We start from the raw sequence: 57,671 nt of genomic DNA on the forward strand, positions 1-57,671 counted from the left end.
ATTGTTGCCAAATTCCGGAAAGAAACTGGATTTTAATCCATCGAATTTAAATGTTTTGCCTTTGGTTCAGGCCGGAGTTGGTTTTAAATGGGATGTTTTTGATGGTAATGAAGGAAAGCATTTAGTTGAAAAAGCCAAAATTGAAAAGGAAATTTTGGAAAATAAAAAACGCGATACTTCTAAAAAACTGAATCTGAATTTAGCCAATAATCAAACGACCTACACGATTGCGACTTCTCAAATTAAATTGAAAGAAAAATCCCGCGAAATTGCCAAACAAGGTTTAGAACAAGTGGAAAAAGAATTCCGATATGGAACAAAAACTTCCGCGGCTTTAATTGAAGCCGAAAATGATTTACAAAATGCAGAACTGGAATATCAGAACGCTATTTTTAATCAAAGAAGAAGCGCCATCGAACTGATGAAATCCACGCAGAATTTACAGATCGAAAAACTTTAAATCAAAAAGAATAGACTGAAAGATAATAGACTTTAGGATAAAAGACGGAAGAAAATTCCTTCAACACTACAACAACAAACAAACAATAGACATGAAAAATACTGTATTAACTTCTTTAGCTTTTTTAAGTGTTTTCGCACTTTCGGGCTGTAAAGAATCAAAACCTGAAAGAGAAATTGTGGGCAAAACGAAAAAGGAAATTGTTTCCTTCGCTCCAAAATTAACCGGAAGAATTCTCACCATTAAAGTAGAAGAAGGACAAACCGTGAAAGTGGGAGATACGCTTGCAATTTTAGATGTTCCCGAAGTTTCCGCGAAAATTGCGCAGGCAAAAGGCGCAACTTCTGCAGCTAGAGCGCAAGTTCAAATGGCGAAAAATGGCGCAACCAGCGATCAACTTCGTCAGTTAAAAGCCAAACAAAAAGGGTTACAAGAGCAGTTTCAATATGCTCAAAAATCTTTTAACAGAGCAAAAAATATGTATAATGACAGTTTGCTTTCGCCCCAAAATTACGATGAATATTTTGCAAAATACCAAGGTGCGAAAGCGCAGTTAGATGCGGTGAATGCTGAACTTCATGATGTACAGTCCGGAACACGCTACGAAAAAATTGAAATGGCGCAGGGACAAGCAAATCAAGCAGCCGGCGCATTGCAGGAAGCAAATATTGCCAATTCCGAAAAATACATCATCGCCACAAATGACATGGAAATTGAAACCATCGCGTTGAACAAAGGAGAATTGGCAACTGCCGGATATCCGCTTTTCACGGGTTATATTCCGGAAACTTCTTATTTCCGATTTACGATTCCCGAAAGTAAAATTGCAAAATATCAAAAAGGAATGACCGTGAAAATGTTGGTGAATTATAATAAAAAAGAATTTACCGGAAAAATTGTCGCCATCAAACAATTGGCAAAATATGCAGATATCACGACCGCTTTCCCTGATTACGAACCGGAAGAAGCGATTTACGAAATTAAAGTAGTGCCGGAAAATCAGAAGGCAGCAAAAGATATTTTGGTGAATTCTAACGTGACTTTAAAGTAATTGTATAATTAAAAGTCACAAAATGAAACAGATCAAATATTTATTAAAAAGGGAATTCCGCCTGTTCTTAACGAACAAAACCTTGATTTCGGTTTTCTTTTTAGCGCCCATTTTTTATGCGTTATTGATTGGTTTTACCTATCAATCCGGGAAAGTAGAAAACATTCCCGTGATCGTAGTGAATCACGACAACACGCCTTTATCCGATCAACTTTTGGAAATGCTTCAGGATAGCAAATCGATAAAAGTACTGAGTTACGTCAACGAACCGGCAAACCTGAAAGATGAAACCATAAAAACGGAAGCAGCCGCTGTGATCATCATTCCCGAACGTTTCGAAGCCATGATGCTTCAGAAAAAATATCCGGAAGTGAATGTATATGTGAACACTTCAAACGTTTTGACGGCGAATTTTGCAACGAAAGCAATTCAACAAACTCTCGGAACTTTTTCCGCCGGCGCAGAAATAAAAGCCCTGCAAAAAAAAGGAATGAATGCCGATTTGGCGAAAACCCAGTTCGAACCTTTCAAAGCGAATTATATTACGCTCTTCAACACGACCAGCAATTACCTGATTTTTATGTGGCCCGCAATGATGGCCGTCGTTTTACAGCAGGTAATTTTACTCGCGATGGCTGTTTCATTTTCCGAGGAATTTAAAAGAGAATCCTTCATCAAAGATTTTGCAGGCAAGGAAAAATATGCGGTTGCCGTAATGGCGATAAAATGTCTGCCAATCTGGGTTTTTGCGAATTTCAACATTCTTTTCTTCTATCTGTGCAGCCTTTATTTCAAAATTCCCGTCCCGGATAACGTCTGGAATTTCTTCCTGATCACCGCAGTTTTCGTCGTCGCAGCAACGAATCTGGGCGTTTTGGTAAGTATCGTAATTCCGGATGCATTGAAAGCAACTCAGTATTTAATGGTGATCGCGTCACCTGCATTTATCATCAGTGGATTTACGTGGCCGACTTACGCAATGCCGGAATTTATCAAAAATTTTACGGCAATTATTCCTTTAACGCCTTATTTAGAAGCGCTGAAGATCATGGTTGTTCAAAACGGATCTGCAATTTTAACTAAAAAATATCTGGTTCACTTGCTGATTTTAGGTTGGGTTTATTTCATTATCGGCTGGATCGCTTTGAAAATTAAAATCCATTTCCTATTCAAAAAATACAATATTTCAGAAAATTACGAGGAGGAAATTCCTACAGAAGAAAATCCAAATTTAATCATCGACGATGAAAATTTTCTGAATTAAAAAATAACAGTTTTCATACTGTTTGTTTGTTGAGAACGTCTGGACTTCGGTTCGGACGTTCTTTTTTGGCAGACATTTCCGCCTTCCACTCCCAATCTTTTTTACTCCTCGTTCCTCGTCGCAAAAAAGGATTTCCGTTCAAGTCGGGCTGCAGATTTCGCTTCTTTCAAGGTTATATATTATTTGAAAATCTTAATATCAATTCCCGCTCTGAAAAAAAACTCGTACCCTTTGCTGAGTGAAACGCCTTTGCGTCCGCGATTTTTTTGCATATAGAAAAATTCACTTTGCGCACTTTGCGTTTAAATGTATTTTATTCTAGCAGCAATTCAATCATTAAACACCATCAATTAGATATTCTTTTCATTATTTTTGTGGAAACTACAGCACGTGAAACTTCTAGATCAAATTTCAAAATACATCCAACTGGATCCTATTACCGAAGATTTTTTTCGAACCGAAACCCAAACCAAAACTTTCGCAAAAGGAGAATTATTGAGTCATCAAAATACGCATAACCGAAATGTGTATTACATGGAACAAGGTTTAGCGCGAACTTACTACTTCGAGAAAGGAAAAGACATTACCACCAATTTTTATTCAGAAGGAAAATCATTTGGCAGCATAGATACTATTTTCGGAAATGTTCCTTCCATATATAATATTGAAACTTTAGAAGAAAGTACCATCACTTTTTGTGATTATAAAAAACTGGAAGAATTATGTGCAGTTTCTTTGACTTCCGCAAATTTCAGTCGGTTTATCCTGGGGAATTTGATGACGCAGATGTCTAAACGCGTGAATTCTTTGCAACATATGACCGCAAAAGAAAAGTATGCTCAACTTTTAGAAGAGAACCCGAACATCATTCTGCGTGCTCCTTTGGGAATGATTGCCTCTTATCTTGGGATTTCGCAGGAAACATTAAGCAGAATCAGAAGTGAAATTTAATTTGAAAATCGTATGGTAATAATTTCTATTTTTGTTAAGTAAAAACAAACTATGCAAGATATCTTCAACGCCAAAGAAGCGCAGACCTACATCGACAGAATTAATAAACTTTCACCCGAAACAAAAGGGAAGTGGGGAACAATGAGCGTGGACCACATGTTGGCTCACTGCAACGTGACTTATGAAATGGTTTACGAACCGCAAAAACATAAATCCCCAAGCGGAATTGCGAAGTTTATTTTAAAAAATTTCGTAAAATCAAAAGTAGTCGGTGAGAAATCCTATTCCAAAAATTCGCCCACCGCGCCTCAATTTAAAATTATTGAAGATCAGGATTTCGATTTAGAAAAAAAACGGTTAATTGGCTTTATTCAGAAAACCCAACAATTAGGAAGAGAAGCCTTTGACGGAAAAGAATCTTTCTCTTTCGGAAAACTGAAAGCCCAGGAATGGAATAATATGTTTGCGAAACATTTGAATCATCATTTGGAACAATTTGGAGTTTAGTATGAAATATCTCTTCATTTTATTTTTAGGAATATCAACTTTTCTGACCGCTCAAGTTCAGAATTCTTTTCCGTACAAGAATCTTGATCTTTCTGAACAACTGCTCAATAAAGATACTTTTTATGAAGGTCAGGTTAATAAAGAGGAAGTATATAAAATAAAATTGGAGTCTGTAACGAAAGACTTGCAAAAACCTGAAAGATATTTAGTAGTTGGCGTAGCGGAATTTGAAGGAAAAATAAAAAAGCTGGAAGGCGAGATTATTTTTAAAGAAAAATTCAAAGTGAGAGATTCGGTCGATGGTATTTTATTATTTGGAGATTTCAATTTTAAAGAAAAAACGGATGAAGATCCTGGCACTTTTAAAGGTAAGATTCGCATACAAACCGATGAAACATTAGTGAAATCGAACATGGCTGGAAATGTAACTTTTAAAGGAGCCTTAGAAAAAGAGGATGGTGAAATCGACCAGCTTTGGTTCGGGAACTTTTTCCACAACGATATTGACAAAGTAATTTTTAGATAAAAACACCTTATGATGAAAAACTTAACGCTCTTATTCTTGCTGATCAGCGGTTTTGCTTTTGCGCAAATGCCCAATATTTCTAATGTTTGGATGAATAATTCCCAACCTTATCTGGGAAACATCAGCACCGAAAAAATGCCGATGAAGGTAAGAATTACGATTTCTGAACAAGATAAAAAGGATGATCAGGAATATTTCGTTTCTGGCTTTTCTTTAGTAGAAAATACAAATACCAAATTCGAAGGAAAGTTAAAGATCACCAAATACAAACCAGGCAAAAAAAGAAATACCGTTTTCGGTGAATATGAATTGGCCGAAGAAGGAACCGGAAAACATTCGGGAATCTTAAAAGGGAAATTTATTTACACCTTCATGTGGAATAAAAAATCAGAGAAAATTGAAAAGCAATTCATCGAATTTTTTGGTACTTGGAAAAGCTACGATGGCGCTTTAAATTATCCTATGAACTGGAGAAATCAATAACCTAAATTTAAAATTATGGCAACCGTCAATCCTTATTTAATGTTCGATGGAAACTGCAAAGAAGCATTTGATTTTTATAAAAGTGCTTTCGGCAAAGAGTTTACAGATCTCAATTTATTCGGTGATATGCCGACACAAGAAGCAATGCCACCTTTATCCGAATCGCAGAAAGCAATGGTGATGCATGTTCGTTTAGAAATCTCCGCAGAAACCATTTTGTACGGCAGTGATATTTTCCCGGGAACTCCAGGTTTTAAAACCGGCGATAATTACGCGGTTTCCATTAATGCAGATTCCCGTGACGAAGCAACGCATTTATTCAATAAATTATCCGATGGTGGAACGGTCAAAATGCCTTTAGCAGATACCTTTTGGGGCGCTTATTTCGGAATGTGGAAAGACAAATTCGGTATCGACTGGCTGGTCAATTATGATGATCCGGCGAAAGTTCAACCGCATTAATTGGAGGAGCACCAAGAATTTTGCTTCTTTCAAAACCGGTCCCGCTGTCCACTATATCCCAAGCAACACCAATGCCTTCGCTTTTGGGGATACCGTTCCCATCGCGGCTAGAATTGAGGTCAGATTTTCTTTACAGCAAAGCATAAGAAAAGAGCAGGAAGTTTTCCTGCTCTTCCAATTTATTTAAAAGTCTTTACAGATTCACATTCTCTAATATGATCGCATAACCTTGCCCAACACCGATACACATGGTTGCTAAAGCATATTTCTTTTTAGTTTTTTGTAGTTCTAAGGCGGCAGAATACGTAATTCTGGTTCCGCTCATTCCAAGCGGATGACCTAATGAAATTGCGCCACCGTTGACGTTAACTCTTGCGTCGTCATTGGCGAGTCCGAGTTCTTTTAAACAAGCAATACTTTGAGCAGCGAAGGCTTCATTCAATTCGATAATGTCAATTTGATCCAAAGTTAAGTTCGCTCTTTTCAAAGCCAGTTTCGTTGCTTCAACCGGACCGATTCCCATAATGCTGGGTTCAACACCAACTACGGCTGAACTTACAATCTTTGCCAAAGGTTTTAAATGATAATTTTTCATAGCCTCATCGGAAGCGATAATTACTGCAGCCGCGCCGTCATTTAATCCAGAAGCATTTCCGGCAGTTACTGTTCCGTTATCTTTTACAAAAGCGGGTCTTAGTTTTCCTAAAACTTCTATAGTAGATTGAGGTTTGATGAATTCATCTTTATTAATGACGATCGAATCTCCTTTTCTTTGCGGAATGCTGATGTCAGAAATCTCCTCTGCCAATCTTCCGCTTTCCTGGGCTTTCGTGGCTTTCATTTGAGAATGTAAAGCAAATTGATCCTGTTCCTCGCGGGAAATATTATATTGGTCTGCCAGATTTTCTGCCGTCTTTCCCATCGCATCAATGCCGTACATTTTTTCCATAGCTGGATTGACGAAACGCCACCCGAAACTGGAATCAAACATTTTAGAATCTGTTCCGAACGCTGATTCTGATTTAGAAAGAACATAAGGTGCTCTCGACATTCCTTCAACGCCACCGGAAATAAATAGATCTCCTTCACCAGATCTGATGGCTCGCATTGCCTGCACAATCGAACTCATTCCAGAAGCACATAATCTATTCACTGTTTCGCCCGGAACATTGATTGGAATTCCAGCAAGGAGTAAAGCCATCCTGGCAACATTACGGTTATCTTCACCAGCTTGATTGGCGCAGCCAAGAATCACATCGTCAATTTTATCTAAAGGTAATTCTGGATTTTTTTTGATTAAACTTTTAAGGACAGAAGCCATTAAATCATCGGTTCTCACTGCTGCCAAACTTCCTTTAAAATTCCCGATCGCTGATCTTGTGCCGTCAATAATATATGCGTTATTCATTTTCGTTTTTTAATAAGCGTAAATTTAAGAAAATTAAAAAGATTTTATTTTTCTAATTTCAGTGATATTTCAAAATGTAGCGGAGTTTAATATTTTAAAAAAAACGCCGCATTTGATGCTACTTAATTTTTGTAATTTTGTTTCCGAAAATAAAACAGGTGTTTAAGTTTAAATAAAGATAAATATCAAAATTTAGCAAACTACAAAACATTTTAAAAACGGTTTTTTTTTCATTGAATTAAAATAGTATTTAAATCAGATTGAATACTTGTTGTACTTATTAAAATGTTAAACAAGAATACCTATAGAAAACTTATTCATTACTCGCTCATCACGTGCACTTTGTGTATTCAGATCATTATTTGCATTTTTATTTATAATGAATATTTTAATGGGAAGAAATTAGAGGTCATCGAGACTCAAATTCAGGAAACCTCTATTCTGAAAAACTTGATGGAAGATTCGAGAAAGGATCTTCTGAGCGCGCAAGATAATCTGCAGAAATATGTCATTAATAATGATAAGAAATATTTAGAAGCTTACTTTCAATCGTTACGTAATCTGAATAAAAATCTAGATCGCATCGGAGCTTACAAATACAGTAATGCTTCTCTGAAAAGTTTCATCGATTCGCGAAAAGCAGAACTTTCTAAACTTCCGGATTTAGAAAAATCGATCAATTCGGTTTACAAAGAATTCAAAAAACCTTCACCTGAGAAAACAAGTTTTAAAATAAAAGATTTTAAAGTAAAAAGTATTCCCAGAAAGTCAGACACTAGAATAGAATACCGCTTAGACAGCGTTGAGAAAAAGAATTTTCTTGGTCGTTTAAAATCTGCTGTTAAAAACGATGTAGATGTCCAACGAGAGTTGACGGTTATCTCGACCCAATACGGAGATTCGGTGAATACCGATCAAATTAAAACTCATTTAGACAGCACCATCAATGCAGTAAATAAGCATTATGGCGACGAAATAAAAAAGTACGAATCCAGTATCAGCAGTTCACAGCGGAAGAATGATAACGTGTATCGAATCTACGATCAGTTGATTATTTACAGTAATAACTGGATGGGAATTTACAATATTGCCGTCAGTGATTTCAGCAAAAATTTAGAAAAAGATCTGTACGAACAAAATTCCATTAATAATAAAATAAGAAGATTTGCTGTTCTGGGTTTAATGGTTTTAATGTTTTTTGTACTGATCGTCATTGTTTATTACAACAGACAATCTTATTTAGATGAGAAAAAACTAAAGTTGGCGTATGAAGAAATTAATAAGAATCTCAATTTTAAAAATAAAATTTTAGGAATGTTGAGTCATGAAATTCGATCACCTTTAAAGATTATCAATATTTTCATCGATCGAATCAGCAGGAAGACTAATGATGATACTATTGCAGATTATCTTAAAACTATCAAATTCACCAATAATTCCTTATTAATTCAGGCCAATCAAATTTTGGAATATACCAAAAATCAAGAGAAACAAGTTGAATTAAGACCTATTGAATTCAATCTTCGAAATGAAATAGAATCAATATTACGGGCATTTGAACCTTATATCGAATCCAAAAATAATGTTTTTGAAGTCGGAAATGACATTGATCCTGAAACAATTGTTTTTGCTGATAATATTAAAATTCATCAGGTTTTCACGAACATTTTGGGGAATGCAAATAAGTTTACGGAAGATGGTAAAATTGTAGTAAAGATAGAGACAGTTTACATCGACGAACAAACTTTAAAATTAAGCGTTTCGGTTTCTGACACTGGATCGGGAATTTCGAAATCGGATATTAAGAAGATCTTTGAGCCTTATTTTCAAGGCGTGCTTTCTAATGAAATTGATAATCTCGGTGCAGGCTTAGGTTTAAATTTATGTAAAGAAATCATTGATCTTTTTCACGGAACTATTTCCGCCCAAAGTACTTTAGGACAAGGAACAGCTGTATATTTCGCCATTAATCTGAATATTGTAAAATGAATAAATCGATAAAATTCCTCTTGGGTGACGATCACAATATTGTCCGTCAAGGTCTTCAGTTTATTATTGGGGATGTTGTAGAAAATCCAGAGATTATTCATGCTTCGAGTCTCGAACAGATTTTAGAACAAATTAAATCGAACTCATTTGACATTGCCATTTTAGATGCACAGTTTCCCGATGGAAATTCTCTTTCCATTATTGCTGAAATTAAACAGATTCAGCCTGAAATTAAAATTCTGATTTTCACCAGTTTTGAAGAAGAGAATTATTCTTTAAAATTCATTAATGAAGGTGCTGATGGCTTTCTCAATAAATTAAGTGAAGAAATAGAAATCCAAAAGGCGATTCAGGAAATGATTGAAAAGGGAAGTTCGTTTCCACCGTTTACCACGAAAATGTTACAGTTGTCTGATGAACATATTGCACTTTTGAATCCTTTAAATCAACTCACCGAAAGAGAGTTGGAGATAGCAATTTTGTACGCAAAAGGATATGGTAATCTTGAAATAGCGAACAGTTTATCGGTTCGTCAAAATACCGTCAGTACTTTTAAGAAAAGGATTTTTGACAAATTAAAAGTTGAAACTTTGGTCGATTTAATCGACTTGGTCAGAATACATCACGATATCTAAAACACGTTTTTGTAGATAAATATCTACAAACCTCTCGACAAACATCGACTCGAATTTTCCGAAAAAAAAATCCCTTTCCCTTTACTTTGTATGTGAATTTAATAACTATAAAGTTTAGGAAAATGAAAGAGACTCGTATACAGAAAAAACAATTTTTACGTGAGAAAGTACAACGTGCTGCTTCAAAAATAAAAGCCTTAAGTAAAAAGGAATTTGGTGTTTTGATCGCTGTTCAAATCGTCATGTTCAGCGCTATTTACGCTGTCAATAATTTTAGTTCTTATTTTGAAGAACTTCATTTTGTAAGAATGCAGACGATTTCGGGGAGAATTTTAATCTACTCCATATTAACGATCTTGGTATTCCAGGTTTCGTTTCTTCTTTACATTGCTTATTTATTTTTTAAATATAAAGCGATACCGTCGGTTTCAGATGCAGAAATGCCAAGCTGTACCGTGATCGTACCAGCGTATAACGAAGGGCGATTGGTTTATGAAACCTTGTTGAGTATTGCTGCAAGTGATTTCCCAATGCATAAAATGGAAGTGATCGCCGTAGATGACGGAAGTAGTGATGATACCTGGTATTGGATCAATAAAGCAAATTCAGATTTAGGAAATACAATTACGGTGTATAAACAACCTGAGAACCGAGGAAAAAGACACGCTTTACATCTTGGATTTACCACAGGAAAAGGCGATGTATTCATTTCCATCGATAGCGATTCCGTGGTTGAAAAAAACACCATTAGAAATTTGATCAGTCCTTTTGCAGTCCATAAAAACTGTGGTGCAGTTGCCGGAAATGTGAAAGTTTTGAACAAAAATCAAGGTATGATCCCAAGAATGCTGAATGTAAGTTTTGTATTCAGTTTCGAATTTATGCGGGCTGCACAGAGTTCATTAGGATTTGTATTGTGTACTCCAGGAGCTTTATCTGCTTACCGAAGAGAGGCTGTTTTACATTCTTTGACCGATTGGATCGACCAGAAGTTCTTAGGTCGTGCCGCAACAATCGGTGAAGATAGAGCCATGACGAATTTGATCTTAAAACAAGGTTATGATGTGAAGTTTCAGAGAAATGCAAATGTGCTGACCAACACGCCAACATCATTTAAAACACTTCATAAAATGTTTACCAGATGGGGAAGAAGTAATGTTCGCGAAACTTTAATGATGAACAAATTTATATTTGATGATTTTAGAACCCAAAACAAAACCGGAGCTCGATTTATTTTTATCAATCAGTGGATGAATTTGATCATTGCTTTCCCTCTGATGTTTTTAATGTTCTATTTTTTAATGACACATCCTCTTTTATACCTGAGTTCCGCGTTGACGGGAACATTTATTTTTGCGAGTATTCAAATGTTGTTTTTCAGCAAAAAATATAATTTTATCGATGCGCTTTGGGCGTATCCGTATAGTGTATTTTATTTATTTGGTCTTTTCTGGATTTTTCCTTTTTCTATCGCTACCGTTAAAAACGGAGGTTGGTTAACAAGATAAATTCAATTTAAATAAAAGAAAAACGGCTCCCTTTGATATTCAATTATTAAAGGGAGTTTTTTTTGAAAATTTTGACACCACTGCTGATTAATAAAATTGCTGCTCCAATTAAAGCGGTAAAATAAATTTCCTGGCTCACTTCTTTGTTAGCCATTGCAATCGCAACCAAAGCCCAAACTGCAACCAATGCGAAGATCGGTGCATTCTTTTTCCAGGTCATGAATAAATGAATGATAGAAGCGATGACGATTAAAATGATCGTCCAATTGATTTCTGAAATTCCCCAACCGTTCCAGCCAATTTTCGTCAACCACGCCGCTGTTGCTGCGATTAAAGCAACACTTACCCAGCCAGTGTAAATTTGAAAAGGAAAATTAATAAACCATTTTTGCGCATTGCCAGGGTGGTATGTTAAAGCTTCCAATAAAATTTTTAAAAGTGAAATAAGCGAAACCAGCAAAACAAGAACTGATAATCCAGTATATCCATAAAGCCAGGTTAAAATCCAAACGCAATTAGCGATGCACGAGATTACAAACCACCATCCGATTTTTTCTACAAAACCGTCAGCTTCATTTTTCGAAGGTTTAAATAAAGTTCTGCCGGTATAAAAAACGAATCCAATTAAGAGTAAATAAATAACACCCCAAATTGAAAAAGCATAGCCTGCTGGCGTAAATAAATTTTGATATTGATTAGAAACATTCGCAATTGTTTTTCCATTAAAAATGCCTGTATTGCTTAGGTAATTAAAGATAATCGTGAATACTAAAAAGAATCCATTTGCGATTTGTAATTTTTTGATCATTGTGTAAAGTTTTTAAGAGAAAGAGTAAATGTTTATTAATTTAAAATCTAAATTACGTAATTATTTTTCGAATTCGGGAAATAGACTTTTAGTTATTCATAAGCTTCCCACCATTGTTCATAGGTTTTAGAATCGTCTTCCCAATTTACTTTTTCTCCGATTTTCGGCGTGATCAAACGCCTGTTTTCTTTTTCGTTTAACGCCGTTATTTTCTGCAAAGGTTCTTTCCAGTCGTGAAGTGCGAGTGCGAATTTTGAATTGTGAACCGGGATAATTCTTTCTGCTTTTAAATTTTTAGCAGCCACCAAAAATTCTTCGGGCATCATGTGAATATAGCGCCAGTCTTTGTTGTATTGTCCAAGTTCTAAAATAGCCAAATCAAAACCGCCAAACTTTTTTCCAATTTTCTCGAAGTGATCGTCAAAACCCGAATCTCCGCCGATATAAATTTTTCTTTTCGGAGTTTTAAAAATAAAACTCGCCCAGATTGCCTGATTTCTTTTAAAACCACGTCCGGAAAAATGCCTGGCTGTTTCTGCATAAACTTTAAATCCATTCCCGAGCTCAAAATTCTCACCCCAATCGAGCTCAATAATTTTTTTAGGATCATAATTCCAATATTCCAAGTGCTCGCCGGTTCCTAATCCTGTAATAACCTGTTTTGCTTTGGGATTGAGCTTTTTTACGGTTTCGTAATCCAGATGATCCCAGTGATCGTGGGTAATAATTAAATAATCCAAATCCGGAATATCTTCGGTCGAATATAAATCAGTTCCTCCAAAAGCTTTCGTTGTAAAATTGACCGGAGAAGCATTTCCGCTAAAAACAGGATCTACGAGGATTTTTTTACCATCGATTTGAATGAAATAAGAAGAATGTCCCATCCAGACATAAATGTTTTCGTCTGGATTCAAATTTTTCAAATTGGTCTTTTGGAAGTTCAATTTTTCTTTCGGGATTAAATTTTTGTTTTTACCAAAGAAAAATCTGAACATAACACCCGGCATCGAAGCGTCTGCGGCCAATTGAGGAGTAAAATTAATATTATCGAATTTGTCTTTTTGATAATTCGGAGATTTTAAAATTCTTTCCAGACGCTTTCCAGAAGGTTCTTTCCCAAATTGAGGAAGTTGCATGAAAAGGAAAATGGCAGCGGCAAAAACGATTACAAAAACGAGAAGTGCAATCAAAATATTTTTAAATAATTCCAAAATAGATTTTATAAGAGGGTTTTTATTGAAGTAAAACGTTTCAAAAGAGATTTCGCTTTAAATCGATTTCAAATTTAGTTTAAAACTCCGCGAATGCGAAATATCATATCACTATTTTTTCTTTCCAGTTGAAATAATCTTAACTTTAAGTAATCAAAAAATTCAAATATTATGCACGACAATGTAGTTATTAAGCAGCGCGTTAATGCGCCAGTTGAAAAAGTGTGGAGCGCAATTACGGACCGTTCGCAGATGAAGGATTGGTATTTTGATATTCCTGATTTTGGTACAGATTTGCAGACTCAATTTAGTTTTTATGAAAATGATGGTGAAAATAAACATCAGCATCATGGTGAAATTTTAGAGGTAATTCCGAAGGAAAAACTGAAACACACCTGGTCTTATCCACAAATTTCAAAGGACAGAACAATTGTAAAATGGAATCTACAGGATGAAGGCGATAAAACCCTGGTGATTCTAACGCACAAAGGATTGGAAAATTTCGAACATTTGGGGGAAGACTTCAGTAAAGATTCTTTTGATAAAGCCTGGACAGAAATTGTTTCTATCAAGTTGAAAAATTTTATTGAGAGGTAAATTGATATTTTCTAAAATACAAAGCACGCCCGAAAGCGTGCTTTTTTGATATCATGCAGACCAGATTAAACTGCTGCTTTTTCTTCTGCAAGTTTTCTTTTTACTACTTTTTTAAACGTGTAAGCACTCATTAAAATGCTGAATTCATACAATAAAAGAAGTGGAAAAGCGGCCATCAACATACTCAAAACATCTGCTGGAGTAATAATCGCAGCAACAACCATAATTAAAACGATTGCGTGGCGACGATAGGTTCGCATAAACACTGGCGTAAGAATTCCGATTAAAGTTAAGAAATACACAATTACGGGAAATAAGAAAATAACGCCCATTCCCAAGACGATCTGTAGAAATAGAGTAGTATAATCACTTAAATCAAAGAGCTGTGTAATCGATTCTGAAACCGTAAATAACAAACCGAAATTAATCGCAAAAGGTAAAATTAAAAAGTATCCGCATAGTATTCCACAAGCAAAAAGAATCCAGACAAAATTAATGAGCCACACGGAGCTTTTTCTTTCTCTCGGATGAAGTGCCGGAGAAATAAATCTCCACAATTCCCAAACGAGGTAAGGAAATGCGGCGACAATTCCACCAAACATAGAAACCGCCATCATTACATTAAACTGTTGAAATAATTTCTTTTGTTGAACGGCAAAAGTACCCGGAAGAGTTATGCTGTCTTCACCAATAAGTTCGCGCGAAAAATGATTGACAACCCGAAAAGTGAAGAAATCATTACGGGTTGGTCCGAAGAAAATGTGATCCATTATCCAGTTCACATTGTAGCCGACCACAACCGCACAAACAACAATCGCAATCATTGCGCGAATCAAGTGTGCCCTTAATTCTCCGATGTGTCCCCAAAAAGACATTTCTTTTCCTTCGCTCACGAAATTTATAATTTTTTATTTGCTTGATCGGAGACTCAAAATGATCACCAATCTATTGAAGTTGCGAAATTAATTAATTATTAGCGAATAACGTTTAAATCATTTGAAATTATAATCAATTGATTCCCTCGTCTAAAAGCCTGTGAATGTCAATAATTCCATAATATTTTCCCTGATCGGTCACGATGAGTTGACCAATATTTTTATCTTTTAAAATTTGCATTGCTTCTTTTGCTAACGAGTTTTTGTCAACACTTTTAGGATTGAGACTCATAATATCTTTAGCAATGAATTTCGATAAATCCTGATCACTCATCAACATTCTGCGTAAATCTCCATCGGTAATCACTCCAATTATTTCCTCGCCGTGCGTAACGACTGTGATCCCATGTTTTGAACTGCTGACCGAAATAATGATATCTCTAAGATTAGCGTCTTCTGAAACTTGTGGTTTTTGTGGTGATAAAAATTGTTCTACTTTGGCGGTTAAATTCTTGCCTAAACTTCCACCTGGATGAAATTTTGCAAAATCGGTTTCTTTGAAGCCATTCAATTCCATTAAACAAACTGCTAATGCATCGCCTAGAGCCATTTGAACAGTAGTGGAACTCGTAGGAGCTAATTTAATTGGGCAAGCTTCTTTTTCGACAAATGTGTTGAGAACGACATCTGAAAATTCAGCGAGTTTGCTGTTTAAATTTCCAGTCATTCCAATTAAACTGGAAGAATAGTCTTTGAGAAAAGGGGCCAATGTTACAATTTCTGGAGAGTTGCCCGAATTCGAAATACATAAAACCACATCCGTTTTCTGAATCACACCCAAGTCACCATGAATCGCTTCTGAAGCGTGAAGAAATTGCGATGGCGTTCCCGTAGAGTTTAGGGTTGCTACCATTTTATTTCCGACATGTGCAGATTTTCCGATACCTACAATGATGAGCTTTCCTTTTGCCGAATTTATAATTTCTACAGCTTTTAGAAATTGGTCGTTTAAGCGGTTTTTCAAAAGTTCAAGTTCTGCAATTTCGATAGAGAGAGCATCTTTTGCAATTTGAAGGATTTGCGGATTGTTCATAAAATGGGTACGTCATTTTTAAAAGGAAATCGTCAGTCTCAGCCTCAATTATTTATTAAATAAATCGTTAACATCTCGATCATCCTATAAAATACTAAAATATTAAATGGAAACTTAATCAAAATTAAATACCATTTTTTTTAAATGTGGTAATTATTAATTAACTTTGATTAATATGCAAATTTAGGAAACAAATATTAGAACATAAGCTAAATTTCAAATTTTCAGGCAGAGTGAAGATGACGATGTTCTACAAATAAATGCTGCTCTAAAAAATGTCAATTTAAAGATGAACACACACAACACCGATTTATCTAAAGAACTAAAAAAGTATTTCGGTTTCTCAAAATTTAAAGGCCAACAAGAAGAAATTATAAAGACCCTGATGAAGGGTGAAGATGTTTTTGTTTTAATGCCAACTGGCGGAGGGAAATCCCTTTGTTATCAGCTTCCAGCATTGATTTCTGAAGGAACTGCAATCGTAGTTTCACCATTGATTGCTTTGATGAAAAATCAGGTTGATGCCATCAATGGACTTTCTTCCGTTGAAGGAATCGCTCATGTTCTTAACTCTTCCCTCAATAAAACCCAGACTAAACAGGTTTTCGATGATATTAAATCGGGCGTAACCAAATTATTATACGTTGCCCCAGAATCTTTGATTAAAGAGGAATATCAAGAGTTTCTGAGAGAGGTGGAAATTTCATTCGTCGCAATTGATGAGGCACATTGTATCTCAGAATGGGGTCACGATTTCCGTCCGGAATACAGAAACTTAAAAAGTATCATTGATAAAATTGCAGATGTTCCAGTGATCGCTTTAACAGCGACGGCAACTCCAAAAGTTCAGGACGATATTCAGAAAACTTTGGGAATGAGCAATGCGCTGGTTTTTAAGGAAAGTTTTAACCGACCCAATCTTTATTATGAAGTAAGACCGAAAGTAAATATCGACAGGGAAATTGTAAAATTCATCAATGCCAGAAAAGGAAAAACTGGAATTGTTTACTGTTTAAGTCGTAGAAAAGTAGAAGAGTTCGCGCAGGTTCTGCAAGTCAACGGAATTAACGCATTGCCGTATCATGCAGGGTTAGACCAAAAAACCAGAGTGATGAATCAGGATAAATTTCTGATGGAAGACGCAGACGTTATTGTCGCTACGATCGCTTTCGGAATGGGAATCGATAAGCCAGATGTTCGCTTTGTAATTCATTACGATATTCCAAAATCGTTGGAAAGTTATTATCAGGAAACCGGACGTGCCGGAAGAGACGGTGGCGAAGGATATTGCCTGGCTTTTTATGACCCAAAAGATATTGAAAAATTAGAAAAATTCTTAGCTCAAAAACCCGTTTCCGAAAGAGAAATAGGATTACAACTTTTAAATGAAGTAGTTGGCTATGTCGAAACTTCAATGAGTAGAAGACAATATATTCTCTACTATTTTGGAGAGCAGTTCGATCCTGTAACTGGTGACGGTGCGCAAATGTGTGATAACTCGACCAATCCACCAAAATTAAAAGATGCTTCGCAAGAATTGAAACTGGTTCTTACTTTAGTGAAGGAACTGGAAGAGAAATTCAAAACAAAAGATCTGATTTCGGTGATTGTTGGTAAAGAAAATCCCGTCACTAAATCTTACAAGTTAGAAGCGACCAAACATTTTGGTATTGGAAAAAAAGAAACAGAAAATTTCTGGAAATCAATTATTCGCCAGGCCTCTGTACAGAATTTTTTGCAGAAAGATATTGAAACGTACGGTGTTTTAAAATTGACTGAAAAAGGAAAGAAAGCGCTTTCCTCTAAAAAGGATACTGAATTTTTTATTGCTGAGGATCGGGAATATAATTTGGAACAAACCAAAGCAGATTCAGATAAAGTTCAAACCGATTCTGTGGGCGGTATGGATGAAGTGCTTTTCGGGCAGTTGAAAGATTTGCGTAAAAAAGTGGCCAAGAAATACGGCATTCCTCCTTACACGGTTTTTATGGATCCAAGTATGGAAGACATGACCGTGCAATATCCCATTAACATTGAAGAAATAGGAAAAATTTACGGAGTTGGTGAAGGAAAAGCGAAAAAGTACGGAAAAGAATTCGCTGATTTTATCAAAAAATACGTTGAAGAAAACGAGATAGAAAGAACTCAGGATATGGTGATGAAAACGGTCGCCAATAAATCCAGTCATAAAGTTTTCATCATTCAAAGCACGGATAAGAAGATCGATTTAGAAGATATCGCTAAGGCGAAAAATATTTCAATGGATGATTTGCTGAAAGAGATGGAACGTATTGTTTATCAGGGTACTAAATTGAATATTAATTATTACATCGATGAAAATTTCGATGAAGATATTGTAGAGGATTTTATGACTTTTATGGGAGAATCTGAAAGTGACAGCATGAAAGTTCTTTTGGCAGAATTCGGTGATGATTTAAGTGACGAAGAAGTCCGAATGTTGCGGATCAAGTTTATCTCTGATGTAGCCAATTAAATGTGAGCCATGGAAAAATCAATAATAGATATTAAAAATGAGTTGATTGAATGGATAGAAAACTCATTCGATTTGGAAATCCTTAAAAAGATATTGGATATGAAAAATGGTATGGAGTCAACGTCATTAATAGCTGATATCAATTCTGAAAATGCAATTGAGGATAATTTCGATCAACAGTTTGCAGCCGGAATGACGTCTGATGAGCTCATGGAAAATATTGCTGCTCATTTGGAAACAATACATCCGGAGGAATCTACTTCAGTAGTTTCTGATATCCAATCTCAATATGCGGTGAAAGATGATTTTGATGAAAGGTTTGCAAAAGGTTTGACGTTAGAAAAAGCGCGGGAAGAATCAAAGAAAAAAGTTAGAGAATGGTGGGGAAAATAATGTTTTCACCCCTATTCGTTTCTGAATTAGATAATCTTGCAAAAACTCTTTATCAAGATAAGTATTTTAGTTTTGTAGAAGATGTCGACGGATACATTGATAAAATTTACGATTTCATAGAAACTAAAATAGATTATTTAATTTCCAAAAGTTCGCCCCAAAAGTTCCAACGTTACGGTAAGAAATATATTCGATACAAAGCCAATAGTCAAACTTATTGGTATATTTTTTTCGATCAAAAAGATAATCGTTTTCTTGTTAATTTTATTTTAAATAACCATTCTCAGGAATTTCCAGAATTAATTTAAATTCGCAATTAACCTTGTCAATTTTTAAAAGCTTCACAAGATTTTCTTATAAAAGCATGAAAAAAATCTCCATTCTTTTTATTCTCCCAGATTTAGAAACTGGCGGGGCAGAGCGCATTGTCACCACGATTGCCAATCATTTGCCGCGCGAAAAATTCGAAGCTAAAATTTTACTTCTTCGAAAAGAAGGTGGTTATCTGGAATTTCTAAACGATGATGTAGAAATTATCGATATTAAAACACCAAGAATCCGTCACTCTCTAAAACCTATTTTACAGGAGATTCGCAAAAGAAAACCCGATATTGTTTTTAGTGGCTTTGGCGAAGTGAATGCGTATTTGGCTTTGTTCATCAAGTTTTTTCCTAAAATAAAATTCATTGCCAGAGAAACTAACGTTGTTTCTCAACATGTGACCCGAAAAGAGATCCGGTTTTTTTATAAATTTTACAATAATTATCACAGGATTATTTGTCAGAGCAACGATATGCGAAATGATCTGATTGAGAATTTTAAAATTAAAAAAGAGAAATTAATTAAGATTAATAATCCAGTTGATTTTGAATTTATTAATGAGAAACTGGCGGTTTCAGAAAAGCCTGAAACTTTTAAAGATGATTTTAAAAATGTTGTCGCCATCGGAAATCTATCTTCCAGAAAGGGATTTGATAATTTATTGAAAGTTTTCAGTCATTTAAAAAATGAAAACATCCTGCTTCATATTTTAGGAGATGGACGTGACAAAGATTTATTGCATCAAATGAAAACCGATTTGGGTTTGGAAAATGTCATCTTTCACGGACAGCAAAAAAACCCGTATCAGTTTTTAAAGTTTGCCGATCTATTTATTCTCTCTTCCCGTTATGAAGGTTTTCCGAACGTTTTGTTAGAAGCCGGAGCTTGCGGAATTTATTCTTTAGCCAATAATTGTCCGGGTGGAATTACCGAAATCATACAACCAGGAATAACTGGTGAAATTTCAGACATCGAAAATCACGAAAAATTTGCGGAAAAATTGAGATCTATTTTAAAGGAAAATCATGAGAAAGAACAGATTCGAAATTCTATAAAATCGAGGTTCTCAAAGGAAATTATTCTGAAGGAATACGAAGGATTATTAGAAAATATCTAATTGAGTTAATAATTTCAATGCTTAAAAGTTAGAATTTTAAACCATTCTTTTGTCATTCCGTAGGAGTCTCAACGTTTGAATAACTTGCAATTTAGATTCCTACGGAATGACAAGTACTCGTTAAAATTGTGAATTTTGCTAAAGTTGAATAAGCGAATTTAAAAATTTAATTACATCTCAAATTTGAAAATCATATTTCTAAAAAAATAATATAGTAAAAATTTATTGCAAAAATTTATGATTTAAATCACAATCAAGTTTTCAAAAATTGCAAACATTTGTCATTAAAAAAATATTTATTTAATTGATTATTAGCAATTTAACCTTAAATATTTGTAAACTTTTTTTTATCTGAATAAACTTCTGTATTTTTAATTTTTCAAAATAGAATTTATGGAAGCAACCGTCTTAACAAAAAAAACAAAAACTTATACTTACGATGAAGCAATTCAATCATCTTTACAATATTTCGAAGGTGACGATTTAGCCGCCAAAGTTTGGGTGAGTAAATATGCCTTAAAAGATTCGGAGGGAAATATTTACGAGCAAAATCCCGACGATATGCATCACCGGATTGCGTCGGAAATTGCCAGGGTTGAAGCAAAATATCCAAATGCTCTTTCTGAAGAAAAGGTTTTTGATCTCATCAAAAAATTCAAATACATCATTCCACAAGGAAGTCCGATGACGGGAATTGGGAATCACTTCCAGATCGCATCGCTTTCCAATTGTTTTGTGATCGGCAGTGGGACGCAAAGTGATTCTTACGGAAGCATTATGAAAATTGATGAAGAGCAGGTTCAGTTGATGAAACGCCGTGGTGGAGTAGGTCACGATCTTTCCAATGTTCGTCCGAAAGGTTCTGCAGTAAAAAACTCGGCTTTAACTTCCACTGGTTTGGTTCCGTTTATGGAAAGATATTCCAACTCGACGCGTGAAGTTGCGCAGGATGGAAGACGTGGTGCTTTGATGCTTTCTGTTTCTGTAAATCATCCCGATTCTGAAGATTTTGTTGATGCAAAATTAGAGCAAGGGAAAATTACAGGAGCGAATATCTCAGTGAGAATCGATGATGACTTTATGAAAGCCGTTGTCAATAAAGAAAATTACATTCAAAAATATCCGATTCACAGTACAAATCCGAAATTTCAAAAGGAAATAAAAGCCACAGATTTGTGGGCTAAAATTATTCACAACGCCTGGAAATCCGCCGAACCTGGAATTCTTTTCTGGGATACCATTATCAACGAATCTTTGCCGGATTGTTATGCTGATCTTGGTTACGAAACGGTTTCCACCAATCCGTGTGGTGAGATTCCTTTGTGTCCGTATGATTCCTGTCGTCTTTTGGCAGTGAATCTTTTCTCTTATGTTGACAATCCATTTACGAAAAAAGCGAAATTCAATTTTGAATTATTCAAAGAGCATGTCGGCTATGCCCAAAGAATGATGGATGATATCATTGATCTGGAAATTGAAAAGATCGATACGATTTTGAAAAAAATAGATTCCGATCCGGAAGGAGATGAGATCAAAGCAACCGAAAGAAATCTTTGGACAAAAATCCGTCACAAAACCATTGAAGGCAGAAGAACTGGCGTTGGAATTACGGCGGAAGGTGATATGTTGGCTGCTTTAGGAATTCAATACGGAAGCAAAGAAGGAAATGAATTCTCAACTTTAGTTCATAAAACTTTAGCGTTGGCAGCGTATCGTTCATCAGTTGAAATGGCGAAAGAAAGAGGAGCGTTTGCAATTTATGATGCCAAAAGAGAAGCGAAGAATCCTTTCATTTTAAGAATGAAAGAAGCAGATCCGGAATTGTATGAAGATATGAAAAAATACGGTAGAAGAAATATTGCGTTATTGACGATCGCGCCGACTGGAAGTACGTCGTTGATGTCGCAAACCTCGTCTGGAATTGAACCTGTTTTCATGCCTGTTTACAAAAGAAGGAGGAAAGTAAATCCAAATGATCAGGATATTCGCGTTGATTTTGTAGATGAAGTTGGCGATTCCTGGGAAGAGTATTTGGTTTTTCACCACCGTTTTAAAGAATGGATGGAAGTCAATGGAATCGACACCGACAAAAATTATTCGCAAGAGGAACTCAATAAAATTATTGAGCAATCGCCTTATTACAAAGCAACTTCCAATGATGTAGATTGGTTGAGCAAAGTAGAAATGCAGGGTTCAATTCAGAAATGGGTGGATCATTCGATTTCGGTGACGATCAATGTTCCGAATGATGCGACGGAAGAACTGGTTAATCAACTCTATATTAAAGCCTGGGAAGTTGGGTGCAAAGGCGTTACGGTTTATCGCGACGGTTCCCGTTCCGGAGTTTTGATTTCGGCAGACGAGAAAAATGACGAAAAACCAGAAATGATCACGTCTGTTTTTCCAACAAAAAGGCCGCACCTTTTAGAAGCCGATGTCGTTCGTTTTCAAAATAATAAAGAAAAATGGATCGCTTTTGTCGGTTTAATTGAAGGCAAACCTTACGAGATCTTCACCGGTTTAGCGGAAGATGAAGAAGGTATTTCTGTTCCACGTTGGGTGAATGATGGCGTGATTATTAAAAACCAGGACGAAAATGGAAAATCCCGTTACGATTTCCAGTTCAAAAATCAGCGCGGTTATAAAACTACGATTGAAGGACTTTCACACAAGTTCAAACCTGAATTCTGGAATTATGCAAAACTCATTTCCGGAACTTTAAGACATGGAATGCCGATTGAAAATGCCGTGGAATTGATCAACCGTTTAGAACTCGATTCTGAATCCATCAACAACTGGAAAGCCGGAGTTGCTCGTGCGTTGAAACGCTATATTGCCGATGGAACAGAAGCTGCTGGAAAATGTTCGAGTTGTGGTTCTGACCAGGTGGTTTATCAGGAAGGTTGCTTGACCTGCAAGAATTGTGGTAATAGTAAGTGCGGGTAAATTGAATTAAAATTTTAAGGGCGGTTTCATTTTCGAGACCGCCCTTTTTTAATTGGTAGATCTAACGTTTATCATTACGAATGTCGTAGCCAAAAAATATTCGAATAACTTTGTTCGAATTATTTGAAGAGAACAATGTGGATTAGACTGTCTTTTTTAATGATTTAAAACTGATATTGCAGTTGTAGACCGCCATAATAATTTCGGGGATTTCCAGGGTAATAGTAGCGTGGCGCTTTACCACCAAAACCAACGGCATTGGTCAAAATACTTGATGCATATTTTTCCTCAAAAATGTTATTGATCCCAAAATAAATATGGGCTTCAGCTCCAGAAAAAATAGCCAGTTTATAAGCTGCTTTTAAGTTAACTAGCTGGTAGGAATCGGTGCGGCCAGTGTTGGAATCGTTTAAATAAATAGGGCCGACATTACGGGCATTGACGTAAAGATTCGCACCAAAGGTTGTTTTTACATCCAGTCCATAATTGAGTGTGAAATTTGGAACACCAGGAAGTTCATTACCCGAAAAATTGTCGTTCTCATTTATAAACGTTCGAAATTCGAAACGATTTACGGATCCGTTAAAAAAAGTGTTCAGGCTGATCTTCTGCGTAAGGTCAAACCGGTAATTTGCCAGAAATTCCAGGCCGCGATGACTGGTTTTTCCCGCATTTACACCTACATATTGATCTTCCGCAATACGCTGGGCCACCAATAAATTTTCTATTTCAATTTGATAGGCATTAATTTCGGTGTACAATTTATTGTTCAGCCAGTTTGCCTTAAAACCGATTTCATAGTTAGTGCCGGTTTCCGGGTTAAGATCGGTATTAATAGTTCTGTCTGGTGTTAAAGTTTCTGCAACCGTGGGTATGGAAAAACCTCTGCTGACCGAAGCATAAATATTTTGACCTTTAGCCAACGCATAACTGACACCTAATCTTGGTGAAAATATTGGTTCAAATCTATAATCTCCATTTTGACTGGCATCACCTGAATTAAAAAGATCAGTAAGATCGTAGGATGTCGTATTGAGATTAAAACCCGTTTCCAATTTAAGTTTAGAGTTAATCTTAAAATTGATTTGTCCAAAGCCGTTCATGTAGATCCGTTCCTGTTTGTTTTCACTAATTCTATCGCCCTGAACACTGCCTTGCCCTGGGAAATTTTTGTATAGATTTTTAAAATTTCCGGTTTGAAACCATTCGGTGTAAAATTCGCCCCCAAAACTGAGGTCCGATTTAATTTTCCATATTTCGGTATTCAGCGCAAATTTCGTCCGGACGCCGCTCGAAATTCTGTTTTCTTCCAAAATATCAAAAGGTCTCGGTTCATACCCAGCTCGAAAACTTACAAAGGCGCTGGTTGTATTTTGGAGTTTTGTAGTGAGAAACTGGCTGTACGAGAGACCAAATAATCCTCTGTCGTAAGATTCGTAGCCTTCTGATTGCGCCCAACTCAGGTCAGCGGAGGTGGGGTTATTAATGAAATCATTATCATTAATAGAACTTGGAATAAAAGCTTTCAGCCTCGTGAAGTTGGCGAGATAGGTTAAATTGGACTTATCGGTGGTGATCACGTTCCCATTGATCAGCAACGACTGCTTGCTGACTTCACCATTTTCTCTGAAGCCATCACTTGTTAAATTACTGAAAGTCGCAAACAGGTTAGAATTCGCCAGAGATAAAGCTGTTGCTGCCGTATATTTCTGGGTGTTAAAACTGCCGGCCTGACCGCTTATCTTGACGGTGCTTTTAGCAGGTAATTTGTTTTTTGGATAAAGATTGATGGACCCACCTAAACCGGCGCCAAAAATACTGGAAGTAGGACCTTTGATCATTTCAATATGGTGTAAACTTTCAGGATCAAAATCATCAAGGGTCAGTTCCCCTTCGGCGGTCGCCAGTGGAATGCCGTCAAAATAAGACTGGATGCGGTTGGTACTGTATTGAGACCGCGCTCCAATGCCTCTTATGGTAATTTTATTGGTGTTGATCGCGCCTTGATTAATGAATATACCAGACGCCATGCCCAGACTTTCCAAAATACTAACGCCATCCGTGCGGTCAAATTCTTTTTGACCAATTAAACTCACTGCTGCCGGAATGTCCTGCAGATTTTGCGGAATCAGCGTACTTTGTAGAACGATCTCTGAGATGGCTACCTCACTGCGTTTTAAATAAATTTTTTGACTGCCGGATTTTGGTTCTAACCTGATTGCCAGATCGCTGTATCCATCTGATTTGATGGTGAAAAGCGCCGGTAAAATCTGGTCTGAAATCGAGAAAAAGCCATTTTCCGTTCTGGTTATCAAAGCTTGATTATAAAAAATATCAGCTTCGACTATTGCTTTATTATCCGCAGCATCAATCAGCTGAAACTGGTGCTGTTGCGCCTGCGCTACGGATAGACCAAACATCAGAAAAAGGAGCAAAGAAATCTGTTTTTTAAATTCCATGTTTTAGTTGGAGAGAAGTTGCAGTTTATTCATTCAGTGTTTCTTTATATTTTGGTTCGCTAAATTCACACAGAGAAGTAAATATACAAACAATTCTAAACATACTTTTCGTAAAATTATCTGTTGTGTTAACTTGGTCAAAAGGCGGAGGATCATGGAATTTAAATCAAAAAACTTCTATCATTTCTAATTACCAATTTTGGAGACATGATAAAAAGCCGATAGAATTGTGGAACAATCCTGTCATTAAACAAAAGATAGATTACGTTCACCAAAATCCGGTGGAAGCAGGTTTAGTTTATAAAGCAAAAGATGATGTATATAGAAGTGCGAGAGATGATGCTGATGAGCCGGGACTTTTAAGTGATATTGTTGTATTTAGATCTTATGGTTAGAAATGGAGTGGTTTTAATATTGACCACATGAAAGGATTCGTGCGGCAGCGTGGGATTTATTTTTCCTTTTCGCTTTTCCACTCATGCTCAATATTGGTCATCAATAAAGCATTGTCAAAAGTCACAGAACCTTTTGGAAATATTTCTTCATTTTCAAAAAAACTTGATTTCACATTAGAAACTTCAAGTGGTTTAACTTCCCATTTGTATACTTTTAAACGTAGTCCGTCGAATTTATCTTTGTTGGGCGAATATCCAAGGTCGCCATTTTCAAAAAAGTCAGAAGCATTTTCTAAAGTTTCAAAGATTGAGTTCTCATTAAATACTTTCGTTTCAGTTGCATCAATGGAAGTTTCAGTATCGTCTGAACTTTTAAAATCAATATGATAATTTCCGTTTTGTTCTTTTACATTAAATTTTGCTAGATAATGTTTACCTGGAAATATTCTACCGCCAACAAATGCATTTAATTTCAAAGAAGTATCTCTGCGTGGAATATAAACTCCGGATTTTGTCTCCCCATCTTCATCCCATTCAACGGCGATTCTGTGTGCGCCATTTTCTGAATTGACGCCGACAAAGTCTGGAAATCTTTTTGGTTTAATGTCTTTCAATCTGATTAAACAAATTCCAACAATGGATTTGTCTTTATAAATTTTTGGTCGAAAAGGAAACGGAATTATTTTCTCCACCGATTTTGGATCAGCGGTGAAATTGATTAAAATTCTTGAGTCGATGTAACCGTGGATTGTTGGGATTTTCATCTAAGTATTTATCTTTTTATGCTTTAAATTAAATTTAGAAGGAATTACGTTTTAGAGAAACTATTCCTTTTTAAGTGGCGTTTCGACTACCATTTCTGTAATACCCTTATTGTTTTTTCTTGGTCCGGATTCTATTTTTGTTATCCTACAGTTTTCTACAACTAAAGAATATTGGAAATCTTCCATTAAAGCGCTTTTGCTAAAATCGCAACCACTATTAACAAAATATCCTGGTAAAGCATTTTTTAATTCATTAAAATCATCTCCTTTTTTAAATTTACGAAATGTCTCTTTAAGTATTAGTTCTTTAGTTTGTTTAGGAACTATCTTAAAAGCAAATGCCGGAAATAATTTTGGCAAAATTAAAATGTAAATAAAAAAAGCAATTATCGGTAGAGAAAAAAGAAGCGCAAAATCCTTCACTCTTAACTTTTTATTTTGATTTTCAAGTTTGTGAAAAACAATTCCAAATGTCAATCCGTAAAAAAAAGCATCCAGAAAAACCCCTTTAAAAGTTGAATTTAGAAAAATCCAACCTATCATTAAAATAAATGCTAGGAGAGCGTAAAATGCAAACCCTAAAGAAAAAATATAGATATTCGTTTTTCGAGCAATGTTTTCGAGCAATTTTTTTGGAACTAAAACAAAAACTAAGTAAAATAAAATTAAAAATATTGCAGCCCAAAAAATGATTATTCCAGTGTCTCCGCTTGAGGCATTTCCATAGGCACTTACTGACCATAATATATGCGTCAGGATAAGCGCTAGAAATCCAAATAAATGAGCAATTAATGTTTTGTAAATATAATTTTTCATGGTTTTAAGTAGTACTTGTAAATGTATGCATATTTATAATTTTAAATAAGAGTTGCTTTCAGGTAAATCTTGAATTAATTAAAAGTATAGGTTTTAGTTTTTTATAATGTCATCAGTTCAAAATCCCAATCTCATAGCCCTGATTGCAGCGGCATCCTTTTGCAGAACGAAGTGGCGCAAAACATATAGCGGAAAGCATGTTCCCGGCTCCTTAGAATTATTAGCAATTTAATTCTGAAATTGCCAAGTCATTCGTTCCTCATTCCTCGCAATGACAATCCGCAGACTTCTCCCAATGGCAAGTCACTAAAATCTCTGTAAATCCACACCATCCAACGGGAAAATATTTTGTAAATTTGTGCTACTTTTAATAAAATCATAAAAAGATAAGTATGAGTCAATTCGATGTTACCGTAATCGGTTCCGGTCCTGGTGGTTATGTTGCTGCAATTAGATGTGCGCAACTAGGTTTCAAAACAGCAATTATTGAGAAATATTCCGTTCTGGGTGGAACTTGCCTGAATGTGGGTTGTATCCCGAGTAAAGCGCTTTTGGATTCTTCGGAACATTTTTATAACGCCAAACACGATTTCGCTAATCACGGAATTATCATCAATGATCCTGTGGCAGACTTGTCCAGAATGATCGCGCGTAAAAGTGAAGTGGTGGATCAAACGACCAAAGGGATCCAGTTTTTGATGGATAAAAACAAAGTCACTGTTTTCGAAGGTGTTGGAAGTTTTGAATCTGCAACTCAGATCAAAGTGACGAAAAATGATGGTTCTACAGAAACCATTGATTCTAAATATACGATTATCGCAACCGGTTCTAAACCGAGCACTTTGCCTTTTATTACTTTAGATAAAGAAAGAATTATTACTTCTACGGAAGCGTTGGAACTGAAAGAAATTCCGAAACACATGATCGTCATCGGTGGTGGTGTGATCGGTTTGGAATTGGGTTCTGTTTATAAAAGATTAGGTTCTGAAGTGACCGTGGTAGAATTTATGGATAAGATCATTCCAACCATGGACGCTTCTTTATCGAAAGAATTGAACAAAGTGTTGAGAAAACAAGGAATGAAATTCAATCTTTCTACGGGCGTTCAGTCTGTTGAAAGAAGTGGCGATACGGTAAAAGTAACAGCGAAAGATAAAAAAGGCGAAGAAGTAGTTTTCGAAGGAGATTACGTTTTGGTTGCGGTTGGTAGAAAACCTTACACCGACGGACTTGCTGTTGAAAAAGCAGGTGTTGATCTGGACGAAATAGGAAGAGTAAAAGTGAACGACCATTTACAAACTAATGTTTCGAATATCTACGCGATCGGTGATGTTGTCGTGGGTGCAATGTTAGCACACAAGGCTTCTGAAGAAGGAACTTTGGTGGCTGAATTGATCGCCGGGCAAAAACCTCATATCAATTATAATTTAATTCCGGGTGTTGTTTATACCTGGCCGGAAGTTGCTGCTGTTGGTAAAACAGAAGAGCAATTGAAAGCGGAAGGTGTTGCCATTAAAGTTGGTAATTTCCCGATGAGAGCTTTGGGAAGAAGCCGTGCTTCAGGCGATATTGATGGTTTCATCAAAGTGATCGCTGACGAAAAAACGGATGAAATTTTAGGCGTCCACATGATTGGAGCGCGAGCGGCAGATTTGATCGCAGAAGCGGTTGTAGCGATGGAATACCGTGCAAGTGCTGAAGATATTTCAAGAATGTCTCATGCTCACCCAACGTATGCTGAAGCTATGAAAGAAGCTGCGCTTGATGCGACAGGGAAAAGAGCGTTGCATTTTTAAGAGCCAAGTAAAAAGTAAAAAGAGCCAAGGTAAATTACTCGTAGGGACAAGTCGCGACTTGTCTGTATAAAGGAGAAAATCCGAATTGGTTCATTCATTATATTTAAAGAGAAGTTTCGGCTTCTCTTTTTTTTTTTTTGAATTTTTAATGTCACGAATTCAGGAATTTTTTTTTTGTACAATTCATTTTACTAATATTGAATAAAAAAGATTCGGTTTAAAGGTTTGAAAATAATGGAACAGAATAAAGTGTTTTAAAATTAATTCCGCGCATTCGTGGTAAATAATAAGAGCAATAAAATTCGCTTTGATAATGAATTTTATGCAAGGTTAAATTTATTTTATTATCTTTTATAATAATTTAATTTTTTACAGTTAATCTATTATTTCGTAGAATTTTAAATCTTTTTGGCACGCTTGTAGAGTGTTTTCAGAAACAACCAAAAATTGAATATTATGAAAAATATTTTTACTACTTGTCTGTTCTTAATGAGCTTTAGTGGCTTTGCGCAAGAAGCGGGAAGAGCAGGAGAACTTCTGAAAAATGAAGCGAGAACCAGCGAAATGCAAACCAAACGCAACGATGGTGTGATCCGAGGAAATGATAAAGTGCTGGATAATTCAAACTACAGAACGCCAACTCAAAACAAAATTCCACAAGGAAATACGAACAATAATTACCGCTGGAATTATAACTACGGAAATTCTGAGGTGTTTGTAAGAATCCCACAAAACGGAAATTATACGGTAGAAGTTGGCGATCAGTTGATCAGCAATCCAACTGGGAAATTCAGATTTTTTGATTTGAAATTTGGAACGGTTCCGATCGCGATTTATGAAAATAACTATCTGATCTACAGAACGAATCTGCGCCTGAAGTCCTACACGAGATTGGTTTTGGATTTCTTTCCTAATCAAGGCCTGTATCTTTTGGGAACCTCTCCGGTGCAGAATAGCACTTACGGAATCAACGAATGGGATGACATTTGGAACAATCCTTACGGGAACAACACTGGCAACTGGAATGGGAATTCTGGTAATGCTGGATATTATCCAAATGTGATGAGCACTCAGGAGTTTAATAGTTTTATGAACGCTCTAAAGAAAAAAGGGAGTTTTGACAAAGACCGTTTAGCGATGATCTCTACGGTTTCAAGGAATACCAATTTCACTGCACAGCAAATTTATAACATGGTTAATTATATGGATTTCGACAGCAATAAATTAGAAGCGGCAAAAATGCTTTATGCAAAATGTGCCGATCAAAGAAATTATCATTTGGTGATGGAAGCCTTTGACTTTGATTCGAGCAGAAATAAGTTGATGGATTATATTTCCAGATATCGATAATTTTACCTGGTTATTCTAAATAGAAAAGAGAAGTTTAAAGCTCCTCTTTTTTTTTGTACTATTATTTACCATTCAGCTTATTTCTGGTCGCAATGGAAACTTCATAGATTTTCTTTCTAATTTGCTGAATTTTTCCGACAGGCTGCAGATTTTCAGAATTTTCAAAAGGATTAAAATTGAGATTTTCAATTTCGGGATTTGTAGAATCAAGCTGGGAATCTTGTGGAATCGTTATTTTACCTAAAGTATATTCTGGTGCATTCACCCAGGTTTTCATTAAGTCGTTCACCGGTTGATCTTTTTGATTTTCGCACATTTTAATGGTTAAAATAAAAGTAGAGTCCTGTAGAGAAATAAACTCCGCAATCGAATCTTTTTGAGGTTCATCTTTTCCAATGTTGGCTAAATTGCGAACTGGTTTCAATCCGATTTTCATGACGTGATCGCCCAGACGATAACATCCAATTCCATCATAATTAAAGGAGAAGAAGAAGTTATTTCGTTTCGGGATAAATTGTACTATTTTTTTAATGACATCAACGGATAACATATTACTGAAAAGCGATAAACTGTTTTTTATCAAAGAAGGCAGATCTAAAACGGACACTAAAAAGTTATCCTGTTTCGTAACCAGAAACATATTCACCGATCTGAAAAAATTTAGAAATACCGAGGAAGAATTCGTGGGGAATAAGGGAAAATTCACCAAAGGAAAATTTACATCCTGACCCTTCATATTTTTAATTTTTAAGGACAAACCATAGAGTGGTGCGTCTCTTCCTTTTTTGTTAATCACCAGATTAGCATTTGAAAATCTTGCCAGAAGTTCATATTCCTTCTCCTGAAAAACTTCGGTGATGAATTGCGGTAAGTCGTCTGAAATTTTCAAAACTCCCTTTGCAGTTGCATACGTTTTTGAATGAGCATCACGTGTTGCGTAATTAACGTCACTGATTTTCGACGAACTTTTAATGAATTTTTCAACCGACGTCATGGCTCTTGCCAAATCGTTATTTTCGGTGGGTGAAAGTTGGTCAAGATCTGGTGTATATTTGAGAAGTGTTTTCATGAAATTTTTCTTTTCAACAAGCAACAACCATTCCTGAAAATTCGTGAGAAAATACGTTATCTTTGCACCTTACAAATATTCACTTTAGGTACTTTTTATTATGAACATCGGACTGACACAAACTTTGAAAATCGCAGAGAAAAATTATTCAGGATTATTTCTGGAAGATGAAGAAGGAGTAAGATGTTTTCTTCCGAAAATTTTTGCCTCAGAAGATGCCGAAGTGGGCGATGAGATGGAAGTATTCGTTTATCAGGATGATGATAAATTAAAAGCAACAACTGAAAAAGCCAATGCAGAAGTAGGAGAGTTTGCCGTAATGACCTGTGTGCAAAGTTTGCCGGCAGGTGCGTTTATGGACTGGGGAATAATCAAAGATCTATTCGTTCCTTACAAGCAGCAACGTGCAAAAATTCTGGAAGGGAAAAGATATTTGGTGCAGGTTTATATCGACGACGTTCTAGGTTTAATTACCGGAACGACCAGATATAAGAAGAATCCTCATTATGAAAACTTACCTTTTCAGCGAGGGGAGAAAGTAAACTTGATCATCGCGGGAGAAAGTGAATTGGGTTGGAATGTCATTATTAATAAAGAATATGTCGGACTGATCTATACGTCGGATGTTTATAAAAGACTGTTCCCTTTATCAGATGAAATCGGGTACATCAAAATGATTCGTGAAGATGGTAAAATTGATGTTTCTCTTCAGCCAGAAGGTTATGAAAATATCGATGAATATCAGAAAATTATCTTAGATAAATTAGAACTAAATTATGGTTTAATTTACCTTTCAGATCAATCTACGCCAGACGAAATCAAAGATGAGTTGCAGATGAGCAAAAAGAATTTCAAGAAAGCGATCGGTGGTTTGTACCGCGATAAGAAAATTGAAATTTTGGAAGATAAAATTCGGTTGATCACGGAAGATTAATTTCCCCAGAATTCACTTCAAATATAAAAGAGCAGAAATTTCTGCTCTTTTTTGTTGCGTTACTATAATAGAGATTTCCTGTTTAACATCTAGCATCATACATCCAACATCATCTCTAACACTAATTTCTATTTTTAATTAAAACCCAGCCGTTTAATAATCGGCCATCAGAAACTTTTACGACATACCAATAATTTCCTGTTGGCAAAACGCGTGAGTTAGAAAATCCATTCCATTCAAAAGGGCCGTTGGTTATTTTTTGCAAAACTAAATTTCCGAAACGGTCGAAAACCTGAATTTCTGAACCGGGATAATTTTCCAAGCCAGATATTTTCCAGGTGTCATTTGAACCATCGGCGTTTGGTGTGAAAGCATTAGAAATAGTAAAAATACTGAAGTTCATCGATCCAATAATACAGCCTAATTTTGTCTTCACAAAAACCGTGTAACTTCCATTAGAAAGGTTTTTAAAGGTGTTTGATGTTTGCCAGATCACATTATCCAGAGAATATTCAAAATCACCACTATTTGACATTTGAACGGTAGCAGTACTGTTTACAATTTGAATTCCAACTATAGTCGCGATCACCGATTGGGTAACATTAATTATCGTAGAATTTTCGCACCCAAAATTGTTTTTCACTTTAATGGAATATCGTCCCGCTTCTGAAACGACCAAAATCTGATCGGTAGAAATAATCGCTGGGGAATTATCCTTTGTCCATTCATAATAACTAAAACCATTTCCCGCATCTAATGATGCTGTTTGCCCATTGCAAAATTCAACTTCGGTGGGAAGATCTAAAATTGGTTTTGGATTCAGCGTTAAAGTCAATTTTTCAATAACGAAACAGCCCAATGAATTAGAAACCTTGACATTAAATAAATTAGACCCAATGTTCAAATTAACGTTTGCGGGATTTGGAACAACTTGATTATTGGCATCGAAAAAATCAAAACTATAATTGGCTGAATCTGCAATTAAATTTTCTTTGTAATTATTAAGATTTTCTATTTTAGTATTTGAAGTGGTATCATTACAAAAAGTCTCAACATGATCATTCGCTGGGATTCCACCATTGGTCACGATAACTTTTACAGCTAATTTCTGAGTGCTTTCACAACCGTTGACCGTTTGCGTTGCATAATAGATTTGACCATCAACAAGCGGAGTGGAAGTTGGCAACAAAATTCCTGAGTTATCGTACCATTTTATATTTTGTCCTGTAACGATGATATTGGAAATTGTTGGATTTTGGGCTGAACAGAAATCCTGTGTGAGATTTCCGGTTGGTGAATTTGGATCATTGACGGTAACCACAATTTCTTTCTTTAAACTTTCACAATCATTTAAAGTTTGGGTTGCAAAGTAACTGACACCATCGATCAAAATAGTGTTGGAATTTACAGAGTTTCCAGCAGCGTCATACCATTTTATGGCTGTTCCAGAAATCACGATATCTGAAATTGTAGGTTGATCAATCAAACAAAAAGTTTGCAGCGAATTAGCACTTGGTAGCGGTTCACTTGTAATAATTACATTTTGATTCTGGATAGAAGTGTTTCCATTTCCGTCATCATATTTCCACTGAACGATATAATTTCCAGGTAAGGAATACTGAAGTGGATCTGTAGTTGTTCCGATAATATTTCCAGCGCAGTAGTCGGTTGCCATTGGAATAGCTGAAATAATAGTCATACAATTACCAGTGATGTTTGGTAAATTAGCAATATTTGGAATCGGAGCAGTTATGTCTTCTACTTTTACAGTAACAGAATAAGAACCATCGCAGTCGCCAGTTCCTGAAATTACGCAAATGTAGGTTCCGGAATTAAGATCGCTGGCATCAACAATCGTTGGGCTTGGTGAAGCAGAAGTAAATCCATTTGGACCCGTCCAGGAATAAGTTGTTCCACCTGTAGCCACTAACTTAATGTCTGAGCCTGGGCAAATATTGGCGTTGACCGTAGCGGAAACATTGTTATGACAATCCCGAAATTTAGCCAGAAAATAACCACCATAGGCGATTGGCATAAACGTTCCTGGTGTTCCGAAAAGATGCGTAAAATTGTAACCAGTAGTGTACCCAAGCACATAAACATGATTATTTTTATAGGTGATCTTTTGTAGTTCATCTTGACCCATATCTGCATAATAAGTCCCCCAAATTTGAGAACCACTGCTGGAAAATTTCGAAAAATAACCATCATCACTATTACTTGGTCTTGGCTGGTAACCATTTGGTGTTGCAATATCGCTGATACTTCTCGTATCTCCGGCAACATAGATATCTCCATTTTCATTTACAAATAAAGCATTGATATTGTTACCAAAATATCCTTCACTGCCATAATAGGTTGACCAGTTGATGCTGCCATTGGGTAGAAATTTTGCAATAAATCCGTTTTCAACATCGGTGTTATGAAATTCTTTAAAAGCACCCGCAGTTGCAATGTTGTTTTTACTTCTGGTAGTGCCGGCAATTATGATATTATCATTTTTGTCGGTAGATAGTCCAGCGATAAAGTTGTTGTATTTTGGATTGCTGCTATAATTATAACTTCCTCCGAAATAAGTACCCCAAAGTTTATTGAATGAGGAATCAAATTTTAGAATATAGCCGTTTTGCCCACCGATATTACTGGGTTGATGGGTTCCGGGTGTACCGATATTAGGGTACATTGAAAAATCATAGTACTGACCAGCAATAATTATATTGTTTTGAGAGTCCGCCGTTATATGATTCACTGCTCTGTAGAAATAGGAGCCAAATAATAACTGACCCTGCTCAGAAAATTGTGCGAAAAAGCCTGCCGAATTTTTGGGATTTGTGGATATGTAAGAGTTTGGAGTAGAAATCTGATTATCACTATCAGTGGAGCCAGCAACAAGTATGTTTCCACTTTGATCAAAATTTAAATCATAAATATCTTCATAACCAGTTCCTCCGTAATACGTGCCCCAAATCCTTTGTCCATTGAAATCTAATTTCATAATAAAAGCTTCGCGGGTATTGGCAGAAGCAAATTGTTTATGAACTCCTGGCGTGGTTATATTATTTACAGTACCTGTTTTGTCAAAGGTAGAACCACCAATATAAAGCGCTTGATCATTAACAATCCCATCGAATATGGTGGTGGTGTACAATAAGTTTCCAATATATGTTCCCCAGATTCTTTTTCCGTTTGCCGCGAATTTTTGAACAAATCCATTGTCGTAAGTGTCATCAAACATAGTCGTTTGGTGTGCTCCTGCAGTTGCAATATTGGTTGGGTTTGTTGTTTTTCCGCCAAAGTATACCTGATCATTTTTATCAGCAACAATAAAGGCTGATTCATTATCATAATAAGAACCACTAAAATAAGTTCCCCAAACTCTGGTGGGAACAGGGTCTATAATCACCGTGTTATCAAAAGTGTCTTGCGAACTTTCAAAACCATAAACATCTTGGCTTATATTCTTAAAATTGATTTTGATATTTTTTTTACCATTTGGTTCTTCAATCCAGGACTCAGGTACATTTTCATGCATTTCCCCAAAACGCAACTTCATTGATATTTTACCTTCTTTCAATTTGGTTTTTGCACCTTTAAATTTTAATCGGATATCAGATATTTTTCCACCGGGATTAATGATGAAATTATATTCAACAGGCTTCAAAGTATCATCAGGTTTAAAGAAAACCAGATCAATATTGGGATAGAGGTTTTTGTAAATTAATTTTTGAAATCGGTGAACTTCCGTAACACCTTCTGGCTTTCCTGGAATATTATAATAATTATCATAATCGGCTGATTTTTCTTCTGCAATGATTTCAGGATGCTTATTTCCGTTGACAAAATCAATATCGATCCGATGAAATTGAAGATTTTGATTAAATTTAGGTCGATGTTTTTTCGAAGAAAGATCATTTTCCTTTCTGGCATAATCCTTATTTAAAGTTCTCTTGACCTCATAAACATCGTAAGAAAACCCTTCATTTTTAAGTTGAACATTTAAACCTGGTGAATTAAAAAGATATTTTACTTTAGAATTTTCTTTTCCCTTTTGATCTACAATTTGTCCCTTGTTTTCATAGAAAAAGACTTTAGAATTATTTTCTATTTTTTGTCCGAATAGCGAAAAAGAAATGGAGAGGACAAATATAAAAAGTAAAAGTTTTTTCATCAAATAAATTATGCTCAAATATAAATTATTCTTTTCTCACGAGCAATATCCAATCGTCTTCTAATAACTTGTAACCGATATCGTAAAGAAAACGATATTCAGCTCCGTTTTTATAAACAATGAGACTCGTGAAATATTCGAAATCAAAACCTTCAGAAATTAATCTGTTGCGCGTAGTTTTAGCTTTTCCTTCATTGAATTTTTGTTCCGAAAGAATACGATGGTTTTTGCGCAATTTGTTGTTGATGTTGCGCATCAGGTTCGACGAATCTTTGTTGTGTTTATTGTTATAGGCATTTCTGCAGCCGTCATTGCAGAATTTCTTATCGCTTCGTCCGATAATTTTATCGCCACATTCCAGACAGTTTTCCATAAGAATCATTTGGTACTCAAATATATAAAAATATCCGATTGTAAGCGGATATAATTTTGATTTGCTTGATTTTAGATCAACAACATGATGAAAAATTTAATTCCGCCCATCTTATTCTAAAAAACGACTGTACTTAGTCGACTTATAATAATCCGAGGCTCATGGCTAACCCTCCTAATTTGCAAAAAGCTTAAACTGCAATAATTGTGATTGTCCTGAAATTCCTACCACAATATTATAGAAATGACCTTCTTTACTGATGATTTCATAATGATACCGATCGCCTTTTTTACTGAAGTTCTTACGGGAATTATTATTACTTTCAATGAATATGAGGTCAAATTTATTTTTGTCAACCCACTCATAATTTAGCTTTGAAGTAGTTCCATCCGAGAAGGTCTCGATCCAGTACTCAGAATTAGTTTTCACATATGTTTTTTCACCACCGGACTCTGCATAAAAAAAATTAGTGTGGGTTTTAAATTTGGAAAGTTCATTATCGCTAATGGTCGCTTTTGGTTTGTTTTGGAGCTTTTTCCAATCGTCCGTTTTTGGAGGATCTATTTTAAATAAATATTCTCTAAAATATTCGCATCTTTTTTGAAGCCTAAAATAGACGTGGTCAATTTTGCTTTCACGTTCTAAGTCCGAAAACTGGTCGAGATACGGCAAGATAAATTTTTGATTTAAATTCTGAATTCTAATGCTGTCACTTAAGTTTTCAGAATTTTGAAAATCGAGGCACATTTGGTCAATCATTTTATCCGTTGAATCGATATCTTTTTGCGCAAACAAAAAATTTGAAAAAATAAAAGAGAGTAGGAGTAATTTAAATTTCATAAAAAGATTTTATTAATGTAAAATATGAGTTTTAGAAAGAGTATCTAGGGTATAAACTTCCGCCCGGCTAGTAGAAATGCTTTTTGTGTGCAGCTATTTCGCTGTTTCAAATGTTTGTATGATATTCTTTATGTCAGACGCTGCCTGTTCGCTTCCCATTTCATAAGTGCCAACAAAAAGATAATAACCACCACTATTGTCAAATAAAATTACTTGATACATTTCTTGATTCTCTTTTTCATTATTTTTTGCAAAAAGCTCAAATCCTTTCAGATTATCTATTTCAATTTCATTTATCCCTTTGCTTGGAATTACAGAGTAATCTTCTGGATATTTTTTTAGTCTAGAAATACAAAACAATTTTTTGTCTTCAATCTCAACTTTTGCAAATGATCTTTCTGTTATTAATGTCGCTTTATCGTTACTTTCGGTAGGTGTTTTTAAGTCCCTATTAAATAACATCCCATTTCCAATAACTGCTTTAAATTTTAAAGAACCTACATTTTCATTAAGCGAATAATTCAGAGTTTCTCTTGGGTTCGTTTTCAAATCAGTGTTTACAATTGTCGATAAAATACTTCTTTTTATTTCCTCTCCTAATTGTAATGAATCTTTTAAATAAACTCCATTGATCATTGTGGTCGATTTTTCATTTCCGTAAATTAAAACATGTTTGGAAAATTCCAGTCCATTGGCGGATTGTTCTAATTCGATAATAACCCCCTCAAATTCTGCTACTTTAATTTTATTTTTATTTTTTAAAGTCATGCCCTTTTTTTTAAGCATTTCTTGATTAAACGCTTTAGAAACTTCAGAATATGGACCAGGAATCTCTATTGTCATAACCATTGAAGTTTGATCACCAGGATTTTGAAAACCTTGAAAATTGGTAGATCTTTCAAATGAGGTTGGTGGAATCATAAAGATGTTTGTTCCTTCGATTTGAATATGATTTGCGCTTTTTTCTTTCGGTAATTCTTGTCCAAATGCTATAAATGAAATTGACAGCAATAATGTTGTAATTTTAATTCTTTTTGTCATGGTCTTCGTGGGGAGTAATTGAATACAATATTTAAATATAAATAGGTGTTCCGCGTAGTAATTTATTTTCTTTCAAATACGTTATAAGGAGTTAATGGCTTTACCAATTAAAACATATATAATTTCATATAAAATCTTAAAGTCGTCCTGAAAAAGAAACCGCTAAAAAGCACGGCTTAAAAAAACCGTGCTTTCATTTTAAAATCAGAATAGGTCTCTGCTTTGTCGCGTAAATTTATTCTGTATGACCATACAATTCGTTATACAATTTAATATATCGTTCTTTCACTGCTTTTCTTTTCAGTTTCAAAGTAGGAGTAAGCAAGCCCAATTCGATCGACCAAACTTCTGGCGTAAGCTCGAATTTTTTAATCTGTTCCCAATTTCCTAGCTTAGTATTCAAGTAGTCGATTTCTTTTTTAATTCGCTCTTTTAATTCTGGACTTTTTGCCATTTCTGCTGGCGTCGTTCCAATGTTTAGTTGTTTTCTTTCTGCCCAGTTTTTAATGAAATTGAAATCTGGTTGAACAAAAGCACACGGCATTTTTTCTCCATCGCCAACAACCATAATTTGCTCAATGAATTTCGAAGCTTTCGCCAGATTTTCGATCACCTGAGGCGCGATGTATTTTCCACCAGAAGTCTTGAACATTTCTTTCTTACGGTCGGTAATATGCAAATATCCTTCTTCATCAAGATGACCAATATCGCCTGTTTTGAAGAATCCATCAGCGGTAAAAACTTCTGCAGTCATTTCATCATTCTTAAAATAAGATTTAAAAATTGATGGACCTTTTACGGTTATTTCACCATCTTCCTGAATCTTCACTTCCAGATTATCTAAGACGTGACCAACCGTTCCAATTTTAATTTTTCCGAAGCTATTCACGGCAATTACGGGGGAGGTTTCCGTTAAACCATAACCTTCCAAAATAGGAATCCCGGCATTTTGGAACATTTTATTTAAGCGTGCAGACAAAGCTGCGGAACCTGAAACAAGCGTGATAATGTTTCCACCAAGACCTTCTCTCCATTTCGAAAAGACTAATTTATCGGCAATGATTTCTTTCAGACCAGAAGGTTTTCCTAATTTTTCTTTGGCTTTATTTACGCCAAGTGCCCACAGGAATATTTTTGATTTTAAACCGCCAGCGCTCGTTCCTTTATCGTAGATTTTATCATATACTTTCTCAATCAACCTCGGTACTACCGACATAATGTGTGGTTGAACTTCCTTGATGTTATCGCCCATTTTTTCAATACTTTCTGCGAAGTAAATCGCATATCCATTATATTGATAAAGGTAAAAAAGCATTCTTTCGAAAATATGGCAGATTGGCAGAAAACTTAAGATTTTAATATCGCTAAACTCTAAACCTTTAACCCGTGGAATTCGTGGATTTGAACCCAAAACATTGGATACAATATTTAAATGCGAAAGCATTACTCCTTTTGGTTTTCCAGTAGTTCCAGAAGTATAAATGATTGTTGCTAGATCTTCTGTATTAATGGATTTCGATAAATCTTCAACTTCGCCTTGAGTAGCTTCATCATTTCCCAAATCAATAATTTCGCGCCAGTTGGGTGCGCCACTAATTTGATCAAAACTGAAAACACCTTGAAGCGTTGGTACATTTCCTCTGATCTTCATTACCTTTTCATACAGGTCGTTGTCGGAGACGAAACAGTATTTTACATCAGCATTATTAAAGATAAAATCATAATCTTCCGCTGAAATACTTGGGTAAACAGGCACAGAAACCGCACCGATTTGAGAAATTCCCAAATCCATTACCGCCCACTCAGTTCTTGTAGCAGTGGTGATCAAGGCAATTTTATCACCTGGTTTAATTCCCAGTTTCAATAAACCTCTCGAAACTTTATTTCCTAAAGCAATAAACTCGCTTGTTGACGTTTTCTCCCACTTACCATCATATTTGGTAACGAACATATCTTCTCTTGAATACTTTTCTAACGCATTATGCGCAAAATCAAAAGTTCTTTTTATTGACATATTTCAGTTTTATTTAATGAATAACATAATTTAACTCAATTTTCATATTGAATTCATGTAAAAATATCATTTTTATTTAAAACCGCAATAGTTATTTTCAATGAAGTCTATTTTAATTTTTTAATTTTTAGAATTTATGTATTTTTACCGTCAAACAATTTTTAAACTTTATGAATTTTAATTTATCTGAAGAACAGTTGATGATTCAGCAAGCTGCAAGAGATTTTGCAAAAGCTGAACTTTTACCCGGAGTTATAGAAAGAGACAAAGCCCAGAAGTTTCCGCACGAACAGGTAAAAAAGATGGGAGAATTAGGCTTTCTAGGAATGATGGTGGACCCTAAATATGGTGGTGCTGGAATGGATAGTATTTCCTACGTACTTGCTATTGAAGAGATTGCAAAAGTAGATGCTTCTGCAGCCGTAGTAATGTCAGTAAACAATTCATTGGTTTGCGCAGGTTTAGAAAAATTTGCAAATGAAGAGCAAAAAATGAAATACCTAAAACCGCTTGCAAGTGGTGAAGTTATTGGAGCTTTCGCTTTATCAGAGCCAGAAGCGGGTTCTGATGCTACTTCACAACAAACAACAGCCGTTGACAAAGGAGATCATTATATCTTAAACGGAACGAAAAACTGGATTACCAATGGTGGTACAGCGACTTATTATATCGTGATCGCTCAAACAGATCCTGAAAAGAAACACAAAGGAATCAATGCCTTTATCGTTGAAAAAGGTTGGAAAGGTTTTGAGATCGGACCAAAAGAAGACAAGTTGGGAATTCGTGGAAGTGATACGCATTCATTGCTTTTCACTGATGTCGTAGTACCGAAAGAAAACAGAATTGGCGAAGACGGTTTCGGATTTAATTTCGCCATGGCAGTTTTAAATGGTGGTAGAATTGGTATCGCTTCTCAAGCTTTGGGAATTGCTTCAGGTGCTTATGAACTGGCTTTAAAATATGCTCAGACAAGAAAAGCGTTTAAAACTGAAATTATCAATCACCAGGCAATTGCTTTTAAATTAGCAGATATGGCAACGTCGATTATGGCTGCCAGAATGTTATGCTACAAAGCTGCTGTTGAAAAAGATGAAGGAAAAGATATTTCTGAGATCGGTGCAATGGCAAAATTGTATTCTTCACAAGTTGCGATGGACACTTCTATTGAAGCAGTTCAAATTCACGGTGGTTACGGTTATGTGAAAGAATATCACGTCGAAAGAATGATGCGTGATGCGAAAATCACTCAGATTTATGAAGGAACTTCGGAGATTCAGAAAATCGTGATTTCGAGAAGTATCGTAAAAAATAGTAAATAGTAAAAAACACACGCTATGAAGAAAGTTTGGATTATTGTGATCGCTGTAGCTCTGGTTTTGGGCGGTTTTATGTGGTATAAATATTTTTTCGTTTTTGCAGAAGGAGTAAAATCCGGTTATCTGAACTATGCGAATAAAAAAGGATACATCTTTAAAACCTACGAAGGAAAGTTGATCCAGGAAGGTTTTGGTCGCGGAAAAACCGGCGGATTAACAAGTTATGAATTTGAGTTCTCTGTAGAAAATGAAGCCATCTTTAAACAGTTGGAAGAAAACAGTGGAAAGCAATTCGATTTGCATTACAAAGAATACAAAGGTGCAATCCCATGGCGTGGAAATACGAAATATGTGGTTGATAAAGTAGTCAACATGAAATAAAAAGAAAATCCTTTCAGAATGCTGAAAGGATTTCTTATTTTTAGAAAATGAAAGAATATATATTACAGAAAGAAAGAATATTTCACTTTTTATCTTTGGCATTGATTGCAGGATCTATGTTTATTCCGGAACCAATGCAAAAATTAATTGTTTTGGTTTTAGGGATTTTAGGTTTGCTTATATTATCAGCCTTAAAAAAACAGAAAATATTAGTCATCATTTATTTGGTTTTATTTTTCGCCGCCGGAATTTTCTATTATTTAATGACAAATGGGAAATTGAATTTTTGATACTATTTTTTTGGGTAGCTTTTTCCGCCTTCCACTCCCGCTTTATTGCCTTCGACTATTTGTAAATTGCTAGAAGTTTCAGTCTGGCAAAAATAGCTCCGTTCAAACAATGATTTTGCTCCACGATTCAAATAAAGAAATAATAAGTAGTGAGTCAAGTCGGGCTGCAGATCGTCTGATAAACGAATGAATTTTTTAATTTTAAAAATTCTGATCTTCAATAATCTTATAATCACAAAACTTGTCAGGGTTTTAAAGGACTGACAAGTTTAATTAAACCGAGTTTTTTTGCGACCCTCGCTGAGAGGAACGCCTTTGCGACCGTAATTTTGATCAGCTATTTTTCTTAATCTTTACGCCTTTGCGTTAAATGTATTCCTACTAATTTAATTTAAAAATGAAAAAATTGATACCAGTTGCAGTTCTATTAACCTGCACTTTCAACGCTCAAACTCTACCAAAATTCACCGATGATATCGCCATGAAGTTGGCGGAGAAACCTTTAAAATGTATCAATCAGGAATATCCAAATAAAACGGCGCATATCATAAATAATGATAAAGAAGTTTTATTATCACCGTCTGATCTGCATCCAAGTTTTTACGGCTGTTTCGACTGGCATTCTTCCGTTCACGGACATTGGATGTTGGTTCGCTTATTAAAGTCAAAACCAAATATTGTCAACAGAAAAGAAATCCTCGAAATTTTAGACGCTTCTTTTCAGCCTGAAAAAATAAAAGAAGAATCAGCCTATTTTACAAAATATGCCGTTTCCATGAACTTTGAAAGAACGTATGGTTGGGCGTGGGTGCTTAAATTAGATGAAGAACTCATGGCTTGGGATGATCCGCAAGCTAAAATCTGGCATCAGAATTTAAAACCTTTGACCGATGAGATTTTGAGACTTTGGAAAATTTATCTACCCAAACAAACCTATCCAAACCGAACGGGAACTCATTCTAATTCTGCTTTTGCCATGGGTTTTGCGATTGATTGGGCCAGAGCTAAAAACGATAAGGTTTTCGAAAATGAACTGATCGAAAAATCAAAATATTTTTATTTAAAAGATCAAAAAACGCCTGCTTATTTGGAACCGGACGGAAGTGATTTCTTTTCGCCAAGTCTTGAGATCGCAGATTTAATGCGGAGAATTCTTCCACAGAAAGAGTTTGTAAAATGGTTCAATCATTTTTATGAAAAACGCAGTATTGCCAATATTTCAGAAATTCCAATTATTAGTGATATCAATGATTTTCAAACCGTTCATTTGGTCGGACTTTCCTTTACGAGAGCCTGGACGATGAAAGGAATTTCTAAATCATTGCCAAATAATCATCCGCTGAAAAAACAGTTTGCGACAACTTCAGACAAATTTTTAACCAACGCCTTACCGTTGCTTTTCCAGGGAAATTATGGTGGCGATCACTGGTTAGCGAGTTTCGCGGTTTATGCTTTAAGTGAGGAATAATTTAAAACACTAATTGCGCAAATATTTTCACTAATTACACCAATAAAGGACGAAGAAATAGTTTTAATTTCTTCGTCCTTTTTTTGGTCAACTGCAATTTATTAATAGTGTCTTTTGTGGAATAATTCGTGACATTTGTGTTAAAGAAACACAGATATTTTCTGTAACTAAATTATTCTTTCGGCAAATATTTTGAGTAATCCGGTTCATCAGAATCTCTACTGTTTTCATTTTCTGCAATTGCCGATGGAGTAGTTACTTCTGTTTTTTGAACAGGAATATTGGTTTGATTTTCTAAAGATTTTACTTCCTTCTTTTTATTATGTCGTCTCACAAAATAGAAGACTAAACCTGCAATTATAAAGATTGGCCAGAAGGGTAGAATCGCAATCATCATATCGCCGAGAACTTTAAAACCACTCATAAATGCTGATGAGGATTTTGAACCAAATGAATCAGAATCCGTACTGTTTTCATCGGTAACGATTTGAATTGCTGTATTTACTTCTTTCTGAACTAAAGTAATTTCTATGTCACACATTTGACTTGAAACATAATCTTTTCCTTCACTTTCGGTAGATTTCGATTTCACTTCACCCAATCCATTTGATAGGTCAGCAACCAAATTATCATAATTATAAAGCGGAACTTTCGCGGTTATATATTCCCGTTCAAATCCTTCTTGCTGACTGAAATTCTCCGAAACCAGATCTGCATTACTTTCCCGAATTTTTTGTTTTAAAATCGATTTCGCTTGCGAAATATCATCCACTTGAATTTCTAAAATGGCCGTTTTTACCAGAGGATACTTCTCAATAGTTGGCGGAATAACAACCGTATTATTTTGATTGGCTGGGGGATTTTGATTTTCTGCATTTGGTGGCAGAGTCGCTTTTTGAGTTTGCGTTCTTTTAAGAATTTTATCTGCGGTTTTGCTTAAAACAGAAATTACATTTTCACCATTTTGAAGTGCCTTGTTGGCCGAATCTAAAGTTTTCGCAACATCAGTTCCAACCTTTACATTTTTGGTGATTTCTGCAATATCTTTATTAATTGAATCAATTTTCCAACTGCCGGATTTTAAAGTACTGTCGATTCTTTTAGTTTGTTTTTCAATTTGGGGAATAAGAACTTTTCTTGCAATTCCATCTGAATCATTGACTCTTTTTGAAATCGAGTCCAAAGTTTTCAAACCGTCATTGGCTTTTGTAAAAAGACTGTCGGCTCTTTTGATAGAATTCGTTGCCTCGGAAAACTCCTGCTTGCTACAAGAAATTAAAAGACCGAAAAGAAGGAATGTGGCAAATATTTTTTTCATTTTGATTTTTCATTTTTAATCGGGACAAGGTAATCAAATAGCATTCCTTTAAATAAAGAAAAAGACTCCTAAAATAATTAAGAGTCTCTCTATCTGTATTTTGCAAATTAATTTACAAAGACTTTACAATTTAATCTTGCTTAAATTCACTAATGAAATGCAGTTTCACGTTCGGGAATTTCTCCTGAGTCATGTGAATCGTAAATGAAGAATCAGCTAAAAACACTGGACGACCATATTTATCTTTACACATAAATCGCTGTTTCAATCTTGCGAATTCCTTGAATTCTTCAGATTTCTCATCAGCTTCAATCCAACATGCTTTGTGAATGGAAAGTGGTTCGTAGGTACATTTTGCACCGTATTCATGTTCCAAACGGTACTGAATAACTTCGTACTGAAGCGCTCCAACTGTTCCGATAATTTTTCTGTTATTCATATCGAGCGTAAACAACTGCGCCACACCTTCGTCCATCAACTGGTCGATTCCTTTGGCTAACTGTTTCGCTTTTAATGGATCATCATTATTAATATATCTAAAGTGTTCCGGTGAGAAATTCGGAATTCCTTTGAAACTCATTTTTTCGCCACCTGTCAAAGTATCACCAATTCTGAAATTTCCCGTGTCGTGAAGTCCAACAATATCTCCCGGGAAACTTTCGTCAACGACTTCTTTTTTATCAGCGAAGAACGCGTTGGGCGAAGAGAACTTCATTTTTTTATTTTCTCTTACCAAAAGGTAATTTTCATTTCTTTTAAAAGTTCCGGAAACGATTTTCACAAAAGCCAAACGGTCACGGTGTTTCGGATCCATATTGGCGTGAATTTTAAAGATAAATCCAGTAAAATCTTTTTCTTCTGGTTTTACCAATCGGGTATCACTTTCTTTCGGTTGTGGATTTGGTGCGATCTCGATAAAAGCATCCAACAGTTCACGAACTCCAAAATTATTTAAGGCTGAACCAAAGAAAACCGGCTGTAAATCACCGTTCATATAATCCTCACGATTGAATTTCGGATAAACTTCCTGAATCAATTCTAATTCTTCTCTTAAAGTTGCTGCGGCTTTTTCGCCAATTGCATCATCGATTTTAGGGTCGTTAATGTCATCAAACTTAACTGCGCTTCCAACTCTCTGTTTTTTCTCTTCTAAAAATAGTTGAATATTGTGTTCCCAAATATTATAAATCCCCTGGAAATCACTTCCCATACCAATTGGCAAAGAAAGTGGAACAACGGTTAAACCTAATTTTTGCTCTACTTCGTCCAACAGATCGAAAGCGTCTTTTCCTTCGCGGTCCAATTTATTTATGAAAACGATCATCGGAATATTTCGCATTCTACAAACCTGAACTAATTTTTCAGTTTGTTCCTCAACTCCTTTTGCAACGTCTACAACAACGATAACAGAATCAACTGCGGTTAAAGTTCGGTAAGTATCTTCTGCAAAATCCTTGTGACCGGGCGTATCTAAGATATTGATTTTATGACCTTTATATTCAAATGCCAAAACGGAAGTTGCCACAGAAATTCCTCTCTGTCTTTCAATTTCCATGAAATCGGAAGTTGCTCCTTTTTTAATTTTATTTGATTTTACGGCACCTGCTTCCTGAATAGCACCTCCAAAGAGTAAAAGCTTTTCTGTAAGTGTTGTTTTTCCGGCATCAGGATGGGCAATAATTCCGAAGGTTTTTCTTTTCCCTATTTCTTTAAGTAGATCTGACATAATTATTTTTGAGACTGCAAAAATCGCTTTTTTTTATCGAAAATGAAAATGTGCTGATTCCTCTTTTTTTTAAAGAAGCATTTTCTCTGTTGCAAAAAAAGAGGTTCAATTTTATAATCATTAAAAAGCCAAGATGTTTTTTTAATTTCTGATTTATAGAATTATATTTGCCCAAATAAATAATTCATGGAAGAAAGATTACTTAATAAAAAATATGTTTTCGATGGCAAAGGAGTGCTTGCGTTAGTCGGTGGATTTCTTGCCGGAAGTTTTTTAGTTGCGATTTTGAACGTGATCTTGATTTTTGTTTTCAATATCAATATTCAATACGAGGATTATTATTTATTAGTAGCAAATGCTGCTGGTTTTTTAGCGGCAATTTTCGCCTTCGATTATTTTGTCTGTCGACCATCAATTGGAAAGAAACTTAATTTCAATATGTCACCAACTAATTTGATGACCTATTTCTTGATATTTCCAATGATGTTTGGAATGATGTTGATTGCTGAATTTACCACCTCGCTAATTCCTACCACAGGACCATTCTTTGGAGAATATTACCAATATTTTACCGATTTAATGGAAAAAATGACTAGTAATACCGCTACTTTATTTTTTCTCGCCGTAATTATGGCACCTGTTTTCGAAGAAATAGTTTTCCGCGGAATTATTATGAAAGGCCTGATTAATAAAGGTTTGAAACCCAAAACTGCTATTATCATTGCTTCGGTAATTTTCGGTTTAGTTCATGGCAATCCTTGGCAATTTGTGGGAGCAGTTCTATTGGGAAGCGTTTTAGGCTTGGTTTATTATAAAACAAAATCACTGCTTTTGCCAATTCTTTTACACGCTTTCAATAACTTATGTTCTGTTATTTTAATTTCCTATAATAAGACCGAAAGTTTTGCTGAAACCTTTAATGTTTCTGAATGGCTCCTTTTAGCAGTTGGAATTGTGCTCTTTACAACATTCTATCTACTTTTTACTAAAAAATATCGTGTTCATTATAACGAAAACTAATTCACTTTGTCAAAGTTAAAATCTTTGACAAAGTTTTTTTTAACACTTTTTTAATATCACTCATTACCCATTATCAATGAAAAAGGAAATTCTGATTGCAACGCATAACGCTCACAAAAAAGAAGAAATTCAACAAATATTAGGAGAAAACTTTACCGTGACTTCTCTGACAGATTATAATATTCACGACGAAATAGTAGAGGACGGAACTACCTTTCATGCAAATGCTCTGATCAAAGCCCAATACTGCTTTGATACCACTGGAAAACCAAGTCTAGGAGACGATTCCGGTTTGGTAGTAGAAGCACTTGATGGCCGTCCTGGAATTTATTCTGCACGTTATGCAGGAAACCACGACTTTGCAAAAAACATGGATAAAGTTCTGGAAGAATTAGAAGAGGTAGAAAACCGTAAAGCTTATTTCGTAACCGTCATGTGTTTGGTCGATGAAACTGGAACTAATTATTTTGAAGGCAGAGTTTACGGTAATTTAACAAAAGAAGTTCGGGGCGAAAAAGGATTTGGTTACGACCCGATTTTTATTCCAGATAATTATGAAATTACTTTTGCCGAAATGAAGGCAGAAGATAAAAATAAAATCAGCCACCGTAAAAAAGCGATCGAGAAGTTTTTAGAATTCATGGAGAAGTAGATTCTTAAACCACAAAGGCACAAATATTTTATACAGTTTTAATTGAAAATAAACACAAAAACTTTGTCGTCAAAAAAAATTGGAACTGATTGCTTATTTTTAAACATTAAGAAATGAAGAAAAATTAAGATTTCCTATGGAAATTGCAATATTCCAAACCTTGATGAACTTTTAAGAACAAAGCTTTGTGACTTTGTAGTTAAAAAGAACTTTCACCGTTAAGTTCTGGTTAAGCAATTAAGTAAATTAAGATTTCCTATGGAAATTGTAATAGTGCAAACCTTGATGAACTTTTAAGAACAAAGCTTTTTGACTTTGTGGTTAAAAAGAACTTTCACCATTAAGTTCTGTTTAAGCAATTAAGTATATTAAGATTTCCTTCGGAAATTGTAAGATTGCAAACCTTGATGAACTTTTAAGAACAAAGCTTTGTGACTTTGTGGTTAAAAAGAACTTTCAGCATTAAGTTCTGGTTAAGCAATTAAGTAAATTAAGATCTCCTTTGGAAATTAGCGCATGCGAAAACTAATGTGATCTTGAAATTTCCTTAAAAACTAATGTGCCTTATGTTTTACAAAAGTTTAGCAATTAAAATATCTTGTAGTTCTTACTCTTAGAAATAAATTTAGTTAGAATCTGCTACTGCTTTTTAAACGAAAAATCGTATTTTTGCAATCACTTATATTAAAATGAAATGTTAGAAAAGATTGAGGACTTATTGGTTGAAGTAGGAAATTTCAGTTCAACGAATAAAGATGAAATTGAGCAGTTCCGCATCAAATTCAGTGGTAAGAAAGGAATTATCAATGATATTTTGGCGCAGTTCAAAGCAGTTCCCAACGAACAGAAAAAAGAATTCGGACAAAAGATCAATACGCTGAAACAAGCGGTAGAAGCGAAATTGGAAGGTTTAAAGATGGCCACAACTTCTAGCATTCTTTTTGAAAAAGATGATTTAACCAAACCTGGGTTTCCTTCAGAATTAGGAACGCGTCATCCAATCAATTTGGTGAAAAACAGAATTATCGAGATCTTCAGATCAATTGGTTTTGCTGTGGCAGACGGACCGGAAATTGAAGACGACTGGCATAATTTCACGGCCTTAAATCTTCCGGAATACCATCCGGCGAGAGATATGCAGGATACTTTTTTCATCGAAACCAATCCGGATTTATTATTGAGAACCCATACTTCTTCGGTTCAGATCCGATATATGGAAGAAAATGAACCTCCGATGAGAATTTTATCTCCGGGTAGGGTTTTCAGAAATGAAGCGATTTCTTCGCGTTCACATTGTATTTTCCACCAGATCGAAGGTTTGTATATTGATCAAAATGTAAGTTTCGCCGATCTAAAACAAACGATTCAGTTCTTTACAACAGAACTTTTCGGAAAATCAAAAATCAGATTAAGACCTTCTTATTTTCCATTTACAGAACCAAGTGCAGAAGTAGATGTTTATTGGGGTTTAAATTCTGAAACCGATTACAGAATTACCAAAGGAACAGGTTGGTTAGAAATTATGGGTTGTGGAATGGTAGATCCTGCCGTTTTAGCCAACGTAAATATCGACGCAGATAAATATTCCGGTTATGCTTTCGGAATGGGAATCGAGAGGATCGCAATGTTGATGTACCAAATGAGCGACATCAGAATGTTCTTTGAAAATGATAAGAGAATGTTGGAGCAATTTAAAAGCCTTTAATTAAATAGAAAAATCGCGTTGATTCTTTTCGAATCGGATTTAAATAAAATAGAAAACTTCCAGAATCATCTGGAAGTTTTTTCGTTGTTAAAGGATCATGAAAAATTTATTCTTTCTTTTTAAACCAATGTTTTGCCTGATTATAATCCAGATAATAGGTCAATTTTAAGGAAATATTATTGACCATTGGTTCATTAAATAAAGTGTTAAAATTATCTTTAAACTTCATTCTAGAAAGTCCTAAATAATCTTCTACGGCATTTCTGTACATCAACGTCAGTTGACTTCCGGGCGCAAACCACCACGAATAGCGCAAATCAACATTCCAGGAGTTATAAGTTCCATTTAAATTTTCATTGAACTGGCTCGTAGGATTCAATGTTCCATCTTGATTCAAAGTAAAGAAACTTTTATAAGTAACATCTGAATAATAGTGGCGGAAGGCTAATGAGAGCGACATTTTATCATTAAAAGTATATTGCGACGTCAAGCTGTTTTCATACGTATTTCGCTGGCGCTTTCCCATAAAGATTTCAGCGTATTCTTTGCCTGCAAAACCAGTTTCATTGTTGCTGAAAGCTGGATTAAATTTCCAGACAGTATTGAATTTGTCAGAGAAACGATATCTTAAATAAAACGAAAGATTGACGAGATTTCGTCCGGTTTCATCATAAGCGTAATAATCAAAATTCACATTATACTGAAACTTTTTTCGACTGTCACTTTCGGTCCAGATCCAGGTATTGAAGTACGATGGTGTCTTTAAAAACCGTCCATCGGTTCGTGGTTCATAAATGTCATTTTCACCAAACGGCGTGATTTCAAAGCCACCGCCGAAACTTCTAAAATTCTTATTGGTAAACTGATTGTTATGATTAATCACCAAATTAGTAAATAAATAGGGCTCTAAGCGATGGTAATAATTAACATGGAAATTGAGATAAATATTATTAAATTTCTTTGTAGGTTCTAAAATTCGGTAGCCGTAATAAGAATTGTAGTTAGCAAAATTGGTCGAAGTAGAAAAACCTAGATCATTAATATCCCAGTTTTTAGTCACGTAATTCCCATCTAATTTAAATTGATTTTTCCCAGAATTTTTAGCGAAACCAACTTGACCGCGAGATCCGAATTTCGTTCCGTCATCCATCACCCAACTTCCTTTGATTGCACCAAAATAGTTGTAGACATTCTTCTTGTCATTGATGTTCCAAAGAAAAGCTGTTGAATTCGCATCGCGAAAATTACCATCCCGAACAACATTGGTGTTGACCAGACTGACCGAAGAATTTTCATTAAACCGCTGATCCAGAACCAAAACATTATAATTCGTCCACGGCTCTACAACTTCCTTTCTGGTTTCACCGGTTTTTTCGTTTTGAATTTGGGCTTCCATTTTTTCGGTAATTCCGTTAAAAAATCCGATTCCTAAACCTTTATTGGTTCGCCCTGAAATTTTAAAAGCATTAAATAATTTTACTTTTGAAGGATATTCGGTTACTTTTTCGTCAACAGAAGTCTCTGGATATCTGGACGGATTTCCGCCAATTCTTCTGGAGTAAAATAGATTTCCTTTATTAAAGAGTTCCGTTCCTTCCGTAAAAAAAGAACGCTGCTCTTCAAACTGCTGTTCGAAAGGTGTTAAATTTAAAATGGAATTATCAAAACTGGTTTGTCCAAAATCCGGAATTAAAGTCATGTCAAACGTAAAAGCATCATTAATTCCATATTTAATATCCATTCCGCCATTAAAATTGGTAGTTGTTTTACCATCAAAACTATTTAAGTAAGTCGAAAAATATGGAGTTAGCGATAATCGTAACGGAGGTTGAATATTCTGAATTCCTTCCAGAGTTCCATCATAAAATAAGTAGCTCGCTTTTTTATTATCAACGAAATTCCAGGTTAAATTCTGATTGGTTTTCTGAATAACGCGAATGAAATTAATTCCCCATTTCTGAATCTCTTTCTTTGGAAATCGCAATTCGGAGTATGGGATTTTTATTTCGACTGTCCAGCCATTTTCATTGATCTTAACTGCTGAAAACCAAACCGCATTCCAGGAAAAATCATCGTTTGCGTTGGTGATAATTTTTGCGTCGGCCTGCACGCCAGAAGCTTGAACGAAGAATAAGACCGCTTGTTGATGATCATCATATCCATTAATGGTAATTCCGAAAACATCATCATTTCCAATATCATCGCGTTCTACCAGTTCTTTCTGAATGTTTTCTGGGTTTGGATCAATCATCGTCGCACCGAAATAAACTCCAGTATCATCGTAAAGAACTTTAACTGTGGTTTTAAAATCCTTAGGTTCCGGTTTTCCATTACCAGGATTTCTTTCAATGAAATTTTCGGCAACTGACGCATCTTTCCAAACCTCTTCATCGAGGATTCCATCTATTTTTGGAGCGTTATTTATTTTAGAAATGGTGATCTTTTTTCTGGCAATGCTGTCGTTTTTTACGGTTTGGGAAAAAAGGGGTAGAACAAAAAATAAAAGTAGAAGAGTGGCGAAAAAGGTTTTCATGTAAAGAGTTTAGAAATAAGACAACGAAAACCCGAATTGTGTTACATCACTTTCGAAAATAAAATAAAAAAAAATAAACGAACCGAAGTCCGTTTATTTCAATATTAGCGGTTGAGCTAAAAATTTATTTTGAAAAGTTGAGCGGAAATTTCACACTCGCATAGGAATCAATATCTGCTTTTAAAGAACCGACTGCCAATTCTGCTTTAATCGCAATTGGAATATGGTTTTTATCATTGCTGACCCAAAGCGTAACGCCTTCTTTATCTTTAAAAACGCGTCCGCTTATGACCTGAGGAACAATCACTAAACTGTTGATCCAACCAAATTTAGTTTTCACATTTTGAGTCCCAATCACTTTTAATTGAAAAGGAAACATCTCATCATCGATCCAAATATTTACTTTTTTAACGCTGCCAACTTTCAACTCGCTGTCATCCATAGCTCTTAAATGATAAAAAGCAGATAACATATCTTGGATTCCAGCAACAGACTTTAAGGATTGCGTCGTCTTTTTTTCTTTATCAGTTAGCAAAAGCGTTTGATTACCGTGGTTAAAAACGGTTTCAAAATGTTGAGTATACGTTCCTTCTTTTACATTTCGAACATAAAAACTGGGTAAACCTGTGTTGTAATTAATGAAGCTCTCATAAGTATCTTCTACTTTAAAAAAAGCTCTGACAGCACCAGTTGTTTTTCCAACACCTTTCACATAGAAATGAGGTTGGCCTCTGTAGGTCGTTTTTAAAGTGGTTAAACTTGCCGTTCCTGCATTCAATAGTCCGTAATGAATTCGGTAACGCAAAGTCTCGCCTGATTGTATATTTTGAAGTTTTTGGGCATTTCCAAAAGTGATCAATAAGAGGATTAATAATGATAAAGTCTTTTTCATGCCTTTGCTTTTGCAAATAATTTGCCACAAAGATAAAACTTTCGTTTTATTGGATTTCATTATGACAAAAATCATAAACAGGCTCCGCATAGTACTTTTAAATTTTGTAAATTTGTGGGAATTATTTCCAAAAATTTAGATTAATGGTTACTACAGATATATTGATTATTGGAGCCGGCCCGACCGGACTTTTTACTGTTTTTGAAGCAGGTTTACTCAAGTTAAAATGTCATCTTATTGATGCACTTCCACAGCCGGGTGGTCAGTTAACCGAGTTATATCCGAAGAAACCTATTTTCGATATTCCAGGATTTCCTTCCATCAACGCTGGAGATCTAGTTGATAATTTGATGGAGCAAACCAAACAATTTCAACCAGGATTTACGTTGGGAGAAACCGCTCAAACTTTAACAAAACTAGAAGACGGAACTTTTGAAGTAATTACCAATAAAGGAACGGTTCATCATTCGAAAGCAGTTGCAATTGCTGGTGGTTTGGGAACTTTCGAACCTAGAAAACCTGCTTTGGAAAACTTGTCCGATTACGAAGAAAATGGCGTAGAATATTTCATCAAAGAACCCGAGCATTTTAGAAATAAAAAAGTCGTGATCGCCGGAGGTGGTGATTCTGCTTTGGACTGGAGTATTTTCTTAGCAGATATTGCAAGTGAAGTTACTTTAATTCACAGAAGAAATGAATTCCGTGGAGCTTTGGATTCGGTTGAAAAAGTTCAGGCTTTAAAAAATCAGGGCAAAATTCACATGATGACTCCTGCAGAAGTTAGAGGTCTTAAAGGCGACGGAAAACTAACTGCAATCACAGTTGAAAAAGAAGGCGAAACTTTTGATATTGAAACCGATTACTTTATTCCGCTTTTTGGTTTAACACCGAAATTAGGAGACTTAGGAAACTGGGGCTTGGAAATTGAAAAAAATGCAATTAAGGTCAATAATTCTTTAGACTATCAAACCAATATTCCAGGAGTTTATGCGATTGGTGATATCAATACGTATCCAGGAAAATTAAAATTGATTTTATGTGGCTTCCATGAAGCAACTTTGATGTGTCAAAGTGTTTATAATATGCTGAATCCAGGTAAAAAATTCGTATTGAAATATACGACGGTAAGTGGAATTGATGGTTTCGACGGAAGCCGTAAGGAAGCTGAGAAAGCAGTCGTGATGAAGATCGATTAATAAGATTCAAGTAAAAAGTAAGAAGAACCAAGTATAATACTATGCAAGATATTACCTTAAAAATTACTGACCGAAACGGAGATTTACATGAAGTGGTAGCACCAACTGATATGTCGATGAATTTGATGGAAGTCATTCGTTCCTACGAATTGGCGGAAGAAGGAACCATCGGAGTTTGCGGCGGTATGGCGATGTGTGCTTCCTGTCAGGTTTACGTTGTGGAAGGTTCTGATAAACTGACTGAAATGGGCGCTGAAGAAGATGCAATGTTAAGTGAGGCATTTCATGTTCAGGATAAAAGCCGTTTAGGTTGCCAGATCCATATTACCGCAGAAATCGACGGTTTAGAAGTTGCAATCGCGCCTTATCCATAAAATAAATCGGTTCTAATAAAATATTAAAAGGAAAGAAAATTTAGTTTTTCTTTCCTTTTTTTGTGAAGGATAACTTATTAAATTATCTGAACTTTTTTATAGCACTTTAAGTGATAAGATTGTACCGGAAAATGTTTTATTTCGACATCTGTTAGTACTGGAAATCCCTTAATTTTAATATTGTTTTGTCTCGCGACAAGTCAAGAATTTTTTTATAATTTTGAGGAAAGTATAGATTATGAAAATTGCTACTTATAATGTCAATGGAGTGAACGGAAGACTGCCAGTTCTTTTAAAATGGCTCACGGAAGAGCAACCAGATGTAGTCTGCTTACAGGAATTGAAAGCTCCACAGGAAAAATTTCCTGAAGCAGAAATTTTAGAAGCGGGTTATAATGCGATCTGGGTCGGACAAAAAAGTTGGAATGGAGTGGCAATTTTAACAAAATCGAAAAAAGCAACCGTTGTTAGAACTGCTTTACCTGGTGATGAAGACGATCAACAAAGCCGTTATTTAGAAGTGAAAGTTGATGATTTAACAATCGTCTGTATTTATGTTCCTAATGGAAATCCTACACCAGGAGAAAAATTTGATTATAAATTAAAGTGGTTGGAAAGACTCGATGCTCAAGCAGAACTTTTGATCAGTTCCGGTAAACCGGTCATCATCGCGGGAGATTTTAATATTATTCCAACAGAGAACGATGTTTATAAACCGGAGAAATATTTGAAAGATGCTCTCTTTCTGCCTGAAGTTCGGACTGCTTTTGATAATTTGATTGCTCAAGGCTGGACCGATGGATTACGACACCTTTATCCGACAGAAACCATTTACACTTTTTACGATTATTTTAGAAAAGGGTTTGAAAGAAATGCTGGAATGCGGATCGATCATTTTTTACTTTCTCCTGAATTCTTGCCGCAACTGAAAAATGGTGGAGTAGATAAGAATGTTCGTGGCTGGGAAAAATCGAGTGATCATGTACCGACTTGGATCGAACTGGAAAATATATAAAAGCTGATTTTTAAATTTGAATAAAAAAAATCTCTTCGCATAAAGAGATTCAATATTTTTCATAACTGATGATCAGTACAATTTCTGAACTTTTTCGACAACATAAGTTTTACGTTTAATTTTCGGCGCAACGTATTCTAAAACTTCTTTGCCTTCCCATTCTTTTTTCTTGTAAACAGAACTTGAAGATTTCCATATCTTTTGTTCAATAAGTTCTACAGAAGCAGTTGAGAATTCTTTAATAACTTGAAGAAGTTCCTTGATTTTTTTCGAAGGAATTTTTTCCACCTCACTTTCAGGATGAATCTTGCTCAAGAACAGAACCTCATTTCGAATAATATTTCCCAACCCTGGAAAAACATCTTGATTTAAAAGAACATCGCCGATTTTCTTTTTAGCATATTTTTCCAATAAAAGTTGCTGTGTTTTTTCTATTGTATACTTTTTTGAGAACACATTTAATTCCTGATCAAAATCGTGCTCTTTTTCCAGCTTCTTAATTTTAACAACATAAAAGTTAATAAATTCATCGCCAAAGAAAAGCGAGAAACTTGCATTTACTTTCTTTGTTTCATTAATTAAAAAACTTCCGAATAATCCAAAATGAACGGTGATCAAAAAATCTTTAAAATCGAGTAGAAGGAGTTTTCCATAAGTTTCAATCGAC

At 35.3% G+C, this 57,671-nt stretch carries 50 protein-coding genes (1 of these 50 running past the window's edge); 31 read left to right on the forward strand and 19 right to left on the reverse strand.

The annotated features are described in order from the left end of the window. The 8 genes from ACEYOS_RS01560 to ACEYOS_RS01595 all read left to right on the forward strand — a co-directional run. Nucleotides 1–460: TolC family protein (locus ACEYOS_RS01560; protein WP_373797482.1), on the forward strand; the 460-nt coding region annotated here is incomplete at its 5' end. Nucleotides 461–551: 91 nt separating this feature from the next. Then, complete coding sequence (locus ACEYOS_RS01565; RefSeq protein ID WP_373747992.1) at nt 552–1,511, forward strand: HlyD family secretion protein; 960 nt, start codon at nt 552–554, stop codon at nt 1,509–1,511. 22 nt (nt 1,512–1,533) lie between these two features. Further along, a complete protein-coding gene (locus tag ACEYOS_RS01570; protein WP_373708654.1) occupies nt 1,534–2,775 on the forward strand; it encodes an ABC transporter permease in 1,242 nt (413 codons plus the stop codon). Nucleotides 2,776–3,165: 390 nt separating this feature from the next. After that, a complete protein-coding gene (locus tag ACEYOS_RS01575; protein ID WP_373708653.1) occupies nt 3,166–3,726 on the forward strand; it encodes a Crp/Fnr family transcriptional regulator in 561 nt (186 codons plus the stop codon). Nucleotides 3,727–3,777: 51 nt separating this feature from the next. Continuing rightward, entirely contained in the window at nt 3,778–4,233 is a 456-nt protein-coding gene (locus tag ACEYOS_RS01580; RefSeq protein ID WP_373708652.1) for a DUF1569 domain-containing protein, read from the forward strand. A 1-nt stretch (nt 4,234) separates the two neighbouring features. Continuing rightward, nucleotides 4,235–4,759: a hypothetical protein gene (locus tag ACEYOS_RS01585; RefSeq protein WP_373708651.1), complete on the forward strand. Its 525-nt coding sequence runs from the start codon at nt 4,235–4,237 to the stop codon at nt 4,757–4,759. Nucleotides 4,760–4,768: 9 nt separating this feature from the next. Beyond that, complete coding sequence (locus ACEYOS_RS01590) at nt 4,769–5,242, forward strand: hypothetical protein (RefSeq protein WP_373708650.1); 474 nt, start codon at nt 4,769–4,771, stop codon at nt 5,240–5,242. Nucleotides 5,243–5,257: 15 nt separating this feature from the next. After that, a complete protein-coding gene (locus tag ACEYOS_RS01595) occupies nt 5,258–5,704 on the forward strand; it encodes a VOC family protein (RefSeq protein ID WP_373708649.1) in 447 nt (148 codons plus the stop codon). 193 nt (nt 5,705–5,897) lie between these two features. Here the strand turns inward: ACEYOS_RS01595 and pcaF are convergent, their stop codons facing one another. Beyond that, on the reverse strand, nt 5,898–7,112 hold the full coding sequence (gene pcaF / locus ACEYOS_RS01600; protein ID WP_373708648.1) for a 3-oxoadipyl-CoA thiolase: 1,215 nt from the start codon (nt 7,110–7,112) through the stop codon (nt 5,898–5,900). 285 nt (nt 7,113–7,397) lie between these two features. Here pcaF and ACEYOS_RS01605 point away from each other — a divergent pair, with 285 nt between their 5' ends. The 3 genes from ACEYOS_RS01605 (at nt 7,398) to ACEYOS_RS01615 (ending at nt 11,244) form a co-directional block, all read left to right on the forward strand. After that, nucleotides 7,398–9,101, forward strand: a complete 1,704-nt coding sequence (locus ACEYOS_RS01605) for an ATP-binding protein (RefSeq protein ID WP_373708647.1) — start codon at nt 7,398–7,400, stop codon at nt 9,099–9,101. Continuing rightward, nucleotides 9,098–9,736 (forward strand): response regulator, encoded by a 639-nt coding sequence (locus tag ACEYOS_RS01610; protein WP_373708646.1) that lies wholly within the window; start codon nt 9,098–9,100, stop codon nt 9,734–9,736. Before ACEYOS_RS01605 ends, ACEYOS_RS01610 begins: the two co-directional genes overlap by 4 nt. Nucleotides 9,737–9,858: 122 nt before the next feature. Further along, nucleotides 9,859–11,244: a glycosyltransferase family 2 protein gene (locus ACEYOS_RS01615; RefSeq protein ID WP_373708645.1), complete on the forward strand. Its 1,386-nt coding sequence runs from the start codon at nt 9,859–9,861 to the stop codon at nt 11,242–11,244. 46 nt (nt 11,245–11,290) lie between these two features. On the opposite strand, the gene ACEYOS_RS01620 is transcribed toward ACEYOS_RS01615, so the two are convergent. Beyond that, nucleotides 11,291–12,052, reverse strand: coding sequence for a tryptophan-rich sensory protein (locus ACEYOS_RS01620; RefSeq protein ID WP_373708644.1), 762 nt, complete (start codon nt 12,050–12,052; stop codon nt 11,291–11,293). A gap of 92 nt (nt 12,053–12,144) precedes the next feature. Further along, a complete protein-coding gene (locus ACEYOS_RS01625; RefSeq protein WP_373708643.1) occupies nt 12,145–13,242 on the reverse strand; it encodes an MBL fold metallo-hydrolase in 1,098 nt (365 codons plus the stop codon). 192 nt (nt 13,243–13,434) lie between these two features. Between ACEYOS_RS01625 and ACEYOS_RS01630 the strand changes: the two genes are divergently transcribed. Further along, nucleotides 13,435–13,860 (forward strand): SRPBCC domain-containing protein, encoded by a 426-nt coding sequence (locus ACEYOS_RS01630; protein ID WP_373708642.1) that lies wholly within the window; start codon nt 13,435–13,437, stop codon nt 13,858–13,860. A 65-nt stretch (nt 13,861–13,925) separates the two neighbouring features. On the opposite strand, the gene tatC is transcribed toward ACEYOS_RS01630, so the two are convergent. Together tatC and ACEYOS_RS01640 are read right to left on the reverse strand one after the other, a co-directional pair. Beyond that, complete coding sequence (tatC, locus tag ACEYOS_RS01635; protein WP_373708641.1) at nt 13,926–14,753, reverse strand: twin-arginine translocase subunit TatC; 828 nt, start codon at nt 14,751–14,753, stop codon at nt 13,926–13,928. 115 nt (nt 14,754–14,868) lie between these two features. Next, nucleotides 14,869–15,828 carry an SIS domain-containing protein gene (locus tag ACEYOS_RS01640; protein ID WP_373708640.1) on the reverse strand — a complete coding sequence of 320 codons (960 nt, stop codon included), beginning with the start codon at nt 15,826–15,828 and terminating at the stop codon, nt 14,869–14,871. 289 nt (nt 15,829–16,117) lie between these two features. On the opposite strand from ACEYOS_RS01640, the gene recQ reads away from it, so the two are divergent. The 5 genes from recQ (at nt 16,118) to ACEYOS_RS01665 (ending at nt 23,099) form a co-directional block, all read left to right on the forward strand. After that, nucleotides 16,118–18,322: a DNA helicase RecQ gene (gene recQ / locus ACEYOS_RS01645; RefSeq protein WP_373797483.1), complete on the forward strand. Its 2,205-nt coding sequence runs from the start codon at nt 16,118–16,120 to the stop codon at nt 18,320–18,322. 9 nt (nt 18,323–18,331) lie between these two features. After that, complete coding sequence (locus ACEYOS_RS01650) at nt 18,332–18,715, forward strand: hypothetical protein (protein ID WP_373708638.1); 384 nt, start codon at nt 18,332–18,334, stop codon at nt 18,713–18,715. Next, a complete protein-coding gene (locus ACEYOS_RS01655; RefSeq protein ID WP_373708637.1) occupies nt 18,715–19,023 on the forward strand; it encodes a hypothetical protein in 309 nt (102 codons plus the stop codon). The genes ACEYOS_RS01650 and ACEYOS_RS01655 overlap by 1 nt, the downstream gene beginning before the upstream one ends. A 56-nt stretch (nt 19,024–19,079) precedes the next feature. Beyond that, the gene (locus ACEYOS_RS01660; RefSeq protein WP_373708636.1) at nt 19,080–20,153 is read left to right on the forward strand and encodes a glycosyltransferase; all 1,074 of its coding nucleotides are present in this window, start codon (nt 19,080–19,082) and stop codon (nt 20,151–20,153) included. 393 nt (nt 20,154–20,546) lie between these two features. Continuing rightward, complete coding sequence (locus ACEYOS_RS01665) at nt 20,547–23,099, forward strand: adenosylcobalamin-dependent ribonucleoside-diphosphate reductase (RefSeq protein WP_373708635.1); 2,553 nt, start codon at nt 20,547–20,549, stop codon at nt 23,097–23,099. A 164-nt stretch (nt 23,100–23,263) separates the two neighbouring features. Here the strand turns inward: ACEYOS_RS01665 and ACEYOS_RS01670 are convergent, their stop codons facing one another. Further along, a complete protein-coding gene (locus tag ACEYOS_RS01670; RefSeq protein ID WP_373708634.1) occupies nt 23,264–25,558 on the reverse strand; it encodes a TonB-dependent receptor family protein in 2,295 nt (764 codons plus the stop codon). 125 nt (nt 25,559–25,683) lie between these two features. On the opposite strand from ACEYOS_RS01670, the gene ACEYOS_RS01675 reads away from it, so the two are divergent. Next, nucleotides 25,684–25,953 carry a hypothetical protein gene (locus ACEYOS_RS01675; protein WP_373708633.1) on the forward strand — a complete coding sequence of 90 codons (270 nt, stop codon included), beginning with the start codon at nt 25,684–25,686 and terminating at the stop codon, nt 25,951–25,953. A 56-nt stretch (nt 25,954–26,009) separates the two neighbouring features. Here ACEYOS_RS01675 and ACEYOS_RS01680 read toward each other — a convergent pair whose 3' ends face one another. Together ACEYOS_RS01680 and ACEYOS_RS01685 are read right to left on the reverse strand one after the other, a co-directional pair. Further along, nucleotides 26,010–26,717: a DUF2071 domain-containing protein gene (locus ACEYOS_RS01680; protein WP_373708632.1), complete on the reverse strand. Its 708-nt coding sequence runs from the start codon at nt 26,715–26,717 to the stop codon at nt 26,010–26,012. Between the two features lie 60 nt (nt 26,718–26,777). After that, nucleotides 26,778–27,533, reverse strand: coding sequence for a hypothetical protein (locus ACEYOS_RS01685; RefSeq protein WP_373708631.1), 756 nt, complete (start codon nt 27,531–27,533; stop codon nt 26,778–26,780). Between the two features lie 392 nt (nt 27,534–27,925). On the opposite strand from ACEYOS_RS01685, the gene lpdA reads away from it, so the two are divergent. Both lpdA and ACEYOS_RS01695 read left to right on the forward strand, forming a co-directional pair. Beyond that, nucleotides 27,926–29,329, forward strand: a complete 1,404-nt coding sequence (lpdA, locus tag ACEYOS_RS01690) for a dihydrolipoyl dehydrogenase (RefSeq protein WP_373708630.1) — start codon at nt 27,926–27,928, stop codon at nt 29,327–29,329. 456 nt (nt 29,330–29,785) lie between these two features. Then, on the forward strand, nt 29,786–30,679 hold the full coding sequence (locus ACEYOS_RS01695) for a DUF4476 domain-containing protein (RefSeq protein WP_373708629.1): 894 nt from the start codon (nt 29,786–29,788) through the stop codon (nt 30,677–30,679). A 61-nt stretch (nt 30,680–30,740) separates the two neighbouring features. Here ACEYOS_RS01695 and ACEYOS_RS01700 read toward each other — a convergent pair whose 3' ends face one another. After that, nucleotides 30,741–31,748 carry a catalase gene (locus ACEYOS_RS01700; RefSeq protein WP_373708628.1) on the reverse strand — a complete coding sequence of 336 codons (1,008 nt, stop codon included), beginning with the start codon at nt 31,746–31,748 and terminating at the stop codon, nt 30,741–30,743. Nucleotides 31,749–31,848: 100 nt separating this feature from the next. Between ACEYOS_RS01700 and ACEYOS_RS01705 the strand changes: the two genes are divergently transcribed. Continuing rightward, the gene (locus ACEYOS_RS01705) at nt 31,849–32,682 is read left to right on the forward strand and encodes a S1 RNA-binding domain-containing protein (RefSeq protein ID WP_373708627.1); all 834 of its coding nucleotides are present in this window, start codon (nt 31,849–31,851) and stop codon (nt 32,680–32,682) included. Nucleotides 32,683–32,803: 121 nt separating this feature from the next. On the opposite strand, the gene ACEYOS_RS01710 is transcribed toward ACEYOS_RS01705, so the two are convergent. From ACEYOS_RS01710 to ACEYOS_RS01730, 5 genes are all read right to left on the reverse strand, one after another. Then, nucleotides 32,804–36,850, reverse strand: coding sequence for a T9SS type B sorting domain-containing protein (locus ACEYOS_RS01710; protein ID WP_373708626.1), 4,047 nt, complete (start codon nt 36,848–36,850; stop codon nt 32,804–32,806). 25 nt (nt 36,851–36,875) lie between these two features. After that, on the reverse strand, nt 36,876–37,223 hold the full coding sequence (locus ACEYOS_RS01715; protein ID WP_373708625.1) for a hypothetical protein: 348 nt from the start codon (nt 37,221–37,223) through the stop codon (nt 36,876–36,878). Between the two features lie 174 nt (nt 37,224–37,397). Beyond that, complete coding sequence (locus ACEYOS_RS01720) at nt 37,398–38,063, reverse strand: hypothetical protein (RefSeq protein WP_373708624.1); 666 nt, start codon at nt 38,061–38,063, stop codon at nt 37,398–37,400. Between the two features lie 93 nt (nt 38,064–38,156). Further along, nucleotides 38,157–39,104, reverse strand: coding sequence for a hypothetical protein (locus ACEYOS_RS01725; RefSeq protein WP_373708623.1), 948 nt, complete (start codon nt 39,102–39,104; stop codon nt 38,157–38,159). A 235-nt stretch (nt 39,105–39,339) separates the two neighbouring features. After that, nucleotides 39,340–41,118: a long-chain fatty acid--CoA ligase gene (locus tag ACEYOS_RS01730; RefSeq protein WP_373708622.1), complete on the reverse strand. Its 1,779-nt coding sequence runs from the start codon at nt 41,116–41,118 to the stop codon at nt 39,340–39,342. 170 nt (nt 41,119–41,288) lie between these two features. Here ACEYOS_RS01730 and ACEYOS_RS01735 point away from each other — a divergent pair, with 170 nt between their 5' ends. The 4 genes from ACEYOS_RS01735 (at nt 41,289) to ACEYOS_RS01750 (ending at nt 44,573) form a co-directional block, all read left to right on the forward strand. After that, a complete protein-coding gene (locus ACEYOS_RS01735) occupies nt 41,289–42,437 on the forward strand; it encodes an acyl-CoA dehydrogenase (protein ID WP_373708621.1) in 1,149 nt (382 codons plus the stop codon). A gap of 15 nt (nt 42,438–42,452) precedes the next feature. Continuing rightward, nucleotides 42,453–42,815 carry a hypothetical protein gene (locus ACEYOS_RS01740; protein WP_373708620.1) on the forward strand — a complete coding sequence of 121 codons (363 nt, stop codon included), beginning with the start codon at nt 42,453–42,455 and terminating at the stop codon, nt 42,813–42,815. A 47-nt stretch (nt 42,816–42,862) separates the two neighbouring features. Next, nucleotides 42,863–43,105: a hypothetical protein gene (locus ACEYOS_RS01745; RefSeq protein WP_373708619.1), complete on the forward strand. Its 243-nt coding sequence runs from the start codon at nt 42,863–42,865 to the stop codon at nt 43,103–43,105. Between the two features lie 397 nt (nt 43,106–43,502). Continuing rightward, nucleotides 43,503–44,573, forward strand: coding sequence for a DUF2891 domain-containing protein (locus ACEYOS_RS01750; RefSeq protein WP_373708618.1), 1,071 nt, complete (start codon nt 43,503–43,505; stop codon nt 44,571–44,573). 172 nt (nt 44,574–44,745) lie between these two features. On the opposite strand, the gene ACEYOS_RS01755 is transcribed toward ACEYOS_RS01750, so the two are convergent. Then, complete coding sequence (locus ACEYOS_RS01755) at nt 44,746–45,891, reverse strand: DUF4349 domain-containing protein (protein WP_373708617.1); 1,146 nt, start codon at nt 45,889–45,891, stop codon at nt 44,746–44,748. 130 nt (nt 45,892–46,021) lie between these two features. Beyond that, complete coding sequence (locus ACEYOS_RS01760; RefSeq protein ID WP_373708616.1) at nt 46,022–47,617, reverse strand: peptide chain release factor 3; 1,596 nt, start codon at nt 47,615–47,617, stop codon at nt 46,022–46,024. Between the two features lie 186 nt (nt 47,618–47,803). Between ACEYOS_RS01760 and ACEYOS_RS01765 the strand changes: the two genes are divergently transcribed. The 3 genes from ACEYOS_RS01765 to pheS all read left to right on the forward strand — a co-directional run bounded on the left by ACEYOS_RS01765 (nt 47,804) and on the right by pheS (nt 50,994). Further along, nucleotides 47,804–48,637 carry a lysostaphin resistance A-like protein gene (locus tag ACEYOS_RS01765; RefSeq protein WP_373708615.1) on the forward strand — a complete coding sequence of 278 codons (834 nt, stop codon included), beginning with the start codon at nt 47,804–47,806 and terminating at the stop codon, nt 48,635–48,637. 76 nt (nt 48,638–48,713) lie between these two features. Next, a complete protein-coding gene (gene rdgB / locus ACEYOS_RS01770; RefSeq protein WP_373708614.1) occupies nt 48,714–49,289 on the forward strand; it encodes an RdgB/HAM1 family non-canonical purine NTP pyrophosphatase in 576 nt (191 codons plus the stop codon). Between the two features lie 694 nt (nt 49,290–49,983). After that, nucleotides 49,984–50,994 carry a phenylalanine--tRNA ligase subunit alpha gene (gene pheS / locus ACEYOS_RS01775; RefSeq protein WP_373708613.1) on the forward strand — a complete coding sequence of 337 codons (1,011 nt, stop codon included), beginning with the start codon at nt 49,984–49,986 and terminating at the stop codon, nt 50,992–50,994. A 106-nt stretch (nt 50,995–51,100) separates the two neighbouring features. Here the strand turns inward: pheS and ACEYOS_RS01780 are convergent, their stop codons facing one another. Further along, nucleotides 51,101–53,527 (reverse strand): DUF5916 domain-containing protein, encoded by a 2,427-nt coding sequence (locus tag ACEYOS_RS01780; protein WP_373708612.1) that lies wholly within the window; start codon nt 53,525–53,527, stop codon nt 51,101–51,103. Nucleotides 53,528–53,651: 124 nt separating this feature from the next. Then, nucleotides 53,652–54,419, reverse strand: coding sequence for a DUF3108 domain-containing protein (locus ACEYOS_RS01785; RefSeq protein WP_373708611.1), 768 nt, complete (start codon nt 54,417–54,419; stop codon nt 53,652–53,654). A 143-nt stretch (nt 54,420–54,562) separates the two neighbouring features. On the opposite strand from ACEYOS_RS01785, the gene ACEYOS_RS01790 reads away from it, so the two are divergent. The 3 genes from ACEYOS_RS01790 (at nt 54,563) to xth (ending at nt 57,004) form a co-directional block, all read left to right on the forward strand. Beyond that, the gene (locus tag ACEYOS_RS01790; protein WP_373708610.1) at nt 54,563–55,615 is read left to right on the forward strand and encodes an NAD(P)/FAD-dependent oxidoreductase; all 1,053 of its coding nucleotides are present in this window, start codon (nt 54,563–54,565) and stop codon (nt 55,613–55,615) included. 41 nt (nt 55,616–55,656) lie between these two features. Continuing rightward, complete coding sequence (locus ACEYOS_RS01795) at nt 55,657–55,989, forward strand: 2Fe-2S iron-sulfur cluster-binding protein (RefSeq protein WP_373708609.1); 333 nt, start codon at nt 55,657–55,659, stop codon at nt 55,987–55,989. 238 nt (nt 55,990–56,227) lie between these two features. Then, nucleotides 56,228–57,004 carry an exodeoxyribonuclease III gene (gene xth, locus ACEYOS_RS01800; RefSeq protein WP_373708608.1) on the forward strand — a complete coding sequence of 259 codons (777 nt, stop codon included), beginning with the start codon at nt 56,228–56,230 and terminating at the stop codon, nt 57,002–57,004. Between the two features lie 72 nt (nt 57,005–57,076). Here xth and ACEYOS_RS01805 read toward each other — a convergent pair whose 3' ends face one another. Continuing rightward, nucleotides 57,077–57,671: the 3' portion of a DNA-formamidopyrimidine glycosylase family protein gene (locus ACEYOS_RS01805; RefSeq protein ID WP_373708607.1), read on the reverse strand. The gene runs 125 nt beyond the window's last position; the window shows 595 of its 720 coding nt (coding positions 126–720); its start codon lies off the right edge, out of view; it ends in the stop codon at nt 57,077–57,079.

Origin of the sequence: Kaistella sp., assembly GCF_041824135.1 — a bacterium.
In the GTDB taxonomy this organism is placed as follows: domain Bacteria; phylum Bacteroidota; class Bacteroidia; order Flavobacteriales; family Weeksellaceae; genus Kaistella.

Bases quoted from the DNA above. Each gene is read 5' to 3' on its own strand.
- ACEYOS_RS01720 (WP_373708624.1), bottom strand. From the start codon at position 38,063: ATGAAATTTAAATTACTCCTACTCTCTTTTATTTTTTCAAATTTTTTG.
- xth (WP_373708608.1), top strand. From the start codon at position 56,228: ATGAAAATTGCTACTTATAATGTCAATGGAGTGAACGGAAGACTGCCA.
- ACEYOS_RS01565 (WP_373747992.1), top strand. From the start codon at position 552: ATGAAAAATACTGTATTAACTTCTTTAGCTTTTTTAAGTGTTTTCGCA.
- ACEYOS_RS01765 (WP_373708615.1), top strand. From the start codon at position 47,804: ATGGAAGAAAGATTACTTAATAAAAAATATGTTTTCGATGGCAAAGGA.
- ACEYOS_RS01700 (WP_373708628.1), bottom strand. From the start codon at position 31,748: ATGAAAACACTTCTCAAATATACACCAGATCTTGACCAACTTTCACCC.
- ACEYOS_RS01620 (WP_373708644.1), bottom strand. From the start codon at position 12,052: ATGATCAAAAAATTACAAATCGCAAATGGATTCTTTTTAGTATTCACG.
- ACEYOS_RS01755 (WP_373708617.1), bottom strand. From the start codon at position 45,891: ATGAAAAAAATATTTGCCACATTCCTTCTTTTCGGTCTTTTAATTTCT.
- ACEYOS_RS01650 (WP_373708638.1), top strand. From the start codon at position 18,332: ATGGAAAAATCAATAATAGATATTAAAAATGAGTTGATTGAATGGATA.
- ACEYOS_RS01790 (WP_373708610.1), top strand. From the start codon at position 54,563: ATGGTTACTACAGATATATTGATTATTGGAGCCGGCCCGACCGGACTT.
- ACEYOS_RS01750 (WP_373708618.1), top strand. From the start codon at position 43,503: ATGAAAAAATTGATACCAGTTGCAGTTCTATTAACCTGCACTTTCAAC.
- ACEYOS_RS01580 (WP_373708652.1), top strand. From the start codon at position 3,778: ATGCAAGATATCTTCAACGCCAAAGAAGCGCAGACCTACATCGACAGA.
- ACEYOS_RS01730 (WP_373708622.1), bottom strand. From the start codon at position 41,118: ATGTCAATAAAAAGAACTTTTGATTTTGCGCATAATGCGTTAGAAAAG.
- ACEYOS_RS01585 (WP_373708651.1), top strand. From the start codon at position 4,235: ATGAAATATCTCTTCATTTTATTTTTAGGAATATCAACTTTTCTGACC.
- ACEYOS_RS01695 (WP_373708629.1), top strand. From the start codon at position 29,786: ATGAAAAATATTTTTACTACTTGTCTGTTCTTAATGAGCTTTAGTGGC.
- ACEYOS_RS01780 (WP_373708612.1), bottom strand. From the start codon at position 53,527: ATGAAAACCTTTTTCGCCACTCTTCTACTTTTATTTTTTGTTCTACCC.
- ACEYOS_RS01570 (WP_373708654.1), top strand. From the start codon at position 1,534: ATGAAACAGATCAAATATTTATTAAAAAGGGAATTCCGCCTGTTCTTA.
- ACEYOS_RS01705 (WP_373708627.1), top strand. From the start codon at position 31,849: ATGAACATCGGACTGACACAAACTTTGAAAATCGCAGAGAAAAATTAT.
- ACEYOS_RS01760 (WP_373708616.1), bottom strand. From the start codon at position 47,617: ATGTCAGATCTACTTAAAGAAATAGGGAAAAGAAAAACCTTCGGAATT.
- ACEYOS_RS01665 (WP_373708635.1), top strand. From the start codon at position 20,547: ATGGAAGCAACCGTCTTAACAAAAAAAACAAAAACTTATACTTACGAT.
- ACEYOS_RS01785 (WP_373708611.1), bottom strand. From the start codon at position 54,419: ATGAAAAAGACTTTATCATTATTAATCCTCTTATTGATCACTTTTGGA.
- ACEYOS_RS01660 (WP_373708636.1), top strand. From the start codon at position 19,080: ATGAAAAAAATCTCCATTCTTTTTATTCTCCCAGATTTAGAAACTGGC.
- pheS (WP_373708613.1), top strand. From the start codon at position 49,984: ATGTTAGAAAAGATTGAGGACTTATTGGTTGAAGTAGGAAATTTCAGT.
- ACEYOS_RS01670 (WP_373708634.1), bottom strand. From the start codon at position 25,558: ATGGAATTTAAAAAACAGATTTCTTTGCTCCTTTTTCTGATGTTTGGT.
- ACEYOS_RS01745 (WP_373708619.1), top strand. From the start codon at position 42,863: ATGAAAGAATATATATTACAGAAAGAAAGAATATTTCACTTTTTATCT.
- recQ (WP_373797483.1), top strand. From the start codon at position 16,118: ATGAACACACACAACACCGATTTATCTAAAGAACTAAAAAAGTATTTC.
- ACEYOS_RS01715 (WP_373708625.1), bottom strand. From the start codon at position 37,223: ATGGAAAACTGTCTGGAATGTGGCGATAAAATTATCGGACGAAGCGAT.
- ACEYOS_RS01640 (WP_373708640.1), bottom strand. From the start codon at position 15,828: ATGAACAATCCGCAAATCCTTCAAATTGCAAAAGATGCTCTCTCTATC.
- ACEYOS_RS01725 (WP_373708623.1), bottom strand. From the start codon at position 39,104: ATGACAAAAAGAATTAAAATTACAACATTATTGCTGTCAATTTCATTT.
- ACEYOS_RS01615 (WP_373708645.1), top strand. From the start codon at position 9,859: ATGAAAGAGACTCGTATACAGAAAAAACAATTTTTACGTGAGAAAGTA.
- rdgB (WP_373708614.1), top strand. From the start codon at position 48,714: ATGAAAAAGGAAATTCTGATTGCAACGCATAACGCTCACAAAAAAGAA.
- ACEYOS_RS01735 (WP_373708621.1), top strand. From the start codon at position 41,289: ATGAATTTTAATTTATCTGAAGAACAGTTGATGATTCAGCAAGCTGCA.
- ACEYOS_RS01795 (WP_373708609.1), top strand. From the start codon at position 55,657: ATGCAAGATATTACCTTAAAAATTACTGACCGAAACGGAGATTTACAT.
- ACEYOS_RS01595 (WP_373708649.1), top strand. From the start codon at position 5,258: ATGGCAACCGTCAATCCTTATTTAATGTTCGATGGAAACTGCAAAGAA.
- ACEYOS_RS01610 (WP_373708646.1), top strand. From the start codon at position 9,098: ATGAATAAATCGATAAAATTCCTCTTGGGTGACGATCACAATATTGTC.
- ACEYOS_RS01680 (WP_373708632.1), bottom strand. From the start codon at position 26,717: ATGAAAATCCCAACAATCCACGGTTACATCGACTCAAGAATTTTAATC.
- ACEYOS_RS01685 (WP_373708631.1), bottom strand. From the start codon at position 27,533: ATGAAAAATTATATTTACAAAACATTAATTGCTCATTTATTTGGATTT.
- pcaF (WP_373708648.1), bottom strand. From the start codon at position 7,112: ATGAATAACGCATATATTATTGACGGCACAAGATCAGCGATCGGGAAT.
- ACEYOS_RS01630 (WP_373708642.1), top strand. From the start codon at position 13,435: ATGCACGACAATGTAGTTATTAAGCAGCGCGTTAATGCGCCAGTTGAA.
- lpdA (WP_373708630.1), top strand. From the start codon at position 27,926: ATGAGTCAATTCGATGTTACCGTAATCGGTTCCGGTCCTGGTGGTTAT.
- ACEYOS_RS01605 (WP_373708647.1), top strand. From the start codon at position 7,398: ATGTTAAACAAGAATACCTATAGAAAACTTATTCATTACTCGCTCATC.
- ACEYOS_RS01655 (WP_373708637.1), top strand. From the start codon at position 18,715: ATGTTTTCACCCCTATTCGTTTCTGAATTAGATAATCTTGCAAAAACT.
- ACEYOS_RS01710 (WP_373708626.1), bottom strand. From the start codon at position 36,850: ATGAAAAAACTTTTACTTTTTATATTTGTCCTCTCCATTTCTTTTTCG.
- ACEYOS_RS01740 (WP_373708620.1), top strand. From the start codon at position 42,453: ATGAAGAAAGTTTGGATTATTGTGATCGCTGTAGCTCTGGTTTTGGGC.
- ACEYOS_RS01590 (WP_373708650.1), top strand. From the start codon at position 4,769: ATGATGAAAAACTTAACGCTCTTATTCTTGCTGATCAGCGGTTTTGCT.